The sequence below is a fragment of the Micromonospora sp. KC606 genome, from assembly GCF_004348675.1.
GTDB lineage: Bacteria > Actinomycetota > Actinomycetes > Mycobacteriales > Micromonosporaceae > Micromonospora.
The window spans coordinates 57,672-108,622 of the sequence record NZ_SMKN01000002.1; the positions used below are offsets into that span (position 1 = coordinate 57,672).

Here is a 50,951-nt window from a genome sequence, read left to right on the forward strand (position 1 = left end):
TCGCGACAACAGCGCGGACGTCGTGTTCGTCGGCGGTTTCGAGTCGCGGCGACTGGCGAACGGCACGACGGGCACCGTCGCAGCCCTCATCGCCGTCAGCGCAGACCCGACCACGCTCGGTGCGAACCACCTCGCGCCACTGAGCATGCAGCTGCACCGGGCGGGAGTTCTGCCGAGACCGTCGGCGGACGCGGGCTCATCCGAGGAATTCCTGCCAAGCGATCCTGGTGCGACAAGCGTTGTGGCGCTCGTCAGGTTCGCGAACGCGTTTGCTTCGAAGCCCGCCGGCGTGACCGAGCCGGGTGGAGTCGACGAGGCAGAGGCGGTAGTGCGGTGACGACACGGCCAGAGGACGACGCCCGCCCAACGACCCGGAGCCAAACGGCGCGGCCCGCAACGTTCCTCATAGGCGCCAGTGGCGATCTTGGCCGGGCGATGGCAGCCAGTTTCATCAACGCCGGCCACCGCGTCGCGCTCACATACAACGCGAACGAGGAGCCGATCCGGGACCTCCTGCGCCAAGCCGATCGGGCCGGGGTGGACAGCATCGCCAGCCAATGCGACACGCGGGATCCTGCGGCGATCCGCTCGACCTACCAGCGCTTCGTCGAGGCGCTGGGGCCGCCTGCCGCACTCGTCTACAGCGCCGGCATCCGACGCGATCGCCCCCTCCTGCACATGGCCGACGAGGACTGGACTGATGTTCTCGACACGAATCTCCGAGGAGCGATGCACTTCGTTCGGCTCGCCGGCGCGGATATGGTCCGTGCCGGATTCGGCCGGATCATCCTTATTTCCTCTGTTTCCGGGCAGGTCGGCGTTCCGGGTCAAGCGAACTACGGCGCGAGCAAAGGCGGCATGGAGGCAATGATCAGAGCCTTGACGCGAGAGTTTGGGCAGTTCGGCATCACGATCAACGGAGTCGCGCCGGGATTGGTGGAATCGGCGATGACCGCCGGTCTTCCGGCCGCCGTCAAGCGTGGCTATCTGAACCGAATCGCGCTCCGGCGTTTCGCAGAACCAGCGGATATCGCCCCACTCGTGAGCTTTCTCACCTCGGACGGCGCTCGATACATCACCGGTCAGACCTTCGTCGTCGACGGTGGGCTAACAGCATAGGGGGCGCTGATGACCAGGCAAGTGGTAATCACGGGGCTCGGCGTCGTCAGCGCCGCCGGCATCGGAATTGATAGCACGTGGCGGACGATCGAAAAGGCACCGCCTTGCGCTGAGGTCGTCGAGCTACCCTCCGCACGCGAAGAGGATCGTAAGTTCAAGGTTTTCGTCGCCCCGGACTATCGGATCGCCGACATCACCGAGACCTACGTCGACGGCGCTCAGCTCGAGCGCGAAGGCATAGACCAGCAACGCGACATCAAACATCTTGTCGCAGCCACCGGACTCGCGATCGACGACGCTGGTCTGCGATCGACCTCAGATCTCGACCTACGCGAGATCGGACTCGTGGTCGCCGACGAACACCCGGGCGTCGAGCGCCTGGCACGCACCTTGTACGGGTCAGTCGCCGACGTCACCACCACACCGCTGCATCCCGGCTACGGTGACCTGTCGGAACAGATCTTTGCGCTGAACACGTTCCTCGCCCCCTACCTCGTTGCTCGAGCGCTCCACATTGGCGGTGAGTGTGCTTTTGTCAACTCTGCGTGCGCGTCAGGTCTCACCGCGATCGACAACGCGGCCACACAGATACGGCTCGGCCGCAGCCCGCTTGCCATTGCGGCAGCCTCTGATGACCCACTCAGCTCAGGCAAGTTCCGATGGTTCGCCGACATGCACCTCTACGCGACCGATGGGGTTCCTCGGCCGTTCGACACGGCGACGTCGGGCACCGTCTTCGGCGACGGCGGCGCTGCGGTCGTCCTCGAAGACGAGGAGCACGCGCGACGCCGGGGCGCCCGGATCTACGGCCGCCTACTCGGCGCCGGGTTCACGCAGGACGGGTGGCGCATCAGCGCGCCCAACCCCGCGAGCGCCAACCAGGCGCGTTCCATCCGGCGAGCGCTCCACGAGGCAGAGATCGACGCGGAAAGCATCGACGCCATCGTTCCCCACGGCACCGGCATATCGATGATCGACAACTACGAGATCAGAACGATCCGCGAGCTGTGGCCGGACCGGCGCAAGCAACCGGTGTGCCTGCCGCTCAAGCCGTTCGTCGGTCACAATCTCGGTGGTTCGTCGTTGCTGGAGACGGCCCTGCTGCTCAAGGCGATGAAGGAACGGCGCGTTCCTGCGGTCCGCGCCACCGAGCCGGCTGTCGTGCCGGCTCACGGCCTCGACCTCCCGACCACATGGTCTTCGAAGGTCATTCGGCACGCCGTCAAGACCGCCGTCGGTTTCGGCGGGTTCTACGGGGCGATCGTCCTGGAGTCGATGTAGATGTGGAATGAAATGGCCGACCAGACGCATGTCAACGCGGGTTCCGTGGACGCCTTCGTCGACGAGCCCTACCTCGACACGTGCGTTCGCGCCTGGGAGGTCACGACCGAACTCGCACAGTCGATCCTCGAAGCGCTCGACCTCGGCGCCGTCGACCCTACCGATGAGCATCGGATGCACTGCGTCGACTGGCTTCGCCGGGCCGCCACCTACCGGATGCCTTCCCAGCCCTCGCGACTGGCTGACTCGTCGGCGGAAGCCCTCGCACCGACGGTCGACCTCCTGCGCCATGCCGCCAGCGCGTACCCCCGATTCCTTGACGGCACCGCCTCCGGTCAGTCGATTCTTCTGTCTGGCGAGGGCATGCGGCTGTGGAACGGCTACTTCCAGTCACGCAACTGTCTGTACGAACCTCTCAACGCCGCTGCGGCGGCCACGGTCAACCGCATCCTTCGTACGGGAAACGGCACACGGATTCTCGAAGTCGGCGCCGGAACCGGCGGCGCGACCGCCCACCTGCTCGCGGAGTGGCCCAACGACCTCTCCGGCGCTTTCGACTACACCGTCACTGACACGAGCGCCAGCCTCTTGGTGAGCACCCGGCGGGCGCACGGGGAGCGAGCCCCGTCCAACGTTCGCCTCAGGTTCCGACGATTCGACTTCGACCTCGTCGACGACCAGGGACTGGTCCCGAGGAGCTTCGACCTCGTGCTCGCTGTCAACGCGTTGCACAACGCCGTCGATCTCCCCTCGACCCTGCGCAACCTTCGATCGCTGCTGCGACCGGGCGGCACCCTGGTGCTCAGCGAATCGCTGTGCGCCGCCGGCGACCTCGTGCACCAGGAGTTCATCTTCAATCTCCTACCGATGCCGGCCGACGCCTATTCACGCGGAAGCCGTTTCTACGCTGAGGCAGGATGGCGGGCCCACTTCGACGCTGCCGGAATCGCCGCGGAAATCCAGGTCAACGCGGTGGGACCGGAGCTGGTGATGGTGGCCGTCGCCCCCGCGGAGGCTGAGCCGTGAGCCTCCAACAGAGCCGCCGGGTCCGCTGGCCCCAAGGTGGCGTACCTCGCGCCCTTGCCATGGGAGCAGTGCCGTCGAAGCGCCCTGTGCGTGTGTTGCTCACCGGAGCAACCGGCTACCTCGGCCGTTGGGTCGCCGAGGGGTTCGCCGCACTTGGCGACGATGTCACGACCTTCTCCGGGCGACAGCTCGCCGAACCGTCGGTGGAAACGGCCCGAGTTCTGCGGGAGGCGACGGCCAAGGCCGACGTCGTCTGCCATCTGGCCGCCGCGACGCCGCTCCAGCCCGGCCCGCCGAACGGCGCTGCCTACGCGCAGGGCATCGTCGACGCGACGCACCTGCTTCTCGACGCGGCCGCCGCAACGAGCCGGTGCCATGTCGTGTTCGCATCAACCGCAATGATCACCGGTCTGAACGGAGCGAGGACCAGGTCGGAGTCCGAAAGGGTGGCCTACGCTGAGTCGAAGCTGGTCGCCGAGCAACTCGTCGAGCGCTACAGCGCCCAGGCGAGCCCGGCCATCTCGTTGAGGTTGAACACACTCAGCGGACCGCGAATCCAGCCCGACCGTGGCGTCGTCGCCGCGGCGCTACGCGCCGCTCACGAAAGCCGGCCCTTTCCCGTGTACGGCAGAGGATCATCAGGCCGCGACTATCTGCATGTCCTCGATGCTGCGCGCGCGGTTATCTCCGCTGCACGCCGGCCGACCGCCCGCTACCAGGCCATCGAGATCGGCAGCGGCCAGCTGGCCACAATCGAAGCCATCGTCGCGGCCGTGGAACGCGTGACCCGGCGCCGCGTGCTGCGCCGGTACCTGCCCGACCGCGCCGATGTCGACGAGCGACCCGCGTGTGACCTGCGTCCGGCCCGAGAAGCGCTCGGCTGGACGCCGACCCGATCCCAGCTCGCGACGATCGTCAGCGACCAGTGGGCCGAGCAGCAGGCCCCGGGCACGTTCGCGGCGCGCCTCGTCTGGGACCTTGACGCGTCCGGTCGGCCGCTGACGATCATCCCGCCGCACGGGGACCAGGGGTCCGCATGACGCCGCGAGGCAGCGGGCTGCACGCCGCCGTTCCCGGCCCGTGCTCGTTGGCGCCGGCATCACGCCGCTTGGTGCCGCGCTGGATTTCGCCTACGAAGCGTGGTCGGTCGCCTACGAAACGGCGCTCGAGGTCATCGCGCCATCCAGGCATTCGTCAGGGCCGCCGCGGCCTGGTCACCTCCGTCGGCGTGTGCCTGCTTCGCCGCGGCCACGAGTCGCCCGACCAGCCCCGACATTCGCGAGCAGGAGACTGACAATGACGAACGCGCGCTCCGCCTCGCCAGCGCCGGACAACACCATGCAGGCATTTGACCTGATCGTCGTTGGCGGTGGCATCGCTGGGCTGTCGGCCGCCTACTACTGGATCACGGACGTCGACCGAGACGCACGAATTTTGATCATCGAGCAGAGTGCGCGGATCGGCGGCCCAGCAATCCAGCACGCCTTCGAGGTCGACGGTCGGAGGCTGATCTCGCCGGGCGGCGCTCAGGACCTCACCTTCCCCTCCGCCTTCGCCCCCGCGGTGAAATCCGCCTTGTCCAAGCTCGGCGTCGACACCGATCGTTTCTACTCCGACTCGGCACCAGCGCATTACATCGAGCGGGGCGCCGGTGGCCACGGATTCGCCTTCGCGGCGTCGGTTTGGGGGCGAAGCCACCTGGTCGCCGACGACCAGGCGGCCGCCGCTGACTTCGCCGCTGCACCCATCGCGCGTCGGGCGAGACCAGAGGTGGCTGCTCTGGTCAGCCAACCGACTGACTGGCTCAAGGGCAGGACCGATGACGAGAAGCTCGCCGAGCTACGAAGCCGGAGCTGTGACCAACTGCTTCGAGACTTCGCCTCGCTCGACGACGACACGCATCGATTCTTGCGATACAGCACGTCTGCGCAGTCGGGCATGACTTTCGACCAGCACCCTGCCCTCGACGCCGCGCTCGTCGGCTACATGGGCTTGAACGGGCTCGGTATCCGCGCGGCCGGCGACCCCTGGGAGGGGTTGACCCAAACCGGCGCAAGGTTCTTTCCGCACATGGACCCGCCAATATTCCGGTTCCCAGACGGCAACGCAACCATCGCTCGGGCGATCGCGCACCACCTCATCCCCGACCTGTTCGGCGCCACCACCGTCGACGACCGGCTCACGGCCGTCATGTCCATCGACGCGCTCGACCGGCCAGGTAGCCAGGTCCAGATCCGCCTCAACTCCAAGGCCACCAACCTTCGACATGACGGATCCGGCAACGTCGTTGTCGATGTCGAGCACCCTGGCGAAGGCACGAACACGTACCGGGGGCGAGCCGCGATCGTCGCCGCCCCCGCGTTCGCCGCGGCGCGGCTCGTCCCAGAGCTCGAGCGAGACCAGCAGGCGACTGCTGCCTCTCTCGGCCGGTACCCAATCGTGTCCGCCTCCATCGCCTTTCGGAACTGGCGCGCCTGGCAGTCGCTCGGTATCTCTCGCATCTCCTGGCCCGGCCACCCCACCTGGCAGATCGCTGGACTGGAGTTCCCAGTCACCATCGGAGCCTCCGCCCCGTCGCAGTCGCCCGACAACCCGACGACTGCGACCGCGCTCGGATCACTCACCGCGGCGGGCATGACGCCCGCCGCCGGCGCAGCCGCTGGCCGTCGCCGGCTTGCCGCGGCCGCAGCACGCCGCGAGATCGCCTCGGAACTGCGGAACCTCCTGACTGATGCCCTCGCTCCCGGTGGATTCGATGCCGAACGCGACATCGCCGAAGCCCGGATCGAGATCTGGCCGCACGGCTACGCCCGCTACAGCACCTCGCGCGATCGCCCAGGCGACGGCGACGCCGCGACCGAGGCACGACGTCAGCTCGCTGCCGGCGTAGGACGGATCGCCATCGCCGGCGTCGACGTCATCGACCATCCCTTCCTCGATGGCGCCATGGAGTCCGCCCATCTCGCAGTTTCACATCTCGCGGCCCGCTTCTCCCACCTCGTGGCCCCTTAGGCGGCCGACGAAGCGGCCAGTAGCTCACTACCGTCCACAACACAACTCATCACGGAGGTCCGACCCGCTATGAAGCTTCTCTTCTGCAGTCTGCCCGCACACGATCACCTGCTTGAGCTGATCCCCGTCGCCGAAGCCGCCAAGCGCTGCGGCCACGACGTCGCAATTGCCGTGTCGGAGCGCTTCGCCGCAACCGTCGAGGCGCTCGGCATCGAGCACATCACCGCCGGGCCGGACTGGGTCGGCGCCTTCATCGACGACCTCGACGGCGACGTCCTCCCCGAAGATATGGAGGACTTCACGCAGACCTTCCTGGCCGAGCTGTTCTGCGGCGACGCTGCGATCGCGATGGGCAACGACGTCGCCAAAGCGATCGAGGACTGGAATCCAGACATCGTGCTGCGCGACACGGGTGAACTGGGCGGATATCTCGCTGCCGAGCGAGCAGGCCTGCCCCACGTTACCGTCGGGGTCCTCGACTTCAACGGCATGATGCTCGGCAAAGGCGTCGTCGCCGCGCTCGACCTGCGCCGCCAGGAGTTCGGGCTGCCGTCGGACCCCGACGGTCGACGGCAGTACGCCTACGGCCACATCAACATGCTTGCACCGGACTTCGCACCGGAAGAGCTTGAGCTGCCCAACGTGTTCACTGTCCGAGTGGACGGAGTCCGCCGCGGCGACGTGCTCCCGGCGTGGGTCGGCGAACTCGTCGACGACGAACGCCCGCTCATCTACGCCAGTTTCGGCACCGCCGCGTCGACGATTCCCTCCTACGGGCCGCCACTGGCGAAGGTGATCGCCGGCATGGGCGGCGTCGACGCCAACGTCATCGTCTCAACCGGCAAGGGCCTCGACTGGCATGGGAAGGAGATCATGGGCGGGGTCCCGGTCCCCGAGAACGTGCGCGTCGTCGAGTGGGTGCCCCAGGCGTTGCTCATGCGCTCCATCGACATGTTGCTCACGCACGCGGGCCCGGCCACTGCGCGTCAGGCGATCGTCAACGGCGTTCCAGTCGTCGCGGTTCCGCTCCTCTTCGACGCGTTTGAGATTGCCAACCGCTTCGAGCAACACGGCATGGGCGTGCAGTTGGACTGGACGAGCTTCACCCCTGAAGATGTCGCGACCGCGGCGACCACCGTCCTCAACGACCCGAAGTACAAGCGGGCGGCGCGCCGGCTGCAAGCCCGGACGCTGACCGTGCCGCCGATCGACGACGCCGCGATCAAGTTCCTTGAGCGGATCCACGCCGCAAATCCGCGCCGATGATCACCGTCGTCGATCGCCTGCGGTCGCGCCTGGTGGCCCGCATGAGGCTCACCGACAGAAGGCTCGACCGCAGGATCTCACTGTTCGCCCCGGCAGATGACGCCGACCTGATCACAGCCATCGGCCGCGAGTTCGCTCACGGCTTCAACGACTCGCTGCGGACGTTCGACGCGGCAGCAGTCACCGCTGAGCTCGATTCACTGAATGATGCCTACCTCGCGCCCTTCTACGTCGAGGGAGCGGCTATGGCGTTCGCCGCGGGCCGAACTGTTTACCCGAGCAAAGCCCGCACGGCGCATCGGGTCCTCCTCACGGATCTGCCGGGCCACAAGTATTTGATCTTCGCTGGTTGGGGATGGTGGTACGCCGTTCGGCCCTTCGGCGCCCTCGCGATCAGACGAAGTCCCGTCTGGCGACAGGACAGCCTGTTTGCCGCACTCAGCATCGACGGGATGGCGTTCGCGACGTGCTTCCTCAAGGCCAGACCACCGCGCTTCGACGTTCCTTGCCCCTTCCCCAACCCGGAGTTCGAGGCGCTGTGGCTGCAGGGTTACGGCCGAGCGCTCTGGTTCGTCGCCAGCGGCCATCCCGAGGTCTTCCGCGACCAGCACGAACGCCTGGACCCCCAACGAAGACCGGAACTTAGCGCCGGACTCGGTCTGGCGACCGCGTTCGCGGGGATGCGTCGTCTGCGTACCCTGCCCGAAGCGCCATCGGGCAGCGAGATCGAGCGACGTGCCTTCCTTCAAGGCCTGGCGTTCGGCTTGACCGCGCGTCGAGAGGCATCACCAGACAGCTTCCGTCGGTGGATCGACCAACTCGATCGGCCCAGCGCCAGCTGGGTCGCCGCGGCCACCGACCGGTGTTTACAGCCGCCCGAGCGAGCCGCGTCAAGTCCCGACGGTGGCTACGTGGCCTGGCAGCGACAGATCCGGAGCGAACTCCCACTCCCCGAGCGACCAGCATGACCAAACCAAGACGCGTGTGCGCTATCCGAGACCCCATTCCGGCCTACCGACAAGGAATCGCGCGCGAACTTCACGCCGCCGGCTACGAAACTGCCGAGCCGGGCGACTGCTCTGCCTGGGTTCAGCGCTTTCGCCACGCAGCTCACCCTGCCGAGTGCCACCTCGCGGTGCTCCTCTCCATCCGGAGCGAAGCCGACGCCGAAGCCCTTGCGTCGCTCCGCGCATATGACGACCAGGTCGCGCTCCTCGCGCTGCTCGTAGACCCCACTGTTGACAACTATCGCCAGGCGCTCCAGGCCGGCGCCTGGGGGGTTGTTGACTACGCCGCATCCCCCGAGGAGATCGTGGCGGCGCTCGAAGCGACGTGGGCCGGCGTTGTCCGGCTTCCCAGAGCCATCGCCGTCGACCTTCTCAGCCGACCCGGAAGGACCAACGCGGCCCCTCCGGTGGGTGAGTCCGACGTCATGCGCCTCGCCGCCCTCGCCAACGGATGGAGCGTCGAACGCCTCGCCAGCCACGAAAACTTCTCGACACGGGCGATGTTCCGGCGCCTGCAGGAGCTGTACCGCACGCTGGGCGTGTCGAACCGGCATGAGGCCGTCGTCGTCGCCGCTCGATGGGGCCTCCTCGACGGGTCCCTGGACGCCCTGCGACAGCGCGCGGTTGTCAACGGACGTCGAAGGATGGTCCCCCCGCGACGGCACCCCCCCGAAGACGGTGCTGACCGCGCTCGGCCCGGTGCGGCGTGACAGCCTTCGGATCCGCAACGGCAGATGCGAGCCGCAGTTGATTCTCCAAAGCATGAACGCCGGCTCAAGGAAGGGACCTCGGCCGCGCAGATGCTGCGGCCGGCAGGTAACGCTGGCCTCGGCCGGCAACGCTGGCGGGGCCGCGCGCACGCCCCAAGCGGCCTCCCAGAACTGTCGTTGTGGCCGAAGGGCACCGCGTCTCGCCGGGTGTCACGGGCCGAGCGAATTTAGTCCGCGCATCGGACAGCAGTTCGTGCGCCCGCAGTAGTTACTTTGGCTTCGACAGCGGCTCGCCGACGACCGCGCCGAGCAGGCACACCAGGGCGCTGCGCGCCTGCATGTTGACCTGGTGACTGTGGACGAGCATTCCGACGACCTCGCTTACGGGGCACCAACGAAAGCCCTCCGGCGCGTCGCGGCCGTCGATCAGCGCGACAACATGCCGACAGCGGCTATGCAGGAACCGCCCGCCCTCGTCGGAGAGCACCGCGTCGAACAGGACCGCCTCCGCCGGGCTGTCGAGGAGGAGCGCCAGCAGCTCCGCCTCCGCGACGGATCGTGGTGGGTCGCCGCCCGCGATCTGGATGGTCGGGCCCAACTCGACGTCGTCGACGAGGCCCGGCTCGGGACAGGCTTGCATGAGCAGATTGAGCTGACCATCACGGTCTGAAACAGCAAGACCCACCACACCGAGATCAACCGGCCGGATCATCGGCTGACACCAACCGTCGACCTCGCGTCCCGCCGCTTCGACGCTGACGGCGACAACCTCGAAGCCGGTTCCGTCGTCGCGCTTGAGCGCATCGGTGGTCCGTCGCCAGCCGACCAGGCCTGGCAAGGCGACGCTGATGGAAACGGACGATCGCCTGGTGCGCTGTGCCGAGAGCCAGCGCGCCAGCGGCCGAAGGTCGCAGGTGGTGGACCCGGCCAACGTTCGGGCGAGCGACGGCAGCCGCGCCCCAGCGGTCACGAACTCGTCGGGCAGCGTCCATGGCGCACAAGCGAGAACGGCCCGGGTGTCGGCGTGCACAAGGTCATCGTCATGGAGCAACGCCATCAGATCGGCGAGTTCGATCCAGCGAAAGCCCTCGATCGGCTCGAATTGCGGCGTCCGTACGATCATCACGCGATTTCGCTTCTTCCAGAAGACACCGCCGTGCTCGGACTGTCGCGAATCGACGATGACGTCGGCTGTCGCGGCATCGAAGAGTTCGAGGTATGGGACAGCGCGACCTCCGTGCGCACGTTCTTGGTTGCTCCGAGTCGCCTGCACGGTCGGCGACAGCTGAACGCCGTTGATGTTGCCGGGCTCAGCCTTCGCCTGGGCAAGTGCCGCGTAGCCGCGGCTGGACGGTGTCACCGCAATTCCCAACAGGCCGATCTCCGGCTGGTCGACCATTGGCTGCATCCACGATCGTTGGCCGTCCACCGTACGTACGCCGTGGCCTCGAATGGCGAAGAACCTGCCGCTCCGATGCGTGAAGGCAGGTTCCCCGGCGCTGGTGTTCCAGCCCGGGACGGCGTCGAGTGGGAGCCTGGACGGATGCGCGTATCGAGTGCGGCCGAGCGCCTCGCGCCAGTGTCGAATTTCGTCGAGTAGCGTCGGGTCAGCATGCGACTCGATGAGGTGCGACGGGGCGCGCACGGTGCTAGCCAATCCGCACGTCCGGCACGTAACGGATCCATCGGCCGCCTCGGTCGACGAACTGCCGCTCCTTGGCGATGATTTCGTCGGCGTGATTCCAGGCGAAGAGCAGGAAAGTGTCCGGATAGTCGGCGAGATCGGTCGGGAACGGCTCGACCGGGATGTGTGAGCCGGGAGTTATGCGGCCCTGCTTCTCAGGCGTGGTGTCGTAGACGACAGGAAGAAGCTCCGGCCCTATGCCGCAGTAGTTCAGGATCGTCGCGCTCTTCGCGGTCGCGGCGTATCCGGCGACGCTTCGACCGGATCGGCACTCCTCGACGAGCACATCTCGCAGCCGGGCTCGGCGGTCAGCGACCTCTGCCGCGAACGCTTCGAGTCGAGCCGGACTGTGCGTTCCCTCCCGATCTTCTCTGGCGACCAGCGCAGCAACGTCAGGCGACGGAGGTCGGCCATCACGAGCGAGGGTGTACCGCAGCTCTCCGCCATGGACCTCAAGGTGCTCGACGTCCACCAGCGCGAAACCGTGCAGCTCCGCGATCCGCGCGACCGCGGTGGCCGAGAACAGGTAGAAATGCTCATCGTAGATCTGGTCATACGAGCCGAGGCGAAGGACGTCGCCGAGGTAGGGGTCTTCGAAAACGACGATGCCGTCGTCAGCCAACAGCGTCTCCAGCCCTTCGAAGACGCCATGGAGATCCGGGATATGGCACATGGTGTTGGCCGCGTAGACGATGTCGGCCGGGCCGAACTCGTCCCGGGTTTTGGCAGCTGTGGTTGCGTCGAACCACTCCGCCCGAGCGTTGACCTTTCGGGAGAGAGCTTCGCCGACCATGTTGGCTGCCGGATCGATGCCAAGGTGTCGAATGCCGCGATTGGCGATCGAGGCGAGCATGGTGCCGTCGTTGCTGCCGATCTCGACGACGAAGGGGTCTGGCGATTTCAGCCCGGCAACGAGGCGGTCGGCAGTCGCGGCGAAGTGTGACGACATCCGCACCGACGATGAAGTGCGGAACGGATACCCATCGTGGAACATCCGCTCGACCGGCCCCGGGTCGGCAAGCTGAACGACTTTGCAACCGCGGCAGACCACTGCCTTCAGATGAAGCCAGAACTCGTCTGAGGAATCGTCGGGGTTTCGGAATGCGTCTGACAGCGGTTGCGGGCCGAGGTCCAGGAACTGCGTCACCGCGTCGCCACAGGCTCTGCAAGACATGTAGCGGATGCTAGGCGCTCATGGCCGTCGCAGCCCGCCGTCTGGCGTGGATTTCACACACAGCGGCGTAGTCGTGTCGGTGGGCGTCGCAGCTGCGCCACGATTTGTGGCGTAGCCGTCTGATTGCCTGGCGTAACTTGCCGGTGTCCGGCTGCGCGCCGTGCTCTTAGTGTTGTGGGAGACGGGAGAGCCTCCGGCTGCTCGATCTTTCTGATCGGCAGGCGCCGTCGTCCTTAATTGGACTGATGTCACCAGATCTCCATGATGGTGACTCGCAGGAAAGGTCAGGAAACTCGCACGGTCAAGTCGACTCGCAGAAAGGTGAACCAAATGATCAAGATTGGTGACATGCTCCTGGAGGAGCTCGGGAGGGATCTCCCCGGCGAGATCGCCGACCCAGTCGCTGCCCTGCGTGGCCGCGCGGGCCAGGTGCTCGAGGTCATGACGCCGCGGCGAACCTTCACCGATGGCAGCCGCGGCTACCACGCGATCGCGCAGACGACGATCGAGGTCGTCGTCGGCAAGGACCCCTACGACGCAAGCGCGCCGCGAGAGCGGTTCGAGTTCCCGGAAGCACCCTGCCACATCCAGCTCCACGACCCGGTGCTCACGCTCAACGGCGCCCTTCGGCTCGACCTCGAGATCAAGCAGTACCGGACCGAGGCGACCAGCCGTGTGCTGTTCCCCGGGGAGAAGGTGGCCCTCGGCATCGGCCGGTCGTTCGACGTCAGCCTGCCGCCGTCGCTCGGCCGCCTGGAGATTCCGCTGGGGACCGACTTCGCCGCCGGCGACACGGTGCGTAGCCACCAGATGATTTACCTCGCCGTCGAGACGCCGATCGGCACGCTGCACAACCCGGACGCGGCGCACATGTTCGCGACCATCAACAAGGTCCCGCCGGTCGGCTTCAGCTACCTGCAGGAGGGCCTCGTGCCGATGGCGAACGCCAACAAGGAGGTCGTCGCGATCAAGGTGTTCACCGAGACCGCTCTGCACTCGGTGATCACGGCCGACTGACCCGACACCGGGCCGAGGTTCGCCCGGCGCTGCCGTCGCAGCTCGCTCCTTGAGCTGCGACGGCAGGTTCGTCGCCACTCGTCGGTTCGCTCAACATGTCGACCGTCGTCAAAGCAAGGCGAGAAGGACAGGAGAGCTGGTAGCTCGAATGCGTTACAAACTTACTAGTCGTCTCATGACTCTACCGTGCCTACTTGCTCTTCTTCCATTTTCCTCCCTCATGACGGCGTCTGAATCCGCCGCAGCCAGCGCACCGGCCCGTTTGACCGCCACGCCGAGCGCCGACAAGATCCGCCGAGCGGAAGCTAACGTGTCGAGCGGGCGACGCGCGCTGCAGTTGCGGTTCGCTGGGGTCGCCGGCCTCGCCCCGGCCACAGCGCCGACATCGAGCGCCATGTCGGAAGGCACGCCCAGGCCGCCTGTCACGCCGGGGCCGCCTGTCACGCCGGGGCCGCCGGGCACGCCAAGGCCGCCTGTCACACCTGGGCCGCCCGTCACGCCAGGGCCGCCCGGCAAGCCCAAGCCGTCTGTCACACCCAGCCCGTCCGGACCGTCCACCTTTGCGAGCGGCACCGTGCGGCCGGTTTACGTGGACTTCTACGAAGTCGCCAACACGCCAACCGGCCACTCGATCTGGCGGATGGCCTACGGCATCGAGTACTCGGGCGGGCTCGCCGGAAAGACTCAGGACACCGAGTTCCAGATCTTGGACCCCGGCGGCTACGGCAGCATCGACAGCGCCGGCGCCTTTGTCGGCCGCCTCGACGGATTCGAGGGCGGCTTCATGTTCGAGTCGGAAGGCGTGCAGAACGCCGACGGGTCGTTCGTGATGAACTTCGACATCGTGCCAGGTACAGGCCATGGTGGACTTACGGGTTTGGCCGGCCGCGGGCAAGTGGTCGCTACCCGTGAACACTGCCGGCCGGAAGACACGCCTGACACGTGTGAAACGCTGGTGTCGTATACCCTTGCGTACAGTCTTCCGAGGGCGTAAGAATTAGCACGCATCTACCTGAAAGGACAGACAGCGTGCCGAACCTCAAGAATGTTAACGCGGTTTTGCCGGTCTCGGACCATGCCGCTGCAGTTGCCTGGTACAAGCAGTGGATTGGGCGCGACCCCGACGTCGAGCCGGCGGAGGGCGTCGCGGAGTGGCAGATCGCCGACAACGCATGGATTCAGGTCGCCCACGACCCGGAGACTGCGGGCAAGACCAGCATCGTCATCGGGGTCGAGGACATCGATTCCCACGTCGCCAGTCTCGAAAGAGGGGGCGTGACCTGCGGCGAAATCCAGGACTACGACTTCATCAAGCTGTCGGAGGTCTTGGACCCAGGTGGCAACAAGATTAACTTTGTGTGGGAAAACCCGAAGTACGAGCCTCCGATGGAGTAGATCGACAGCCTAGGGCCGAGAGGTTCTATGCTGCGGATAGGCCGTCGGTTCGCCGAGTTCGGCCGGGTCCGGAACCGGCCGGCTGGGCGGGCCGGGGTGCCCGGACCTGGTCGAGCGTCTGGATCACAACGGCGGGGGAATCTGCGGCCTGACCGGTGGTGGTGACCGTGGCAGGGGATCGGCCGCGGCTGGCGGCCAGGGTGTGGACCTCGGGTGGCCAGCCCGCTGCTGGCCCGGCCGTTGCCCTCGAGACCCGCGCTTCGGCAATCGCAGTCCCTTCTGGCCGCATCGGTGCCGTACTGACGCCGACGCGCGATGGTGACGTAAAGCCCCGGATGCTCCAGCCGTCGGCGAGTTTCGCCAGCGCGATGTCCTTGCCGCCACCCTAGCTTGCCCACGTGCCACCGGCCGCCCATCGGATGAACCCTGCTAGACGGTCAGCGCGGCCTGAGCGTCCCGGCAGGTCTCTCCACGGCGAGTCGGTGCCCACTCAGCAGGAGTCGGTGCCCACTCAGCAGATCGCGTATAACCTGCCGATCACCACGTCACTGGCAATTCCGAACGGGCTGGATCGGTAGCAACGGCGCCAGCACAGCTCATTCCTTGCTGCTCAGGTCACCATGTGCCCTCCCGGTTCAGCGACCGTCACGCATGATCGCCACACAATGATCCGCGGGAAGACCTCGCGCCGTCGCCCAAGGGTCCCCTACGCGAGCAGCCGAGCGGAAGAACTGAGCCTCGGCTGCTCGCGCGTCGCCTACGAGGGGAACGGCAGGCGATCGCTCCCGGCGGGTCTTTGAACTCACCCCCAATGGAAGGAACCGACATGGCAGCAGCCACCTATGGAGACGGCTACGCCGAACTCTTTGACACTGTCTACGGCGCGTTCGCGCCCGACTCAACGGTAACCACCCTTGCTGAACTGGCTGGGGACGGGCCGGTGCTTGAGCTGGGCGTCGGTACCGGCCGCGCCGCGATTCCACTTGCTGCCCGCGGTCTCAAGGTGACTGGTATCGACAGCTCGGCGGACATGCTCAGCGCGCTGGCCGCCAAGCCCGGCGGCGATGCTGTGCAAACCACAGTCAGCGATTTACCGAAGATTGCGGTGGATGGCCAGTACAAGCTCGTCGCGTGCGTCGACAACACTTTCCTGCTCTTGACGACACAGGACGAGCAGGCACAGTGCATGCTGAACGCAGGCCAACTCCTGGCCGACGACGGTGTGCTAGTTCTTGAGACCTCCGTCGGTGCACCTGGCGATTTCGGGGTGATGCCCGCGCACTTCGGTGAGAACGCCACTGTGCTGTGGGCCTACCAGGTGGACCCCCTGTCGCAGCAGTTCCATATCCGCGAGATCATCTTCGGCGAGAACCTGGTGCGTGTTATTCCTTTCGATGGCCGCGGGGTAACGGCTGCTGAACTCGACCTCATGGCACGGCTTGCCGGGCTGCGACTGCGCGAGCGGTGGTGCGACTGGGAACGCACGCCCGCCGAGCCCGACAGCAGGCTCGTCATTTCGGTCTACGAACGGTCGGCAGCCGACGCGAACGCGGCATAGCCGGCTCATCTCACAGGCGGGCCAGGATCCTCAGCAGCTCGTCGATCACCCGAGCCTGGTCCGGCTCCGACAAGGTCGGGTACATCGGCAACGAGAAGATCTCGTCCGCCAGGCGCTCGGTGACCGGGAGCGACCCGACGCCCTGCCCCAGGTGCGCGAAGCCACTCATCGTGTGCACCGGCCACGGATAGCTGATGTTCAGCGTTATTCCTGCGCCCTTCATCTGCCGCATGATCTCCTCGCGAGCCGGGTGCCGCACGACATACAGGTAGTAGACGTGATCGTTGCCGGCCGCGACGGTCGGCAGACCGAGGTCTGATCCGGCGAACGCCGCGTCATAGGTTGCCGCGATCGCCCGCCGGGCCGAGATGTACTGCTCCAGACGTGAGAGCTTCCGGAGCAGGATCTCGGCCTGGACCTCGTCGAGGCGGCTGTTGAATCCAGGCGTCTCAACGACGTAGTAGCGGTCATCCATGCCGTAGTACCGCAATCGTCGCAGCGTGGCAGCGACCTGCTCGTCGTCGACGATCACCGCGCCGCCGTCGCCGTAGGCGCCGAGCACCTTCGTGGGATAGAACGAGAACGCGGCCGCGTCACCGAACGACCCGACGATCTGACCCGACTGGCGAGCCCCATGCGCCTGGGCGCAGTCCTCGAGGACCGCGAGCCCAAAGTCCTGAGCGACCTGGTTTACCGCACGCATGTCGACCGCCTGCCCGTACAGGTGTACCGGAAGGAGACAGCGGGTCCGCTCGGTCACGGCGCTCGCCAGTTTGCTGACGTCCATCAGTTGCGTCTCCGGCCGAACATCGACGAAGACGGGGGTTGCACCGACAGCGTCGATCGCGACGACCGTGGGTGCGGCAGTGTTCGAAACCGTGATCACCTCGTCGCCTGGCCCGACGTCGAGTGCGCGCAGCGCCAACGCGAGTGCGTTCGTGCCGTTGTCGACACCAACGCAATGGCCTACGTCGTGCATGGCGGCGAACGCTGCCTCAAACGACCGCACGCTCGTTCCGAGCACCAGTTGCCCCGACCTGAACACCTTGTCGACAGCCTCAAGCAGGTCTTCCCGTTCCGCCTCGTACTCGGCGAGGTAGCTCCAAACGTTGATGCCCATAACTGGTAAGGCTAGTGCCGCGACCGTCTACATTGGTAGGTCTGCCCCCGCGTTGGCAGCCACCGGTGGCCGCGGGCGGGCGTGTCGATCGACGAGCCGAACCTGTTTCGGCGGCCGGGCTGGTGCCGGTGTTTCGGCTGGGTCAGACGTCCGGGATTCCGGGCCACCGCCGGTGCGGTGACCGGCTCCGGGGACGCAGCGCCGGCCGGCCCGATCGGTCCGGTTACCGCATGACCTGGAGCTTCGCCTTCAGCCCGATGCGCGGGCACTCGCCCAAGCCGGGCGCGACCCGGCTCAACAGCTCGCGCAGCGTCGCCCGTTCCGCTTCGGAGAGGTCGCCGAACAGTTCGTCCTCCACCTCGGCGAACGTGGTTTCCACGGTCTTGAGCGCACGGCGGCCGTGGGGGGTGATCTCGACGATGTGCCGGCGCCGGTCGGAGGGGTCACGCCGGCGGTAGGTCAACTCGGCGCGTTCCAGTTCGTTGAGGATCGCCACCAGCACACTCGGGTCGCACTCCAGGAGATCGACCAGCATCTGCTGGCACGCCGGCTCGGATTCCAGGTAGCTCAGCACCATCGCATGCCGGGGGGTGAGCCCGTTCGCGCTCAGTGCGATGCGCAGCCGGGCGTCGGTGAGCGAGCCCCGCTTGGCCAGCAGCAGGCTCAGGCGGTTCATCGGGTCGCCTCGGCCAGATCGTTCCATGTCAAGCACGGTAACAGGACGCGTATTGCGCGCCCAAGGAAGTTATTGATATGGTTCAACGATCGAGGTCGCCAGATAGTGGAGAAAGCATGAATATTGCGTACATCATCGCCGCGGTCTTGCTGTCCGCCCTGCTCGTGTTCACCGCACGCAACAAGCTCGTCCGGCAGAAGGACGTCGTTGACGTCCTGGTCAGGGTCGGGGTTCCGGAGCGGATGTTCCCGGTGCTGGCGGCCCTGCAGCTGCTCGGTGTCGCCGGGCTGCTGATCGGAATCTTCTTCCGCCCGCTCGGCGTCGCCGCGGCCGCGGGCGTGGTGCTGTTCTTCCTCGGTGCGGTGATCTCTCACCTGCGCGCGAACGACGCCAAGGGCGCGCCCATGCCCGCCGTGTTCACGGTGTTCTCGATCGTCGTGCTGGTCCTGGGTTTCGCCACTCTCTGACCTTGGGTGATGCCCGCCGGACGGTGAGTGAACTCCGGCGGGCGCCCCGGCGTGTGCAGCCCGGATCGCGGCGGGCACGATCCGGGCTGGCGGTCAGCAGCACACGCAACCATGGAGGTGGTCAGCTGACGAGCGACCGTGATTCTGTGATCACCCGTGGCCGAGCCGGAAACCGACACCTCGTACCGTGATGATCCAACTGCTGGCTCCCAGCTTGTTCCTCAACGTCCCGACGTGCGTATCGACGGTCCGCCGGGACCAGGAGTCGCCCCAGATCTCCAGCATCAGGCGCCTCCGGGAGATGACCGTGCCCGGGTTGGATGCCAGCAGGTACAGCAGGTCGAACTCCTTGCGCGTCAAATCGATCGGCCGGCCGGCGAGGCGGACCTGCCGGGCGTTCAGATCGATTTCCAGCGGCCCCTGGCAGATGGTCCGGGCGACTTGGGCGCGCGGGCGGATTCGGCGCCACACGGCGTCCATGCGGGCCAGCAACTCCCGGAACCCGTACGGTTTCACCAGATAGTCGTCGGCTCCGGCCTGGAGTCCCAGTACACGGTCAAGTTCCGCCCCCCGGGCTGTGACTGCGATGATCGGGGTGTCGCAGGCCGACCGGATTCCCCGGCACACCTCCAGGCCGTCCAGGTCGGGCAGTTCCAGGTCGAGCAGCACGATGTCGGCCTCCTCGTGCACCTGCAACGCCGCCACGCCCGTCTCGACGCTGACGACCTCGTGCCCGTGCCGGCGCAACCCGCGCGTAAGCGTCTCTGCCTCGGCCCGGTTGCTCTCCACCACCAGTACTTTCCGGTTGATGAGCTGGCCGGCTAGGCCCCGGAGGAATTGGGGCTGGTCCCCCTCCGCTGGAACCAGCGTCTCTCTGCCGCAGGTACATTGCTTGTCGAGTTCGAGAAGATCAGACGAATACGCCATTTCTCCCTCAACCAGTCATTTCAACCTTGTGGAAGTTGCTCCGACCGTACCGATCAATGCAGGAGTGTGTCAATCAAGTCCACCAATGAGCATCCTGCGCCCAGCGCAGTGATTCGGGTGGAGTTCTAAACTCAAGCGATGCCCTGAACTGGTGTTCTATTGGCGCCCGGCAGGCTGGCATTGTGTCGGGATCAGGCATGCGTCCGAGAAGTGAAGGGGATTCGCATGTAATGTATCGGACAGGGCGGCTGGGCGCTTGCGATCGCGCGCAGACGTCAACCCGAGTGTTCCGGACAACAGGACGCGGTCAAGCGCCCAGGAACCGCTTCCCGGCGTCGGCGGTGGCGGCAGGCCGTATTGGTGAGGGACGCGCGGCCACGGCCGTACCCCTCGATCGGCGTGGGGCGGCGGGTGGCCGGGGGAGACGGTGAAAAACTCAGTTGGCAACGTACGCTGGCCGTCGTCTCAGGTCGTCGCGGTTCACGGCGTCGAGCAGGGCTGTGGCCAGGTCGGCGTATGTCAGCGTGCGGCCCTTCGGCAGCGGCCGCGAGACGTCGAGCCGATAGTTGCCGGTCGCCGGCTTCTCCAACAGCCGCGGCGGTCGCAACGAGGTCCAGTCCGTGTCGCTGGCCGCCAGTAGCGCCTCCATCCGCCGCATGTCCTGGTACGTCGCCCCGAAGAAGCGCTCAAGGACGGGGACGACCACGTGGCGGTCGAAGAACGACTGGTCCTGCCGTGGGCCCACCGGGGAGGCGGAGATCACCACTATCCGCCTGATCGCCTGCCTGCCCATCGCGTACAGCAGGTTGGCCGTCCCTTCCGAATAGGTGACCGTGGGTTCTCGCGATGTGCCGATGCCGAGCGCGGAGATGACGGCGTCCACCCCGTAAAGACCCTCGACCACCCGCTCGCGGTCAAGAGCATCCACACTGACACTGCTGAGTTTCCGGTCCGGCGGTGTGGACTGCCGCGGCCGTCGCGCGAGTGCGATGACGTCGTACCCACGCGCCAGCGCCTGTTCGACCACCAACCGGCCGGTGCGGCCGTTTGCTCCCACTACGGCGATTCTCATGGCACTCCGATCTGGCACTGAAGCAAATCAATGGTCACCACGCCTGGGCAAGCACTGCAGGGAAGCGGCGGGGCTCCGCCCGATGCAGGGGTGTCAGAAGCCGGGAAACGTCGTGCGCAGGTCGTCGAGGGTCGGTCCATCGCCGTCGAGCGAGACCCCCGGTGGCGTGTGCTCCGGTGCGAGACGTCCGGCGGTCAGGCGGAGGAATGCCTCTGCCGGGATTGCGAGGGTGGGCGCCGGGTCCGCCGGTGGTGGCACGATCTGCACGGTCTCGCCGAGGTCGAGACCGATGCGACGCTCCGGGTCGGTGGTCCGGACGTCGAGCACCGGCGGGACGCCGCCGATCCTGCCGGGCTGGCCGATCCAGCCGATGAGCATCCGCAGCGGCTCGAAGAGGAACTCCACCGCCTCCGGCGCGAGGGTCGCCGACGGGTCCGACGCCACCGCGATGTCCCAGCTGTGCAGGGTGAACTCGTTGAGCCGCAGGGACGCTGTGGTCAGCACATCGATCGGTGCCGGCAGGAAGCCCAGGTCGACCCGGAGGTGTTCCCGCTGGGAAGGGTCGAGCCCTTCGAAGCGGCTGACCAGGGCCTCGTTGGACCCGACGAACGCGCCCGCCTGCTCCTGTGGAGCCAGCGCGTTCCAGCGGTCCCAGACCGACTCCCGGAAGCCGGGGCCGGGCACGGCGGCGGCGCCCAGCGCCCCGTCGAGGGTGGCCAGCATGATCTCGGCGCCGCTGCCGAGATGGCTCAGCACGTCCGCGATCGTCCACTCACTCGCTGCCGACCTGCTGGTCAGGTCCTGCGGCGTCATCACCGTCACACGACGTGCGAGGTCCTGGTGTCCCGTACGCAGAGCGGCGATCGCTCGATCGGCCGGACCGGCGGTCACGGCTGGTACGGGTTGTTGGCCCGCGCGTCCAGCAGCGCCTCTGCCCACCAGCCGAGCTGGTTGAGGAGATCCTTCGCCGCCTCCTGCGCCGGCTCCGGGTTGCCCAGCGTGCCGTCCTCCTGGAACTGCTCCCAGTAGTTGGCGAAGCTGACGCAGTCACGCACAGTGACGGCGTGCATCTCGGCGAACACCAGGCGCAACTGCTCGACCGCCCGCAGGCCGCCGGACATCGACCCGTACGACACGAACCCGATCGGCTTGGCCCGCCACTGCGTGTAGTGCCAGTCGATCAGGGACTTGATCGATGCGGGGAAGCTGCGGTTGTACTCCGGCGTCACGAGGATGAACGCGTCGGCCTCGTCGAGCGCGGCGGTGAGTTGCGCCATCTCGGCCGGCCGGGCGTCCGTCGTCGCGATCGCGGGTGGCTCGGGCCCGAGCACCAGCGGCAGGTCGACCTCGGCCAGGTCGACCAGGTTCACCTTGAACCGTCCGTGCTGCCGCGCCTGCTCGACGGTCCAGTTCGCGACAACGGGGCCGAAGCGGCCCTCGCGCACGCTGCCGAGGATCACGGCTAGCTTCACCACCTTGCCTGACATGGACGTCCCCTCTGTGGATGTTGCCGGCGCTGTGCCTTCCCCGCGCATTCTGTGGATCCGCCCGACCCGCAACCAGGCCCGGCTGAGACTGGCACTGGCGGGGCGACCCTCGGCGTCACGAGAGCCGAGCCGGGCAGACCAGGGCGGCTGACCGGTGGCGATGCCCGCTGCCGAATCAAGGCTGGCACGGAGTTGACATCGACCCGACGAAAGTTCGCCAAGACTTGGAGATCGCGGCCTTGACCCTTCGAGGGCTCCCCGAAAAACTGAACACCACATTCTATCGGCGCTTGTGCGTACGTCAGCCGTTCCCGCAACGATTCCCAGAAGCTCGCAATGTGCGTCCCGTCACCGTGTCCGATAACCCGGAAGGCTGCTCGATGTGACCGTAACGACCGTAACCCCCACATCTGACGTCGACCTTTACTCCGACGAATCAGTTCTGGCACCGTACGACAATTACCGAATGCTGCGGGATATCGGCTCGGCGGTCTGGCTGAGCAGGTACCAGGTGTGGGCGATGGCCCGGTACGCCGAGGTCTACGCCGCCCTGCACGACTACGAGACCTTCTCGTCGGGCTCAGGGGTCGGGCTGAGCGAGGAACTCAACCAGGTGATGGCCGGCGGCACGATCGGGAGCGACCCGCCGGACCACGACCGGCTCCGCCGGGTCATCGGTCGGCAGCTCACCCCCAAGGCGCTGCGCCAGCACCAGGACCACGTGCAGCAACGGGCCGCGGCGCTGGTCGAGGAACTGGTCGAGCGTGGCTCCTTCGACGCGGTGCCGGAGTTCGCGCAGAGGTTCCCGGTGTCGATGATCCCGGATCTGCTCGGCTGGCCCGAGAACGAGACCGGCAACCTGCTTGCCTGGGCTTCAGCCGGGTTCAACGCCCTGGGCCCGATGAACGAGCGCACCATGGCCGGCTTCCCGGTCCTGAAGAACCTCTGGGAGTTCCTCGACGAGCTCGCCACGTCCCGGAACCTGCGTCCGGACAGCTGGGGCGCGAATCTGGTCGCGGCGGTGGACTCCGGCGAGGTCGAGGCGGGGAAGCTGTCCGTGCTGCTCGGCGACTTTCTGGTGCCGTCGCTGGACACCACGGTCAGCGCCCTGGCCAGCGCGCTGTGGCTCTTCGGGAACAACCCGGAGCAGTGGCGCAAGGTCCGCGCCGACCCGTCCCTGATCCCTGCCGCGTTCAACGAGGTGGTGCGGCTCGAAACCCCGGCCCGTGGTTTCTGCCGGCTGGTCGCCCGGGACCACGAACTGTCCGACGGGGTGACGATGACGGCCGGGTCCCGCCTGTTCCTGCTGTACGCCTCGGCGAACCGGGACGAGCGGGTCTTCACCGACCCGGACGCCTTCGACGTCACCCGGCCGAACGTGGCCAGCCACCTCGGCTTCGGGCATGGCATCCACGGGTGCGTCGGTCAGGGGCTGGCGCGGATGGAGGCACACGCGCTCATCCGTGAGCTCGTCGCCCGGGTCGAGCACATCGAGGTCGGGGAACCGACGTGGCGACGGCACAACACCATCCGAGGCCTGGCCGCGCTGCCCACGACGCTGCACACCTGACAGATCCCGAACTTCCACTTGGCGAGGGTGGTCCTGATGCGAATCATTGTTGACCGCGACCGGTGCGAGGGGCACGGCGTCTGCGAAACCGCCGCCCCGGACCTGTTCCAGATCGACGACGAGGGCGACCTGGTCTTCCACCTCGACGGTCACGACATTCCCGAGGCACAGTGGGACGCGGCCACGAACTCCGTCCTCACCTGCCCGGTCGCCGCGCTGAAGCTGGAGAACTGACGCCATGCCGCGAAGCGCAGGGCAATCGGTGTTCCGTTCCGCGTCCGCGCGTACCCTCGAGCTGATCACCCAGCTCAACCGGGAGGAACGCTGCAACTTCCTGATGGCGAGCAACTACGTCAACCCGTCCGCGGCGAAGCTCGGCTACCTGCTGGACGACCTGGTGCGGGTCGAGTCACGCGGGCCTCGGGTGACCTACCTGCTCAGCTCCGGCCTGGAGGCCCTGTCCGCGGCGATCAAGCTGGCCCGGCACACCGCGGTTAGGGACGGGCGGGACTCCGGCGGCTGGATTCTGCTGATCGACCCGCGGGGTCGGTACCAGGAATTCATGGACCCGCTCGGGGCGGGCGTGGACGATGCGCTGATCCCGCACGTGGTCAGCGCGTCGTCCGCCGAGGAGGCAGGCAGCCGGTACGCGGGCACGCCGTGGGCGGGCGTGATCGTGGTCCGTGAGGCGGACACCGACCTCGACGACGCCCGGCTGCGCGACCTGCTGCGCGACTGCCGGCAGGGCGGCGGACTGGTGATCCTGTCGTGTACCGACCTGGAGCTGACCGGGGCGGACATGTTCGCCAACCCGGTCGCCGCGGACGCGGTCGTGTTCGGCGAGACCCTGGCCGACCGGCAGGTGCCGTTCGGCGCGCTCACGATGGCGGACGAGGCGCAGAAGATCTGGCGCAACCACGTGGACTGCTTCGCGCACACGTCCACGTACGGCGGCAACGTCATCTGTGCCGAGCTGGTTCTGGACGTGCTGGACCGGGCCGGCGTGATCACCGACCGGCACCGGACGGTGATGACCGAGATCGAGGCCGACCCGGCGACCACGCTCGAGTACTGGGGCCGGCACATCAACCCGACCATCGCCGAGATGGCGAAGACGTTCAACCTCAACCTGGACGTCCGCCGCGCGGTGGGCGGGCGGCTCACCGTCGGCGAGGGCCGGGATGTCATCGACTGCGCCGGCGGGTTCGGCAGTAACCTGCGCGGCCACAATCCGCCGGACCTCGTGCCGGAGGTCTTCCAGCGGCACGATCCGGAGCATGACTACTTCGTCGACCTGGAGCGGGAACTCGCTGGGCTGACCGGGCTGGCGCACGGCTTCCCCTCGGTGAGCGGGGCCATCGGCAACCACATGGCGGTGACGCTGGCGGCCCTGGCGCATCCACAGCGCCGGACCGTGGTGACGTTCAAGGGCAACTACGGCGGCAAGACGCTGTTCTCGTTGAACCTGAGCAAGTACGGGCCGCAGAAGACCGAGTCAGTCGAGGACGCGTTCCGGCCGTACTACGCCAAGCTGATCTACCTGGACCCGTTCGCGACGGACGCGGTCGAGCAGTTCCAGCGGGTGGTCCGCGACGACTCGGTCGCCCTGGTGTGGTTCGAGCTGATTCAGGGCGCGTCGTGTCGGCAACTGCCGGCCGAACTGCTCGCGACCATCGACCGGCTCCGGGATGAGCGTGGCTACCTGGTCGGCGTGGACGAGGTGCTCACCGGCGGCTGGCGCAGCGGCACCCACTACCTCTGCCACCAGGACGTGATGCGGCCGGCCGACATCGTCACCCTGGGCAAGACCATCAGCGACATGACCATGCCGGCTGCGGCGGTGATGGTGTCCGAGGATGTGTACCGGCGGGCCAACGAGACCGACCCGGAGCACGTCGCCCGGCTGCGGAACAGGTTCCACCACAACCTCGGCGCGCACATCTCGGTGCACGCCCTGCGGGCGATGGATCTGGATACCGTGGCCGGGCACCAGAAAGCGTACGCCGAGCTGCGTGCCTCGCTCGATGCCATCTGCCGCGACTCCAAGGTGCTGGGGCCGGTCGCCGGCCGGGCCGCGCACCTGCGGCTGACCATGGCCGGTCGGGGACTGTCGTTCGCCCAGGGGTCCGTCCCGCACACTCTGCTCACCCTGGCGCTGGCGGACTTGATCTTCCAGCGCAGCAACGTCTACGTGCCGCTGCTGGCCATCCGGCACCGCGTCGCGGCCGACCCGCTGGACCTGAGGGAGTTGGCCGCGCGTATCGAGACCGGCACCCGGGGCATCACCCCGTTGATGATCTACCGGCACGCGCTGGGCTGTCTGCTCGGCCAGAAGTCGGCGCTGCTCGGCCGTCTGCTCAAGGGCCGGGCGGCGACCCCGCAGGTGCGAACCGGGACCAACCCGAGCGCCTCGCTCAGCCGGTCCTGACCGTCGGCGTCCCCGGAGACAGACCTGACCGTCGGTGTTCCGCCTGAGAGCACCCACGCAACCCGAAGCGCGACACAAGGAGGGCGTACCTGTCATGCAGGTCGAGAACATGGACATTCCACCGGCCATGCAGGTGCTCAAGCTGGCCACCGCGAGCTGGATGGCGTCGGCGGTGAGCGCCGCCGCCGAGCTCGGGGTCGCCGACCACCTCGGCGCCGGGGCCCGAACGGTGAAGGAACTCGCCGGCGCGGTCGGCGCGCACGAGCAGACGCTGTACCGGTTGATGCGCGCGTGCGCGGACATCGGGCTGTTCCAGGAGCTACCCGGACGGGTCTTCGCCCTCACCGAGGTCGGCCACGCCCTGCGCAGCGACTCGCCGAACTCGCTGCGCAACTTCGCCCGCTGGGTAGCCCTGCCCGCCGACCGGCACACCTGGGATGGCCTGGCCAGGACCGTCCGGACGGGGAAGCCCGCGTTCGTGGATGTGCACGGCGCCGAGGTGTGGGAGCACTTCCGGGACAACCCGGAGGTGGCCGAGATCTTCGACAACGCGATGACCGAGCTTTCCCGGCAGGTGATCGCGCCGACCGTGGCCGCGTACGACTTCAGCGGCTTCCGCCGGATCGTCGACGTCGGTGGCGGTCACGGCACCCTGCTGGCGCAGGTCCTCAGCGCCGTACCGGAGGCCCGTGGGGTGCTGTTCGACCAGCCGGAGGTGATCGCCGGCGCGGGCGCGCCGCTGGACGCCGCCGGGGTCCGGGACCGCAGCGAACTCGTTGCCGGCGACTTCTTCAAGGCGGTACCCGCCGACGGTGACGCGTACGTCCTGTCGAACATCATCCATGACTGGGACGACGAGCCGTCCCGGCAGATCCTGGCGAACTGCCGCGACGCGATGACCGCGGACGGCCGGGTGCTGCTGATCGAGGCGGTGCTGCCGGACGACACCAGCCCGTCGCTGACGGTGAAGCTGATGGACCTGGACATGCTCGTGATCAGCGGCGGCCACCAGCGCAGCGGCGCCCAGTTCGACGCGCTGTTCCAGCAGGTCGGGCTGAAGCTGTCGCGGATCGTCGCGGGCGGGCTGTGCAGTGTCGTCGAAGCCACCCGGGTCTGAGCACCGAGAGAGGGGAGCCGACATGCCGTTCATCAAGGCAGGGGACGGGTACCTGGCCGTCTTCAACATGTTCACCTGCAACACCGCCGAGGAGCAGGCGCGGATCGTCGACGAGATGAAGGCGATCGTCGACAACGCGGCCTACCCCGGGTGGATCTCCTCCACCGTGCACGCCGCGGTGGACTCGCCCGGTACCGCGAACTACGTGCAGTGGCGCAGCCTGGCGGATCTGGAGGCGCGGTACGCCACCGCGAAGTACCAGCAGGGGGTCGTTCCGCTGTTCCAGCAGATCGCCACGTCGGTCGCGCTGCTCAAGACCGAGGCGGTCTTCGTCCAGCACCACCAGAACCTGGACCACATCGAGATCGGGCCGCACCGGAACGACCACACCGTGATCATCGTCATGGACTGCGAGCCGGAGAACCAGCAGGCCCTGGTCGACGCCCTCGGGCAGCGCGACGAGTGGCTGATGACCGTGCCCGGGTACCGCTCACACGCGATCTGCCGAGGCATCGAGGGAACGTTCATCATCCTGTACGCCCAGTGGGAGAGCAAGGAACACTACGACGCCTTCCACCACCTGCCGGAGTCCGACCGCCCCGACGAGGTGCGGAAGATCCGCGCCTTCACCGACACCATCGTCACCCGACGCCGGGCGAACACGTACCGGCCGGTGCACAGCCGGTCCGCGGCCCCGGTCGCCCAGGTCCGATAAGGAGAGCCGATGTCACGCGAAACCAACGAGACGACCCTGAGCAGGGCGATCGCGGCGATCAACGCCGGTGACGTCGAGACCGGGGTGAACGCGTTGTTCGCCGAGGGGGCTGTGGACCACGACCCGGCCCCGGGCCAGGGCCCGGGGCGCGCCGGCTTCCTGGCCTTCTTCCGTGGCCTCACCACCGCATTCCCCGACCTGCGCCTGGAACAGCGGCACGTGACCGCGGACGAAGATCACGTGTCGATGGCCTTCACCGTGTCGGGTACCCACCTCGGCGACTTCAACGGTGTGCCACCGTCCGGCCGGGCCTTCAAGGTGAGTGGCGTGGAGATCTTCCGGTTCGTGAACGGCCAGGTCGTCGAACGGTGGGGCCTCACCGACGACATGGGCATCCTGGGCCAGCTCGGTCTCGTCTCCCTGCCGCACTAGTGGGCGCCGCGGGTCTCGTCGTCGTCGGGGCGTCCCTCGCCGGCCTGCGCGCGGTGGAGGCGGCCCGACTGACCGGCTACACGGGCGCCGTGACGCTGATCGGCGCGGAAACGCACCTGCCGTACGACCGGCCACCGCTGTCCAAGGAGTTCCTCGACGGGCCCGGCGAACCCGAGCCACCGTACTTCCGCACCGCGGACTCGCTCCGCACCGACCTCGGGGTGGATCTGCGGCTCGGCGCCCCGGCCACAGAATTGGACCTGGACGACCGCACGGTCACGGTGGACGGCTCACCCATCCGGTACGGCGCCCTGGTGCTGGCCACCGGCGCCGGAGCCCGCCCCCTGCCCGGTACTGCCGGCATGGCCGGGGTGCACACCCTGCGCGGGCTCGACGACGTCCGGGAGATCCGGGCCGCGCTCGTGCCCGGCGCCCGGGTGGTGATCGTCGGCGCCGGGTTCATCGGGGCGGAGATCGCCTGTGCGGCCCGGCGCCGGGGGATCGAGGCCACGGTCGTGGAGGCCGGGCCGGCGCCGCTGCTGCGGGCTGTCGGCGCGGAGTTCGGTCCGGTGCTCGGCCGGGTGCTCCGGCGTTGCGGTGTGGACCTGCGGTGCGGGAGCGGCGTCGTGGGGATCGAGGGCCCGGGCCGGGTCCGGGCGGTGCGGCTGTCCGACGGCACCGAACTGCCCGCCGACCTGGTGGTGGTCGGTATCGGCGCGACGCCGGCGACCGACTGGCTCACCAGCTCCGGCCTGAAACTGGACGACGGCGTGGTCTGCGACGAGACGCTGTCGGCCGGCGTCGCCGGGGTGTACGCGGCCGGGGATGTGGCGCGCTGGTTCAACCCGGTGTTCGGGCAGGTCATGCGGCTGGAAAACTGGACCACCGCGGCGGAGCAGGCCGCGGTGGCGGCCCGCAACGCGGTCGACCCGGACCGCACCCGGCCGTGCGCCACCGTGCCGTACTTCTGGTCTGACTGGAACCGGGACCGGGTGCAGTTCGTCGGGTTGCCGGAGGCGGAGGAAACCATGATCGTCGCCGGCGACGTCGACGCCGACAGCTTCCTCGCCCTGTACCGCCGCGGCGACCGGGTCATCGGTGCCCTGGGGCTGAACCAGCGGCGCACGGTGATCCAGCTGCGGGCGGCCATCGCCCGGGGCGCGGGCTGGCGGGAGACCGTCGTGGCGTTGCGCGGGCGGACGAGCTGAGCGACCCGGGCGGATCGGCCCCGGCGGCGGATCCGCTGATGAAACCGGCTAGGACCGACGGTCGGTCTGGAGTTTGTCCAGGCCGACCCGGGTTTCGCCGTCGCTCGGCAGAAGGATCACCAGACGCAGCTCCGGATCGGACAGTTGCAGCGTCTCGAAGGTGAGCCGCAGGGTGCCGACCTCGGGATGGGACAATTCCCGCACCCCGGCGCGGCGGCCGCCGAGCGGGCGCCGCTGCCACCGCTCGGCGAACGGTGGCCCGGCCGTCCGCGCCAACTCCTGGGCGAACGCGTCCACCGCCGGATCGCCCCAGCGCAGCTCGTACAGGTCAGCGACGTGCTCGTCCGCGACCGTGTCCCAGTCCGGGTACGCCGCGCGGGCCCGGTCGTCGACGAAGGTGAACCACAACACGTTCGGCGGATCACGGTCGAGCATGCCGAGGGAACGGACCAGGTGCTCGTACGCCTCGGTCCACGCCAGCAGGTCACCGAGGTGGTTGACCACGAAACTCGGCGCCGGCTCCAGTTGACGCAGCACGGCCAGCACCGCCGGACGGACCGTCCGCACGGCCTGCCGGGTACGGGGACCGAGCTCGATGCCGGAGGTGACCGCGGCGAGGAGATGCAGGTGTTCCGCGTCCTCGTCGCTGAGCCGTAACGCCCTCGCCAGCGCGCTCAGCACCTTGGCCGACGGGCGGGTATCCCGACCCTGCTCCAGTCGTGCCAGATATTCGACGCTGACCCCGGCGAGGGTGGCCAGTTCGGCGCGCCTCAGACCGGGAGTACGCCGGCCGGAGTTGACCGGGAGCCCGACCTGGGCTGGCGTTACGGATTCCCTTCGGCTGCGCAGGAAGGCTCCCAGTTCTCCTGTCAGCACGCCGCCAAGTATGCCAGCGGAGGGTGGCACCACGGGGAATACGCTCACCCCGGCCTCCCACTGGGCGTCGCGCGGCCGGACGATGAGGGTTCTTCCCTGCCCTCACGCGCGAAGGAAACCATGAGCACGACCGATATGATCACGCCGGAGCGGGCCGGGCGCCGGGAATGGCTCGGCCTGGGGATCCTCGCACTGCCTGCCCTGCTGGTTTCGATGGACCTCACCGTACTGCATCTGGCCGCCCCGGCGATCAGCGCGGACCTGCGGCCCAGCGCCGCGCAACTGTTGTGGATCGTCGACATCTACGGCTTCCTCATCGCCGGCTTCCTCATCACCATGGGCACCCTCGGTGACCGGATCGGCCGCCGGCTGCTCCTGCTGATCGGCGCGGGCGCCTTCGGGGTGGCATCGGTGGTCGCGGCCTTCTCGGTCAACGCCGAGATGCTGATCGCCGCCCGAGCGCTGCTCGGGATCGCGGGCGCGACCCTGGCGCCGTCCACGGTCGCGCTGATCCGCAACATGTTCCACGATCCGGCGCAGCGCACCACCGCCATCTCCATCTGGTTCATGAGCTTCATGGCTGGCTCCGCCGTCGGGCCGCTGATCGGCGGCGCCCTGCTGGAGGTGGCCTGGTGGGGGTCGACCTTCCTGATCGGCGTACCGGTGATGGCGCTGCTGCTCGTGCTCGGTCCGGTCCTGTTGCCGGAGTACCGCGCCCCGCAGCCGGGTCGGATGGACCTGTCCGGCGCGCTGACCGCCCTGGTCGCGATCCTGAGCGTGATGTACGGGCTCAAGCGGGTGGCCGAGCACGGGTTGACGGTCACGCCGCTGGTGATGGTCGTGGTCGGGCTCGTCCTCGGAGTGGTGTTCCTACGGCGGCAGCGGACCGTCGCGGCCCCGCTGCTCGACCTCAGCCTGTTCCGGCTGCGCACCGCGAGCGTGTCCGTCCTCGCCCTGACCATCGGCGCGGTCGCTGTGGGCGGCGTGGGCTACCTCAGCGCGCAGTACCTCCAACTGGTCGCGGACAAGTCGCCCATCATGGCCGGGCTGTGGATGGTGCCGCCGCTGCTGACCGGCATCGTGACCACGATCGTCACCCCGGTGGTCGGCCGCCGGATCGGGCCGGGCAGCAAGACCGCGCTGGGTCTGGCGGTGGCGACGATCGGGCTGCTCGTGGTGAGCCGGGCGAACGACGACTCCGGGGTGGGGTACGTGGTGGCGGGGTTGGTGCTGCTGTTCGGCGGGATCATGCCGGTGCTGGCGCTGGGTGTGGACATCGTGGTCGCCGCGGCGCCGCCGGAGCGTACCGGCGCCGCGTCCGCGATCACCGAGACCGCCCAGGAGCTCGGCATCGCACTGGGAATCGCGGTTCTGGGCAGCATCACCACCGCCATCTACCGGCAGCAGATGCGGGAGGCGGTGCTGCCGGAGGGGATGCCCGCGGAGGCTGCGGAGGCGGCGCGGTCCACCCTCGGCGCCGCCAACGGCCTGGCCGACCAGCTCGGCCCAGGGCTGCTGGACAGCGCCGGGCGGGCGTTCACCGACGGGCTGCAGGTGGCTGCGGTGGCCAGCGCCGTGATGCTGGCGGTCACCGCGATCGTCGCCGCGGTCGCGCTGCGCCGGGTCCGGGTGGCGAGCGGAGCGTCGCACTAGGCGGAAGCCCGCCGGTCCGAACACCAGGGCGGCGCGCCGGTTCGAAGCCGGCGTGCCGCCCTCGCCAGTTACTGGGTGTGGGCTCGGCCCGGGCGGCTGGCCTGGTCCAACCGGGTCAGCTCCTCGGCGTCGAGGGTGAGTTCGGCGGCGGCGACGTTCTCCTCCAGGTGGACGACCCGGGTCGTGCCCGGGATCGGCGCCACCGACACCCCCCACACCTCGGCCTGCTGGTGGACCCACGCGAGCGCGACCTGCCCGGGCCGGACGCCGTGCCGCCCGGCGATGTCGCGTACGACCCCGCCGAGGGTGGGGGAGACCCCGGCGATGTGCGGCGGGCGCGGGACCGGCTCCAGGCTGAGCCCGCCGGCACCCTGCGGGCAGTACGGCACCACGCCGACACCGAGTTCGCGGCAGACCGGTACCGCCGCCTCGATCGCCCGGCCGACCAGCGACCACTCCGACTGCAGCGCGGCGATCGGGTGGACCGCGTGCGCGGCACGCAGGTCTTCACCGGTGACGTTGGACAGGCCGAGATGCCGGACCTTGCCAGCCTTGACCAGCTCCGCCATCGCGCCGACGGTCTCCTCGATCGGCACGGTGGGGTCCCGGTCGTGCAGGTAGTACAGGTCGATGACGTCGGTGCCGAGCCGGGTGAGACTGGCCTCGCACGCCGATCGCACGTATGCGGCGTCGCCGCGCGTACCCAACTCGCCGTGTGGGGTCGGGACCACGCCGAACTTGGTGCACAGGATCGCCTCGTCGCGGCGCTGCCGCAGGGCCCGCCCGACCAGCACCTCGTTGCGTCCGCCGCCGTACAGGTCGGCGGTGTCGAGCAGGGTCGCACCCAGGTCCAGCGCCCGGTGGACGACCGCCGTGGCGGCCCGATCGCCGTCCGGGGCGCGGGATCCGCCGAGGCGCATGCAGCCCAGGCCCTGGACCGGAACGGTCAGACCGGTGGATCCCAGCGGGGTGGTACGCATCCCGTCCCTCAAGGTCGGCGGCGACAGACGGACCGTATCGTACCGGAGCCACCACGGACTGTGCCCGGTTCGTGGGCGGTCTGGCCGGCCACGCCCCGGGTGGGTCACCGCGTGGCCTGGTCGGTCCTGGGTGCGCCGCCGGTCCTCGGTGGTTCGCCGGTCTTCCAGATCAGCCGGAACGACAGCGCTCGCAGCCGCCACCCCCGCATGGTCAGCGCCGCCTCGCCGTGGGCGAGCGTGCCGGTGACGAACAGCGCCTGGGACGGCAGCACCTGGGTGGAGGTCAGGTTCGCGCGTAGGACGGCCCGATCGCCGTCCAGGTCGACCACTGCCGGGGAGTTCAGGTGCTGGGTGCGGTCGAACTTCGCCAGCGCGGTGCGGTGGAACGCGGCGAGCCGGTCGATGCCCTCGTGCCGTCCGACGGGGAACTCGACCACGGCGTCGGCGGTGAACAGCGACTCCGCCCAGGCGTCGTCGAGCTGCCCGGTGTCGAGCGTGATCAGGTAGCGGTCGAGCAGGGCGGCCACCTCGATCCGGTGGACCGTCGCCGTGAGCTGCTCGCGGGTCAGGGATGTGGCGTCGACTGTGGACATGCGAGGGCTCCCTGGTGTTCGGTGGTCGATTCCACCCCGGAGGTTCGCCGACGCGGCCCGGCCGTTCAAGCCTCCGCCAGTACATATGTATCTTCCGGCGACACTCTTGACGCTCGTCTGACATTCACGCGGAGAATCTGGACGTTCGTGCGGCAGAAATGACACTCGCGTGGGGGAGCGCTAACGCGGCTGCAAGAAGCTGACCCAATCCTGCCCTGCCGTGTATTGAACGGTGTGATCGGGTCGAGAAGCATGGGCCGCGGCCGCAGCAGACAGTTTCCTCTGTCCGACGCCGCTGGAGCCGGGTGGAGAACCAGGAGGCTGAATCGTGCGCAAGGTACTCATCGCCAACCGTGGCGAAATCGCCGTCCGCATCGCCCGGGCCTGCTCCGACTCGGGCCTGGCCAGCGTCGCGGTGTACGCCGAGCCGGACCGCGACGCGCCGCACGTTCGCGCTGCCGACGAGGCGTACGCGCTCGGCGGGGACACCCCTGCCACCAGTTACCTGGCCATCGCCAAACTGCTCGACGCGGCGGCCCGGTCGGGCGCGGACGCGGTGCACCCGGGGTACGGCTTCCTGTCCGAGAACGCGGACTTCGCCCAGGCCGTGCTGGACGCCGGTCTGGTCTGGGTCGGGCCGCCGCCGCACGCCATCCGCGCGCTCGGGGACAAGGTGACCGCCCGGCAGATCGCCCAACGGGTCGGCGCGCCGCTGGTCGCGGGTACCACGAATCCGATCTCCGGGCCGGACGAGGCGGTCGCGTTCGCCCGCGAGCACGGCCTGCCGATCGCGATCAAGGCCGCCTTCGGCGGTGGCGGTCGAGGGTTGAAGGTGGCCCACTCCCTTGAGGAGATCCCGGAGCTGTTCGCCTCCGCGGTACGCGAGGCAGTCGCCGCGTTCGGGCGCGGGGAGTGCTTCGTCGAGCGGTACCTGGACCGGCCCCGACACGTGGAGACCCAGTGCCTCGCCGACCGGTACGGCCACCTGGTCGTGGTGTCCACCCGGGACTGCTCGCTGCAACGCCGGCACCAGAAGCTGGTCGAGGAGGCCCCGGCGCCGTTCCTGACCCCGCAGCAGAACGAGCGGTTGTACGCCGCCTCCAAGGCGATTCTCGCCGAGGCGGGTTACGTCGGCGCCGGTACCTGCGAGTTCCTGGTGGCGACCGACGGCACGATCTCGTTCCTGGAGGTCAACACCCGGTTGCAGGTGGAGCACCCGGTCTCCGAGGAGGTGACCGGCATCGACCTGGTCCGGGAGCAGTTCCGGATCGCGGCCGGCGAGGCGCTGGGGTACGACGACCCGCCGGTGCGCGGCCACTCGTTCGAGTTCCGGATCAACGCCGAGGACCCTGGCCGCAACTTCCTGCCCGCTCCCGGCACGGTCGGCGACATCACCACGCCGTCGCGTCCGGGCGTGCGCCTGGACTCCGGGGTGGAGCGCGGCTCGGTGATCGGCCCGGCCTGGGACTCGATGCTGGCCAAGTTGATCGTCACCGGGGTGGACCGGGAGCACGCGCTGCGCCGGGCCGGGCGGGCGTTGGCCGAGCTGACCGTCGGCGGCCTCGCGACCACGCTGCCGTTCCACCGGGCGGTGGTCACCGACCCCGCCTTCGTGGCCGAGCCGTTCGCGGTGCACACCCGCTGGATCGAGTCCGAGTTCGCCCACAAGATCCCCCCGTTCGACGGCGATCCGGACTGTCCGCGTGACGGCCGGCCCCGGGAGACCGTGGTGGTCGAGGTGGGCGGCAAGCGGATCGAGGTGTCACTGCCCCCGGATCTGGGGGTCCTGTCCGGCCGTCCGGCGGTGAGCGCGACCCGGACGCCGCGCCCCACGAACCGCAGGGCCGCGGTGGCGGTGTCCGGCGACGCGGTGACCGCACCGATGCAGGGCACCATCGTCAAGATCGCCGTCCAGGACGGTCAGACCGTGGCCGAGGGCGACCTGCTGGTCGTCCTGGAGGCAATGAAGATGGAACAAACGATCAACGCGCACAAGGCCGGCGCGATCGTCGGGCTGACCGCCGAAATTGGTCACGTGGTGACCAGCGGAACCGCTATCTGCGAGATCAAAGCCCTGTCGTAACTCCGACCGGAGAAGGGACAAGCAATGCACAGCACGTTGATCGTGGCCCGGATGGAACCCGGTTCCAGAAGCGACGTCGCCGAACTCTTCGCCAGATTCGACGAGACTGAGATGCCCCATCTCATGGGCACCCGGCGGCGCCAGTTGTTTGCGTACCGGGGGCTGTACTTCCACCTCCAGGACTTCGATTCGGACAACGGTGGGGAGCTGATCGAGAGGGCGAAGACCGACCCGCGGTTCGTCGCCATCAGCGAGGACCTGAAGCCGTACATCGAGGCGTACGACCCGAAGACCTGGCGGTCCCCGGCGGACGCGATGGCGTCCAGGTTCTACAACTGGGAAGCGTCGGAATGACCGGGCGCAGGGTTGTCATCACCGGGGTCGAGGTGCTCGCCCCGGGCGGCACCGGAACCAAGGCCTTCTGCCAGCTGCTCACCGACGGGCGCACCGCCACCCGCGGAATCACGTTCTTCGACCCCACCCCGTTCCGGTCCCGAGTGGCGGCGGAAATCGACTTCGTGCCCGAGGAACACGGGTTGAGCCCGCAGGAGACCCGGCGGATGGACCGGGCGGCGCAGTTCGCCGTGGTGGCCGCACGGGGCGCGGTCGCGGACAGCGGAATTGATCTCGACGAGTTCGATCCGTACCGGGTCGGGGTGAGCATCGGCAGCGCGGTGGGCGCCACCATGGGCCTGGACGAGGAGTACCGGGTGGTCAGCGACGGCGGCCGGCTGCACCTGGTCGACCACGAGTACGCCGTACCGCATCTCTACAACTACCTGGTGCCGAGCTCGTTCGCGGCTGAGGTGGCGTGGACGGTCGGCGCCCAGGGGCCGACCGGCGTGATCTCGACCGGCTGCACCTCGGGCATCGATTCGGTCGGCTACGCGGCCGAGCTGATCCGGGAGGGCTCGGTCGACGTCATGGTCGCCGGCTCCTCGGACGCGCCGATCTCCCCGATCACCATGGCGTGCTTCGACGCGATCAAGGCGACCACGCCCCGGCACGACGACCCCCCGTCAGCGTCCCGGCCGTTCGACGGCACCCGTAACGGGTTCGTGCTCGGTGAGGGGGCGGCGGTGTTCGTCCTCGAGGAACTGGACCGGGCGGTACGCCGCGACGCGCACATCTACGCGGAGATCGCCGGTTACGCCACCCGCAGCAACGCGTACCACATGACCGGGCTGCGGCCGGACGGCGTGGAGATGGCCGAGGCGATCCGGGTGGCGCTGGACGAGGCCCGGATGAACGTCGACGAGATCGACTACATCAACGCGCACGGCTCCGGGACCAAGCAGAACGACCGGCACGAGACCGCCGCCTTCAAGCGCAGCCTCGGCGACCACGCCTACCGGACCCCGGTCAGTTCGATCAAGTCGATGGTCGGCCACTCGCTCGGCGCGATCGGATCGATCGAGATCGCCGCGTCGATCCTGGCGATGAAACACAACGTCGTCCCGCCCACCGCCAACCTGCACACGCCGGACCCGGAATGCGATCTCGACTATGTGCCACTGCATGCCCGCGACCACGTCACCGACGCGGTGCTGACCGTCGGCAGCGGATTCGGGGGCTTCCAAAGCGCCATGGTGCTCGCCCGTCCGGACAGGAGAATGGCATGACCGCCCCCGTCGTGGTGACCGGGCTGGGCATCGCCGCCCCCAACGGCCTCGGCACCCGCGCCTACTGGGCCGCGACACGCGCCGGCAAGAGCGGGATCGGCCGGGTCACCCGGTTCACCCCGGACCGTTACCCGGCCCGGCTCGCCGGAGAGATCCCCGGATTCGTGCCCGAGGAGCACCTACCCAGCCGTCTGCTGCCACAGACCGACCGGATGACCCAGCTCGCACTCGTCGCTGCTGACTGGGCGCTGGGCGACGCGGGCATCCGGCCACAGGACATCCCGGCGTTCGACATGGGCGTGATCACAGCCAGCTTCTCCGGCGGCTTCGAGTTCGGCCAGGGCGAACTGGCGAACCTGTGGAGCAAGGGCAGCCAGTACGTCAGCGCGTACCAGTCCTTCGCCTGGTTCTACGCCGTCAACAGTGGCCAGATCTCCATCCGTAACGGGATGAAGGGCCCGAGCGGGGTGGTGGTCGCGGACCAGGCCGGCGGGCTGGACGCGGTGGCCCAGGCCCGGCGGCAGATCCGCAAGGGGACAGCCCTCGTCGTCTCCGGGGCGATCGACGCCACGATCTGCCCGTGGGGCTGGGTGGCCCTGCAGACCAGCAACCGGCTGAGCGACAGCGGGGAACCGTCGCTCGCGTACCGGCCCTTCGACGAGGGCGCCCGGGGACACGTACCCGGCGAGGGTGGCGCGATCCTGGTCCTGGAGTCGGTTGAGGCGGCGAGGGCCCGGCGCGCCCGGGTGTACGGCGAGATCGCCGGCTACGGCGCCACGTTCGATCCGCGTCCCGGCTCGGGGCGGGAACCCGCGCTGCGGGCCGCGATCGAAGTCGCGCTGGCCGACGCGGGGGTGGCTCCGGCCGAGGTGGACGTGGTCTTCGCGGACGCCGCAGCCGAGCCGCACCTGGACCGGGTGGAGGCGGAGGCGCTCACCGCGGTCTTCGGCCCGCGCGGGGTCCCGGTCACCGCGCCGAAGACGATGACCGGCCGGCTGTACTCCGGCGCCGCCCCGCTGGACCTGGCGGCGGCGTTCCTCGCCATGGAGGAGGGGCTGATTCCGCCGACGGTCAACGTCGACCTGGCCGCGGAGTACGAACTCGACCTGGTCGTGGCCGCGCCCCGGCCGGCCGAGCTGCGCACGGCGCTGGTCGTGGCCCGCGGCCACGGCGGGTTCAACTCCGCGATGCTGGTGCGTTCCGACCAGGGCGCCGGCGCCCGGCCCGACCACGAGTGACCGATCAGAGGGAAGGAGACACGCAGATGGCCGAACAGTTCACCCTCACCGACCTCATGCAGATCCTGCGGGAGGCCGCTGGCGCGGACGAGGGGGTCGACCTGGAAGCCGACATCCTCGACACCAGCTTCGAGGACCTCGGCTACGACTCGCTCGCGCTGCTGGAGGCGGGCAGCCGGATCGAACGCGAGTACGCCGTGACCCTGGGCGACTCGACCATGACCGACGTCCCCACGCCACGTGCCCTGCTCGACGTGGTCAACGCCAACCTAACCCCGGCCTGACGGAAGGAACGGATGATGACGGCACAGGAGCAGCGGGTCGCCCTGGTCACCGGCGCGACCAGCGGGATCGGGCTCGCGGTCGCCCGCCTGCTGGCCAGCCAGAACCACCAGGTGTTCATCGGTGCGCGTACCCCGGAGTCGGTGACCTCGACGGTCAAGCAGCTCCGCGAGGAAGGTCTGGACGTCGACGGCGCCCCGGTGGACGTACGGTCGACCGACGACGTCCGGGCGTTCGTCGCCGCCGCCGTCGCGCGGTTCGGCCCGATCGACGTCCTGGTCAACAATGCCGGCCGCAGCGGCGGCGGCGTGACCGCCGACATCGACGACGAGCTGTGGTCCGACGTGATCGAGACGAACCTCAACAGCGTCTTCCGGGTCACCCGCGAGGTACTCAACGCCGGCGGGATGCGGAACAAGAACCGGGGCCGCATCATCAACATCGCCTCCACGGCGGGCAAGCAGGGCGTGGTCCTCGGTGCCCCGTACTCCGCCTCCAAGCACGGCGTGGTCGGCTTCACGAAGGCCCTCGGCAACGAACTCGCCCCGACCGGCATCACGGTCAACGCGGTCTGCCCCGGGTATGTGGAGACGCCGATGGCGCAGCGGGTCCGCCAGGGGTACGCGGCCGCGTACGGCACCACCGAGGAAGCCATCCTCACCAAGTTCCAGGCGAAGATCCCGCTCGGCCGGTACTCCACCCCGCAGGAGGTCGCCGGCCTGGTCGGCTACCTGACCTCCGACACGGCCGCGTCCATCACCTCGCAGGCGCTGAACGTCTGCGGCGGTCTCGGCAACTTCTGATCCGGTACGAGTGTGAGGAGCCTGACATGTCGCAGTCGGCCCAGCGCGAGGTCGAGCACGACATCACCATCTGCGCGCCCGCGATGGAGGTGTACCGGCTGATCGCCGAGGTGGAGAACTGGCCCCAGGTGTTTCCGCCGACCATCTTCGTCGACCACGCCGAGCGTGGGGACCGCAGCGAGCGGATCCGGATCTGGGCCACCGCCAAGGGCGAGGCCAAGAACTGGACCTCCCGCCGCGAACTGGACCCGGACGCCCTGCGGATCACGTTCCGCCAGGAGGTCTCCACCCACCCGGTCGCGGCCATGGGCGGCGCCTGGTGGTTCGAGCCGGTGTCCGACACCGAGACCAAGGTGCGACTGTTCCACGACTACCGGGCGGTCGACGACGACCCGGAGCACCTGGCCTGGATCGACGAGGCGGTCGACCGCAACTCTCGGTCCGAACTGGAGTCGCTCAAGCGGATCGTCGAAACCGCCGCCACGACCGCGGAGCTGACCTTTTCCTTCACCGACACGGTGCAGATCAACGGCTCCGCGAAGGACGTGTACGACTTCATCAACGAGGCGCACCTGTGGGCCGAGCGACTGCCGCACGTCGCGGCGGTGACGCTCGCCGAGGACGCTCCGGGCCTGCAGACCCTGGAGATGGACACCCGGAGCAGCGACGGTTCGACCCACCGCACCAAGTCGTACCGGGTGACGTTCCCGCACCAGCGGATCGTCTACAAGCAGGTGACCCTGCCGGCGCTGATGACCGTGCACACCGGCATCTGGACCTTCACCGAGAACGAGCAGGGGGTGGCCGCGTCCTCGCAGCACACCGTGGTGCTGAACCCGGACAACATCACCCGCATCCTCGGGCCGGACGCCGGGGTGCCCGAGGCCCGCGAGTACGTGCGCAACGCGCTCAGCACCAACAGCCGGGCCACCCTGGGGTACGCCCGGGCCTACGCCGAGCGGAACCGCTGAGGCCGACGGTGGACACCCAGATCGTCGTCGTCGGGGCCGGTCCCGTCGGGCTGATGCTCGCCGGTGAGCTGCGCCTCGGCGGCGCCGAGGTGATCGTGCTGGAACGCCGGGACCGGCCGGCCACCGAGTCGCGGGCCTCCACCCTGCATGCCCGCACCATGGAGATCCTGGCCAGCCGGGGTCTGCGCTCGGCGTTCGGCACGCTGCCGCACGAGCCGCGCGGGCACTTCGGCGGTATCCCGATGGACCTCACCCTGCCCAGCCGGTTCCCGGGCCAGTGGAAGGTGCCGCAGACCCGGACCGAGGAACTGCTGGGGCAGTGGGCCGCCGGCCTGGGTGCGGAGGTGCGCCGGGGTTGGGAGGTACGGTCGGTCACGGACGACGGCGGGCAGGTCACGGTCGAGGCGGAGACCCCGGCCGGGGTACGCACGCTGCGGGCCGCGTACCTGGTCGCCTGCGACGGCCAGGACAGCACGGTACGGCGGCTGATCGGCGCCGAGTTCCCGGGCCGGTCCGCGACCCGGGAGATGCTGCGCGCGGACGTACGCCGCGTGGACATCCCGAACCGCCGGTTCGAACGGCTGGACCGGGGCATGGTCGTGGCCGCGCGTAATCCCGAGGGCATCACCCGGGTGATGGTCCACGAGTACGGCCGGGACGTCCCCGTCCGGTCGGCGGCGCCGGAATTCTCCGAGATCACGGACGTGTGGAAGCGGGTCACCGGGGAGGACATCAGCACCGGCGAGCCGGTATGGGTCAACGCCTTCGACGACACGAACCGGCAGCTCTCCAGGTACCGCCACGGCCGGGTGCTGTTCGCGGGCGACGCCGCCCACGTGCAGCTGCCGATCGGCGGGCAGGCCCTGAACCTTGGTCTGCAGGACGCGGTGAACCTCGGGTGGAAGCTCGCCGCCCAGGTACGGCAGACCGCGCCGGAGGGCCTGCTGGACACGTACCACGACGAGCGGCACGAGGTCGGCCGGCGGGTCCTGGCCAACATCCGCGCTCAGGCGAAACTGCTGCTGGACGACGCCTCGGTCGAGCCGCTCCGGAGCCTGCTCGCCGAGCTGGTGGCGGCCGAGCACAACCGTGCCCTGCTGGCCGGGATGATCAGCGGCCTGGACGTGCGCTACCCGGCCGGGCCGGACGACCACCCCGCGGTGGGTACCCGGGTGACCGACCTGGACCAGCGTGACGGCCGTGGCCTGCTGCTGGCCGTACCCGGTAGCCCTTTCGTCCGGCTCGCCCAACCGTGGGCGGACCGGGTCGGCACGGTGCCGCTGCCGCCGCTGTTCGCAGACGCCGCCGCCGTGCTGGTGCGTCCGGACGGCCACATCGCCTGGGCCGGCTACGCCGCGGGGGCCGCCCGTACCGCGCTGTCTCGTTGGTTCGGCCCGCCCGCGACGCGGGCGGGCGACGTCACATCTGAAGGAGGGAATTCCAGTGAACACTGACGTCATCGTCGTCGGCGCCGGACCCACCGGCCTGATGCTCGCCGGTGAGCTGCGCCTCGGCGGCGTCCAGGTCATCGTGGTGGACAAGCTGGCAGCGCCGACCGGGCAGTCCCGTGGCCTGGGCTTCACCGCCCGCACGATGGAGACCTTCGACCAGCGGGGCATCCTGCCCCTGTTCGGTCCGCTGGAGACGAGCCCACTGGGCCACTTCGGCGGCGTGCAGTTCGACTACAGCGTGCTGGAGGACGGCCACTTCGGTGCCCGGGGCATCCCGCAGTCGCAGACCGAGGCGGTGCTGGAGCAGTGGGCGACCGGCAAGGGCGTGGACATCCGCCGGAGCTGGGAACTGGTGAACCTGGTCGACGACGGGGACGGCGTACGAGCCATCCTGCGTACCCCGGACGGGGAGCAGGAGCTGCGGGCGGCGTACCTGGTCGGCTGTGACGGCGGGCAGAGCGTGGTACGAAAGCTGGCCGGGTTCGAGTTCCCGGGCACCTCGGCGACCCGGGGCATGTTCCTGGCCGACGTGGTCGGCTGCGGGCTCAAGCCCCGGTTTCTCGGCGAGAAGTTGCCGAACGGCATGGTCATGGCGGCGCCGCTGGGCCCGGGGGTGGACCGGATCATCGTGTGCGAGCACGGCACCCCGGCCGCGGATCGGACCGAGGAGACGACGTTCGCCGAGGTCGCGGACGCGTGGCAGCGGATCACGGGGGAGTCGATCCACCATGGTTCGGCCGACTGGGTGAGCTCGTTCACGGACGCCACGCGGCAGGCGAGCGAGTACCGGCGTGGCCGGGTCCTGCTCGCCGGGGACGCGGCGCATGTCCACCTGCCCGCCGGTGGGCAGGGGCTCAGCACCGGCGTGCTGGACGCGGTCAACCTGGGCTGGAAGCTGGCCGCGACGGTGCGGGGCTGGGCGCCGGAGGGTCTGCTGGACACGTACCACGGTGAACGGCACCCGGCCGGCGCCCGGCTGCTGATGAACACCCGCGCCCAGGGCATGATCTTCCTCGGTGGTGAGGAGGCGGACCCGCTGCGCGAGCTGTTCACGGAGCTGATCGCGAACGACGACAACAAGCGCCACCTCGCCGGCATCGTCAGCGGCCTGGACATCCGGTACGACGTGGGCGAGGGCGACCACCCGCTGCTCGGCTGTCGGATCCCACCCCGCCGGCTGGCCACCTCGGGCGGCGGGACCAGCACCCCGGAGCTCCTGCACGACGGCGGGGGCGTGCTGCTCGACCTGACCGACGACCCGGGCATCCGGGCGGTCGCGGCAGGCTGGTCGGACCGGGTGACGACCACGACCGCCCAGGAGACCGGGACGTCCTCGCTCGGCGGCAGCGTGCTGCTGGTCCGCCCGGACGGGTACGTCGCCTGGGCCGGGGACGACTCGAAGGAACTCGACATGGCGCTGCGCCGTTGGTTCGGCAATCCCACGGACATCGAGTCGTGAGGCCGCGATGACCACGGCCGTCGCCACCGCGGCCCAGGTCCGGCCGATCACCCTCGACGCCGCCGGGATCACCCTGTCCGCCCTGCTCGGCACACCGGTCGGGCCGCCGCGCGGGACGATCCTGGCGCTGCACGGCGCGGGGATGAGTGCCGGCTACTTCCACGGGCCGGCCGATCCGAGCATGTCCCTGCTCCGCCTCGGGGTGGCGCTGGGGATGACGGTGCTCGCGCTCGACCGGCCCGGGTACCGGCTGTCCGCAGGGCAGTTGCCGGACGGGCAGTACCTGGCCGATCAGGCCGCGACGGTGGCGGCGGCGGTGCGCGACTTCGCGCGCCGATACCCGGTCGGGCCGGGCGTGGTTGTGCTGGCGCACTCGTTCGGCGGCAAGCTGGCCCTGACGATGGCCGCCGACGGGTCGCTGCCGGACCTGCTCGGCCTGGACATCTCCGGGTGCGGGCACCGGTACGCGGTGCCGGAGGGCGATCTCCCGCGGTCGGGCACAGGCCGGACCCGGGTGGCCACCTGGGGACCGCTGCGGTTGTACCCGCCGACCACGTTCCGGTCCAGCCGGGGCGCGGTCGCGCCCATACCTCCCCGGGAGGTGCACGAGGCGGGGCGCTGGCCGGAGACGTTCGACGAGATCGCGCCAGCGGTCCGGTTACCGGTCCGCTTCACGTTCGCGGAGTACGAGCCGTGGTGGCGGCACGACCTGGAAACCCTGACCGACCTGCGGTCCCGGTTGTCGGCCGCGCCCCGAGTGAGTACCGAGCGGCAGCTACACGCGGGCCACAACATCAGCCTCGGCTGGACGGCCCGCTCCTACCACCTGCGGGTCATCGGATTCGCCGAGGAACTGATCGCTGCGAAGGGGGTATGAGGTGGACCGTCTCGCCGAACTACGGGAATTGAAGCAGCTCGTCCACGCCGGACCGGACCCGGAGGCGACGCGACGGCAGCACGCCAAGGGCAAGCTGACCGCCCGGGAACGGATCGAGCTGCTGTTGGACAAGGACTCGTTCGCGGAGGTGGAGCCGCTGCGCCGACACCGGGCCAGCGGGTTCGGCCTGGAGGCGCGGCGGCCGTACACCGACGGTGTGGTCACCGGCTGGGGCACGGTGTACGGCCGGACCGTGTTCGTCTACGCGCACGACTTCCGGATCTTCGGCGGGGCGTTGGGCGAGTCGCACGCGCAGAAGATCCACAAGATCATGGACATGGCCATCACGGCCGGCGCCCCGTTGGTGTCGCTCAACGACGGCGCGGGCGCCCGCATCCAGGAGGGGGTCGTCGCCCTCGCCGGGTACGGCGGGATCTTTCAGCGCAACACCCGGGCCTCGGGCGTGATCCCGCAGATCAGCGTCATGCTTGGCCCGTGCGCGGGGGGCGCGGCGTACTCGCCGGCCCTGACCGACTTCGTGTTCATGGTCCGGGAGACCGCCCAGATGTTCATCACCGGCCCGGACGTGGTGGCCGCGGTGACCGGCGAGCGGGTCAGCCAGAACGCGCTCGGCGGGGCGGACGTGCACGGCGAGGTCTCCGGCGTGGCCCACTTCGTGCACGACGACGAACAGGCATGCCTGGAGGATGTGCGTTTCCTGTTGTCCATGCTGCCGCTGAACAACCGGGAGACACCGCCGGCCGAGTCGACTGACGATCCGTTCGACCGGCGCTGCGAGCGGCTGGTGGACCTGGTTCCCGCGGACGGTGCCCGGCCGTACGACATGCGCGCGGTGATCGAGGAGATCAGCGACCACGGGCACTACCTGGAGGTGCACGAGAGTTGGGCGAGCAACGTGGTGGTGGCGCTGGCTCGACTGGACGGGCAGGTGGTCGGGTTCGTGGCGAACCAGCCGCAGGCCCTGGCCGGGGTGCTGGACATCCGGGCCAGCGAGAAGGCGGCCCGGTTCGTGCAGTTCTGCGACGCGTTCAACATTCCTCTGATCACGCTCCTCGATGTGCCGGGCTTCCTGCCGGGGGTGGACCAGGAGCACGGGGGCATCATCCGGCACGGCGCGAAACTGCTGTACGCGTACTGCAACGCGACCGTGCCACGGATCTCCCTGGTGTTGCGTAAGGCGTACGGCGGCGCCTACATCGTCATGGACTCGCGCAGTGTCGGCGCCGACCTGTCGTACGCCTGGCCGTCCAACGAGATCGCGGTGATGGGTGCGGAGGGCGCCGCGAACGTGATCTTCCGTCGGCAGATCGCGGCCGCCGAGGACCCGGACGCGACCTACGCCGAGCTGGTCCAGCGGTACAAGGAAGAGCTGATGCACCCGTACTACGCCGCGGAGCGGGGCCTGATCGACGACGTCATCGACCCCGCCGAGACCCGGACCGTGCTGATCCGGGCGCTGCGCATGTTGCAGACGAAGCACGCCGAGCTGCCCGCCCGAAAGCACGGCAACCCGCCCCAGTAGGCGTTCTGATCGGATCCAGGAGGCTGGATGGACACCCTGTTCCGGATCGTCGACGGCGAGCTCGCGCCGGACGAGCTCGCGGCCCTGACCCTGGTCCTGGTGGCTCGTGCGGCGAACACCAGGGCCGGTGCCGACGAACACCCGCACCGCCGGGAGCGGCAAACCCGGACCCGGTGGCGGCGCCTCGGTCCGGCTGGCGACTACCGCAGCCCGGTGAGCTGGCGCTAGGCAGGCTCGGGCGGAGGAAGGCGACATGTCGTGGCGCTCATGCCACGACCGCAGCCTCCAGCATGCCGCGGCCGAATTCCCACCCGATGGATCGATGAGGGCGCAACTCTTGACGGCCTCGGCTGTGAGCGTTAACACTCTCGTCACGCGATGGTAGTCGTATGGGGGGCCTGCGCTGTGCCCCTCGCGCGCCGGGCGATGGGAGCGGTCCTGCCGCGTTCGAACGACTGCCAGCAGTGGCAGCTGCAACCGGTATGGCGGCGAAAGCCGCCGAGCGGACAAGGAGAGCCGAGATGCGCAGACGTACCCTCATCGCGCTGCCCGTCCTCAGTGGAGCGGCAGGGCTGCTGGTCCCGGGCCGGGCGGAGGCCGCGCCCGCGGTGACGTACACCAACCCGCTGGCCGCGCAGCGCGCCGACCCCTGGGTCTACAAGCACACCGACGGCTACTACTACTTCACCGCCACGGCGCCCGAGTACGACCGGATCGTGCTGCGGCGCGCGACCACCCTGCAGGGGTTGGCCAGCGCCGCCGAGACGGTCATCTGGCGCAAGCACAGCAGCGGTGAGATGGGCGCCCACATCTGGGCGCCGGAACTGCACTTCATCGACGGCAAGTGGTACATCCACTTCGCCGCCGGCCGCACCAACGACATCTGGCGAATCCGCCCGTACGTGCTGGAGAACAGCAGCGCCAACCCGCTCACCGGCACCTGGGTCGAGAGGGGGCGGATCGCGCTGCCGCTGGACACCTTCTCGCTGGACGCCACCACGTTCGTCCACAACGGCACCCGCTACCTCTCCTGGGCGCAGAACGACCCGGCGGTGGGAAGCGGCACGAACCTCTACCTCGCGCCGATGAGCAACCCGTGGACGATCTCGGGTACGCCCGCCCGGATCGCCGTGCCGACCCACTCCTGGGAGACCATCGGTCACCGGGTCAACGAGGGGCCTGCGGTGATCATCCGCAACGGCCGGGTGTTCATGACCTTCTCGGCCAGCGCGACGGACGCCAACTACTGCCTGGGGCTGTTGACCGCCTCCACGTCGAGCAACCTGATGAACCCGGCGTCGTGGACGAAGAGCCCCCAGCCGGTGTTCCGGAGCAACGACGCCACCAGCCAGTACGGCCCCGGGCACAACTCGTTCACCGTCTCCGAGGACGGCCAGAGCGACATCCTCGTATACCACGACCGCAGCTACAAGCAGATCAACGGTGATCCGCTGAACGACCCGAACCGGCGGACCCGGATCCAGAAGTTCTACTGGAACGCCGACGGCACGCCGAACTTCGGCATCCCGGTCGCCGACGGGGTGACGCCGTACCGGTTCAGGTCGCACGACCTCCCGGACCGGTTCATCCGGCACTGGGAGTCTCGTGGACGCATCGACCAGAACGTGACCGCCCTCGCCGACTCGCAGTTCCGGATCGTGACCGGGCTCGCGGGCAGTGGCACCGTTTCGCTGGAGTCGACCAACCGCCCCGGCTACTACGTGCGGCACAGGAACTTCGAGATCTGGGTCGAGAGAAACGACGGCAGCACACTGTTCAGGAACGACGCGAGCTTCTTCCGCCGCGCCGGCCTGGCCGACTCCGCCGGTGTGAGCTTCGAGTCGCTCAACTTCGCCGGTCGGTACATCCGGCACTACGAACAGTTGCTGTACGTGCAGGCACCGAGCACCGCCACCGACCGCGCCGACGCCACCTTCCACCTCGAGTAGCCGGTCGCCGTACACCGGGCGGGCACACCGCGCCGGTGGCCGGACGGAACGAGGGCATGGCGCCCTTCCCGCATCCACGCGGAAGGGGCGCCATCGGTCCGGTGCTTTACGGCCACCTGATCGGCGCCGGCGGCGACCCGTCCCGGCTGTTCGTCGGCTACCTCATCGGCGGCGCCGTCATGGTCGTCGGCGGCATCGTCGAGATCATCTTCGGGGTTCGCGCCGAACGCCGACCGCTGGAGTCCGTGGCGCTGCCCCTGTCCGCCGTCCCCGGTGCGGCCGTGCGCCGGGCGGGGAACATCGCCACCTCGTTCTCGTCGTGACCTCACCGGGGCACGTGCGCCCGCTTATGGCTAGCCGGTACCGAGGGATGCCGGTTGGCGGCGATGGCAGGGGCCGTCCCCGGTGACACGCTCGCGGCATGAGCATCGATCACGCCGCCCGGCACGACGCGGCGGCGCGGAGGGAGGACGAGATGACGATGGTGTCGCCGCCGGCGATCGGGCCGACCATCAACCCCGGCAGCGACGCCGGCCCCGGACCGCGACTCCGGCGCCGGCTGCCGAGTTGGGCGCGCGTCTTTCTGACCGGTCTGGTGTTGTGGGTGGTGGCGGTGCCGGTCACCTTCGCCACCGGCAACATCAATCTCATTCCGACGATCATCCTGTTGGGCAGTTTCCTCGTTCCGGTCACGTTCGTGGTGTACGCCTTCGGGCGGGCCGACGGCGTGGTGACGGCGCAGCGCGTCTTCGTCGCCTTTCTCTGCGGCGGCGTGCTCGGCGTGCTGGGCGCCTCGATCCTGGAGGCGGCGCTGCTGCGGCAGCCGTCCGGGTGGGGCTACGTCGGCGTCGGTCTGATCGAGGAGGCGGTCAAGCTCGCGGCACTGTGGCTGCTGGCCCGGCGTCTGCCCAGGTACACGGCGCGGGACGGGATGGTGCTCGGCGCCTCGGTGGGCCTGGGATTCGCCGCGCTGGAGAGTGCCGGCTACGCCTTCACCGCCCTGTTCACCGACCAGGGCAGCCTGTCACTGCTCAACGTGGTGGAGACCGAAGCCCTGCGGGCGGTCCTGGCGCCGTTCGGGCACGGGCTGTGGACGGCGATCCTGGGCGGTGCCCTGTTCGCGACCGCGGCGCGGTCGCGCCACGGCCGGCCGAGGCTGCGCGGCTCGCTGCTCGGCTGGTATCTGCTGATGGCCCTGCTGCACATGTTCTGGGACGCGTCCAGCGGAATCGCCGTGCTCCTGACCCTGCTGCTCACCGGTACGCCGACGCAGTGGACGCTGGTCTCACTCGGCGCGGCGCCCGGGGTGACCGCCGCCCAGGTGCACACATACACCGCGATCAGTTGGGCGTTGCTCGCGCTGGACGCGGGGGTCGGAGTCCTGATCCTGCTGGCACGCTGGCGCAGGACGTCGTCGCCGGCCCCGCGACCGGTCACCCTGGCCAGGAACGCGGCGCGGTGGTGACCTCCCCGCCGGTGACAGGGAGGTCGACGACCAGCGTGGTGCCCGCCCCGACGGGGCTGGTGACCGACAGGGTGCCGTCCAGCGCGTGCACCCGGTCGGCCAGCCCGAGCAGGCCCGAACCCCGGCCGGGGTCGGCGCCACCGGTGCCGTCGTCGCGCACCGACAGGCGCAACCGACCGTCGGCGTGCCGTGCCTCGACCTCGACGACGCTGGCGTGGGCGTGCTTGGCGGCGTTGGCGAGCGCCTCGGACACGACGAAGTACGCCGCGACCTCGACCTGCTCGGGCAGCCGTGTCGGTACGTCGACAGTCAGCTCGACCGGGATCGCCGACCGCCGGGCGAGCGCCTTCAGCGCCGGCCGCAGGCCGCCCTCCGACAGGATCGCCGGATGGATGCCACGGGACAGTTCCCGCAGCTCGTCCAGGGCGTCGGACAGCCCGTCGACCGCCCGGGACAACTGCTCCCGCAATTCCGTCGAGCCCGGCGGGACGGCGGCCTCGGCGGCACGTAGTGCCAGGATCAGCGACACCAGCCGCTGCTGGGTGCCGTCGTGCAGATCACGCTCGATGCGGCGTCGCGCCTGGTCGCCCGCGGCCACTACCCGCGCCCGGGACGCGGCGAGCGCGTCGCGGCCCTGTTCCAGCGAGCCCGCCATCGCGTTGAAGGAGCGCTGTAACACGCCGACCTCGCCGGCCCCCCGCTCGGGCAGGCGGCTGCCCAGGTCGCCGGCGGCCAGCCGGCCCGCCGCGGCGGCCACCTGACGGACCGGCGCGACGATGACCCGGTGCAGGTAGCTCGCGAACACGACGACGAACAGCACCGAGCAGGCCAGGCCGCCGGACGCGGCGAACACGGCCCGGTTGGCCGCCGCCTCGGAGCCCTGCTGCCGCGCCTCGGCGAGGCGGCGTTCGGTGGCCAGGAACTGGTCGAACTCTGCTCGCATGGCGTCGACGCGCCGCCTACCCTCCTCGACCTCCGGCAGGGTCCGCACCGCCGCCGGGTCCCGCCGCGCCTGCGCGATCAGGGGCACCGAGTAGTCGCGCAGGTACGAACCACCCTCCGCCGCGATCCGCTGGGCTCTGGCCTGCTGCTCCGGGTTGTCCGTGACGAGCTGTTCGAGGGTACGGGCCTCGTCGCCGAACGAGGACCGGGCCGCCTTCCACGGCTGTAGGAACTCCTCCCGGCCGGTGAGCAGGTAGCCGCGCTGGCCCGTCTCCATGTCGACGACGAGCCGCTCCAGGTGATTGGCCGCCACCAGGACCTCCTGCGAACGCAGGGCGCGGCGGTCGTCGGCCCGTAGCTGCATGACCGAGGTCAGAAGAACGGCGGACGCGCTGCCGACCACCAGCGCCAGCAGACCGCTGGCCACCACCGTGCGCCCCGTCAACCCGCCCCACACGTCAGGCCCCGGTGCGCGGGCCCGCCGCCGGTCCGGCGCTGGTGGTCGGCACGGTGCCGCCGCCGGCCCGGCGCTGGCGGTCGGCCCAGGTCAGGGTTCTCACAGGCCGTACGCTAGCCGGATAATCCGGTCATGACGAGTGTGCGGGTGTTGCTGGCCGACGATGATGTCCTGCTGCGGGAAGGGCTGGCCAGCCTGTTGCAGCGGGCCGGTCACGAGGTGGTGGGGCAGGCGGGGGA

49 protein-coding genes (1 of these 49 only partly in view) are annotated in these 50,951 nt (G+C 69.2%); 37 read left to right on the forward strand and 12 right to left on the reverse strand.

The window, feature by feature from the left end:
• The 9 genes from E1193_RS01225 to E1193_RS01265 form a co-directional block, all read left to right on the forward strand.
• Nucleotides 1-337 carry the 3' end of a beta-ketoacyl synthase chain length factor gene (locus tag E1193_RS01225; protein WP_165945571.1) on the forward strand. The gene continues 440 nt to the left of window position 1, outside the view, so only the last 337 of its 777 coding nucleotides appear in the window; its start codon lies beyond the left edge, outside the window; the stop codon is at nucleotides 335-337.
• The gene (locus E1193_RS01230) at nucleotides 334-1,119 is read left to right on the forward strand and encodes an SDR family oxidoreductase (RefSeq protein WP_279433281.1); all 786 of its coding nucleotides are present in this window, start codon (nucleotides 334-336) and stop codon (nucleotides 1,117-1,119) included. The genes E1193_RS01225 and E1193_RS01230 overlap by 4 nt, the downstream gene beginning before the upstream one ends.
• A gap of 9 nt (nucleotides 1,120-1,128) precedes the next feature.
• Nucleotides 1,129-2,400, forward strand: coding sequence for a beta-ketoacyl synthase N-terminal-like domain-containing protein (locus E1193_RS01235; RefSeq protein WP_132179341.1), 1,272 nt, complete (start codon nucleotides 1,129-1,131; stop codon nucleotides 2,398-2,400).
• A gap of 12 nt (nucleotides 2,401-2,412) precedes the next feature.
• Nucleotides 2,413-3,426: a class I SAM-dependent methyltransferase gene (locus E1193_RS01240; RefSeq protein ID WP_165945572.1), complete on the forward strand. Its 1,014-nt coding sequence runs from the start codon at nucleotides 2,413-2,415 to the stop codon at nucleotides 3,424-3,426.
• Between the two features lie 92 nt (nucleotides 3,427-3,518).
• Nucleotides 3,519-4,466: an NAD(P)-dependent oxidoreductase gene (locus E1193_RS01245; protein ID WP_165945573.1), complete on the forward strand. Its 948-nt coding sequence runs from the start codon at nucleotides 3,519-3,521 to the stop codon at nucleotides 4,464-4,466.
• A 256-nt stretch (nucleotides 4,467-4,722) separates the two neighbouring features.
• Nucleotides 4,723-6,438 carry an FAD/NAD(P)-binding protein gene (locus E1193_RS01250; protein ID WP_132179347.1) on the forward strand — a complete coding sequence of 572 codons (1,716 nt, stop codon included), beginning with the start codon at nucleotides 4,723-4,725 and terminating at the stop codon, nucleotides 6,436-6,438.
• A 69-nt stretch (nucleotides 6,439-6,507) separates the two neighbouring features.
• The gene (locus E1193_RS01255) at nucleotides 6,508-7,704 is read left to right on the forward strand and encodes a glycosyltransferase (protein ID WP_132179349.1); all 1,197 of its coding nucleotides are present in this window, start codon (nucleotides 6,508-6,510) and stop codon (nucleotides 7,702-7,704) included.
• Complete coding sequence (locus E1193_RS01260; protein WP_132179351.1) at nucleotides 7,701-8,672, forward strand: DUF1702 family protein; 972 nt, start codon at nucleotides 7,701-7,703, stop codon at nucleotides 8,670-8,672. The genes E1193_RS01255 and E1193_RS01260 overlap by 4 nt, the downstream gene beginning before the upstream one ends.
• 167 nt (nucleotides 8,673-8,839) lie before the next feature.
• Nucleotides 8,840-9,421: a response regulator transcription factor gene (locus tag E1193_RS01265; RefSeq protein ID WP_132179353.1), complete on the forward strand. Its 582-nt coding sequence runs from the start codon at nucleotides 8,840-8,842 to the stop codon at nucleotides 9,419-9,421.
• A 268-nt stretch (nucleotides 9,422-9,689) separates the two neighbouring features.
• On the opposite strand, the gene E1193_RS01270 is transcribed toward E1193_RS01265, so the two are convergent.
• Nucleotides 9,690-11,066, reverse strand: a complete 1,377-nt coding sequence (locus tag E1193_RS01270) for an NDP-hexose 2,3-dehydratase family protein (protein WP_165945574.1) — start codon at nucleotides 11,064-11,066, stop codon at nucleotides 9,690-9,692.
• Nucleotides 11,067-11,070: 4 nt separating this feature from the next.
• Entirely contained in the window at nucleotides 11,071-12,279 is a 1,209-nt protein-coding gene (locus E1193_RS01275) for a class I SAM-dependent methyltransferase (protein WP_132179357.1), read from the reverse strand.
• A gap of 330 nt (nucleotides 12,280-12,609) precedes the next feature.
• Here E1193_RS01275 and E1193_RS01280 point away from each other — a divergent pair, with 330 nt between their 5' ends.
• The 4 genes from E1193_RS01280 to E1193_RS01300 all read left to right on the forward strand — a co-directional run bounded on the left by E1193_RS01280 (nucleotide 12,610) and on the right by E1193_RS01300 (nucleotide 16,249).
• Nucleotides 12,610-13,296: a hypothetical protein gene (locus tag E1193_RS01280; protein ID WP_132179359.1), complete on the forward strand. Its 687-nt coding sequence runs from the start codon at nucleotides 12,610-12,612 to the stop codon at nucleotides 13,294-13,296.
• A gap of 589 nt (nucleotides 13,297-13,885) precedes the next feature.
• Entirely contained in the window at nucleotides 13,886-14,290 is a 405-nt protein-coding gene (locus tag E1193_RS01290) for a DUF3224 domain-containing protein (protein WP_132179361.1), read from the forward strand.
• 35 nt (nucleotides 14,291-14,325) lie between these two features.
• Nucleotides 14,326-14,691, forward strand: coding sequence for a VOC family protein (locus E1193_RS01295; RefSeq protein ID WP_132179363.1), 366 nt, complete (start codon nucleotides 14,326-14,328; stop codon nucleotides 14,689-14,691).
• Between the two features lie 826 nt (nucleotides 14,692-15,517).
• Nucleotides 15,518-16,249 (forward strand): methyltransferase domain-containing protein, encoded by a 732-nt coding sequence (locus E1193_RS01300; protein ID WP_165945575.1) that lies wholly within the window; start codon nucleotides 15,518-15,520, stop codon nucleotides 16,247-16,249.
• A 10-nt stretch (nucleotides 16,250-16,259) separates the two neighbouring features.
• On the opposite strand, the gene E1193_RS01305 is transcribed toward E1193_RS01300, so the two are convergent.
• A complete protein-coding gene (locus E1193_RS01305; RefSeq protein ID WP_132179367.1) occupies nucleotides 16,260-17,369 on the reverse strand; it encodes a DegT/DnrJ/EryC1/StrS family aminotransferase in 1,110 nt (369 codons plus the stop codon).
• A 223-nt stretch (nucleotides 17,370-17,592) separates the two neighbouring features.
• Entirely contained in the window at nucleotides 17,593-18,072 is a 480-nt protein-coding gene (locus E1193_RS01310; RefSeq protein ID WP_132179369.1) for a MarR family winged helix-turn-helix transcriptional regulator, read from the reverse strand.
• 89 nt (nucleotides 18,073-18,161) lie between these two features.
• Between E1193_RS01310 and E1193_RS01315 the strand changes: the two genes are divergently transcribed.
• Complete coding sequence (locus E1193_RS01315; protein ID WP_165945576.1) at nucleotides 18,162-18,512, forward strand: DoxX family protein; 351 nt, start codon at nucleotides 18,162-18,164, stop codon at nucleotides 18,510-18,512.
• Between the two features lie 150 nt (nucleotides 18,513-18,662).
• Here E1193_RS01315 and E1193_RS01320 read toward each other — a convergent pair whose 3' ends face one another.
• From E1193_RS01320 to E1193_RS01335, 4 genes are all read right to left on the reverse strand, one after another.
• Nucleotides 18,663-19,301, reverse strand: coding sequence for a response regulator transcription factor (locus E1193_RS01320; RefSeq protein WP_243707205.1), 639 nt, complete (start codon nucleotides 19,299-19,301; stop codon nucleotides 18,663-18,665).
• Nucleotides 19,302-19,875: 574 nt separating this feature from the next.
• Nucleotides 19,876-20,511, reverse strand: a complete 636-nt coding sequence (locus E1193_RS01325; RefSeq protein WP_132179375.1) for an NAD(P)H-binding protein — start codon at nucleotides 20,509-20,511, stop codon at nucleotides 19,876-19,878.
• Nucleotides 20,512-20,604: 93 nt separating this feature from the next.
• The gene (locus E1193_RS01330) at nucleotides 20,605-21,450 is read right to left on the reverse strand and encodes a maleylpyruvate isomerase family mycothiol-dependent enzyme (RefSeq protein WP_347877002.1); all 846 of its coding nucleotides are present in this window, start codon (nucleotides 21,448-21,450) and stop codon (nucleotides 20,605-20,607) included.
• A complete protein-coding gene (locus tag E1193_RS01335) occupies nucleotides 21,399-21,998 on the reverse strand; it encodes an NAD(P)H-dependent oxidoreductase (RefSeq protein ID WP_132179379.1) in 600 nt (199 codons plus the stop codon). The genes E1193_RS01330 and E1193_RS01335 overlap by 52 nt, the downstream gene beginning before the upstream one ends.
• Before the next feature lie 466 nt (nucleotides 21,999-22,464).
• Between E1193_RS01335 and E1193_RS01340 the strand changes: the two genes are divergently transcribed.
• The 7 genes from E1193_RS01340 to E1193_RS01370 all read left to right on the forward strand — a co-directional run bounded on the left by E1193_RS01340 (nucleotide 22,465) and on the right by E1193_RS01370 (nucleotide 29,468).
• A complete protein-coding gene (locus E1193_RS01340) occupies nucleotides 22,465-23,568 on the forward strand; it encodes a cytochrome P450 (RefSeq protein WP_132179381.1) in 1,104 nt (367 codons plus the stop codon).
• Nucleotides 23,569-23,604: 36 nt separating this feature from the next.
• On the forward strand, nucleotides 23,605-23,802 hold the full coding sequence (locus E1193_RS01345; protein ID WP_132179383.1) for a ferredoxin: 198 nt from the start codon (nucleotides 23,605-23,607) through the stop codon (nucleotides 23,800-23,802).
• A 28-nt stretch (nucleotides 23,803-23,830) separates the two neighbouring features.
• Nucleotides 23,831-25,996 (forward strand): aminotransferase class III-fold pyridoxal phosphate-dependent enzyme, encoded by a 2,166-nt coding sequence (locus E1193_RS01350; RefSeq protein WP_165945577.1) that lies wholly within the window; start codon nucleotides 23,831-23,833, stop codon nucleotides 25,994-25,996.
• 94 nt (nucleotides 25,997-26,090) lie between these two features.
• Nucleotides 26,091-27,113 carry a methyltransferase gene (locus E1193_RS01355; RefSeq protein ID WP_132179387.1) on the forward strand — a complete coding sequence of 341 codons (1,023 nt, stop codon included), beginning with the start codon at nucleotides 26,091-26,093 and terminating at the stop codon, nucleotides 27,111-27,113.
• Between the two features lie 22 nt (nucleotides 27,114-27,135).
• On the forward strand, nucleotides 27,136-27,828 hold the full coding sequence (locus E1193_RS01360) for an antibiotic biosynthesis monooxygenase family protein (protein WP_132179389.1): 693 nt from the start codon (nucleotides 27,136-27,138) through the stop codon (nucleotides 27,826-27,828).
• Nucleotides 27,829-27,837: 9 nt separating this feature from the next.
• Nucleotides 27,838-28,260, forward strand: a complete 423-nt coding sequence (locus E1193_RS01365; protein ID WP_132179391.1) for an ester cyclase — start codon at nucleotides 27,838-27,840, stop codon at nucleotides 28,258-28,260.
• Nucleotides 28,260-29,468, forward strand: a complete 1,209-nt coding sequence (locus E1193_RS01370; protein WP_132179393.1) for an FAD-dependent oxidoreductase — start codon at nucleotides 28,260-28,262, stop codon at nucleotides 29,466-29,468. Before E1193_RS01365 ends, E1193_RS01370 begins: the two co-directional genes overlap by 1 nt.
• 48 nt (nucleotides 29,469-29,516) lie before the next feature.
• Here the strand turns inward: E1193_RS01370 and E1193_RS01375 are convergent, their stop codons facing one another.
• A complete protein-coding gene (locus E1193_RS01375) occupies nucleotides 29,517-30,344 on the reverse strand; it encodes a helix-turn-helix transcriptional regulator (protein ID WP_132179395.1) in 828 nt (275 codons plus the stop codon).
• 120 nt (nucleotides 30,345-30,464) lie between these two features.
• Between E1193_RS01375 and E1193_RS01380 the strand changes: the two genes are divergently transcribed.
• On the forward strand, nucleotides 30,465-31,997 hold the full coding sequence (locus tag E1193_RS01380; protein WP_132179397.1) for an MFS transporter: 1,533 nt from the start codon (nucleotides 30,465-30,467) through the stop codon (nucleotides 31,995-31,997).
• Between the two features lie 68 nt (nucleotides 31,998-32,065).
• On the opposite strand, the gene E1193_RS01385 is transcribed toward E1193_RS01380, so the two are convergent.
• Both E1193_RS01385 and E1193_RS01390 read right to left on the reverse strand, forming a co-directional pair.
• Nucleotides 32,066-32,977, reverse strand: a complete 912-nt coding sequence (locus E1193_RS01385) for an aldo/keto reductase (protein ID WP_132179399.1) — start codon at nucleotides 32,975-32,977, stop codon at nucleotides 32,066-32,068.
• Between the two features lie 104 nt (nucleotides 32,978-33,081).
• Entirely contained in the window at nucleotides 33,082-33,570 is a 489-nt protein-coding gene (locus E1193_RS01390) for a nuclear transport factor 2 family protein (protein ID WP_132179401.1), read from the reverse strand.
• 328 nt (nucleotides 33,571-33,898) lie between these two features.
• On the opposite strand from E1193_RS01390, the gene E1193_RS01395 reads away from it, so the two are divergent.
• The 15 genes from E1193_RS01395 (at nucleotide 33,899) to E1193_RS01465 (ending at nucleotide 49,313) form a co-directional block, all read left to right on the forward strand.
• A complete protein-coding gene (locus E1193_RS01395; protein WP_132179403.1) occupies nucleotides 33,899-35,653 on the forward strand; it encodes a biotin carboxylase N-terminal domain-containing protein in 1,755 nt (584 codons plus the stop codon).
• 24 nt (nucleotides 35,654-35,677) lie between these two features.
• Entirely contained in the window at nucleotides 35,678-36,007 is a 330-nt protein-coding gene (locus tag E1193_RS01400) for a TcmI family type II polyketide cyclase (protein ID WP_132179405.1), read from the forward strand.
• Nucleotides 36,004-37,275: a beta-ketoacyl-[acyl-carrier-protein] synthase family protein gene (locus E1193_RS01405; RefSeq protein WP_132179407.1), complete on the forward strand. Its 1,272-nt coding sequence runs from the start codon at nucleotides 36,004-36,006 to the stop codon at nucleotides 37,273-37,275. The genes E1193_RS01400 and E1193_RS01405 overlap by 4 nt, the downstream gene beginning before the upstream one ends.
• Entirely contained in the window at nucleotides 37,272-38,513 is a 1,242-nt protein-coding gene (locus tag E1193_RS01410; protein WP_132179409.1) for a ketosynthase chain-length factor, read from the forward strand. The genes E1193_RS01405 and E1193_RS01410 overlap by 4 nt, the downstream gene beginning before the upstream one ends.
• Nucleotides 38,514-38,539: 26 nt before the next feature.
• Nucleotides 38,540-38,797, forward strand: a complete 258-nt coding sequence (locus tag E1193_RS01415; protein ID WP_132179411.1) for an acyl carrier protein — start codon at nucleotides 38,540-38,542, stop codon at nucleotides 38,795-38,797.
• 15 nt (nucleotides 38,798-38,812) lie between these two features.
• Nucleotides 38,813-39,598: a 3-oxoacyl-ACP reductase FabG gene (fabG, locus tag E1193_RS01420; RefSeq protein WP_132179413.1), complete on the forward strand. Its 786-nt coding sequence runs from the start codon at nucleotides 38,813-38,815 to the stop codon at nucleotides 39,596-39,598.
• Nucleotides 39,599-39,624: 26 nt separating this feature from the next.
• Nucleotides 39,625-40,569, forward strand: coding sequence for an aromatase/cyclase (locus E1193_RS01425; RefSeq protein ID WP_132179415.1), 945 nt, complete (start codon nucleotides 39,625-39,627; stop codon nucleotides 40,567-40,569).
• A gap of 8 nt (nucleotides 40,570-40,577) precedes the next feature.
• Nucleotides 40,578-42,023, forward strand: a complete 1,446-nt coding sequence (locus E1193_RS01430; protein WP_165945563.1) for an FAD-dependent monooxygenase — start codon at nucleotides 40,578-40,580, stop codon at nucleotides 42,021-42,023.
• Nucleotides 42,013-43,479 carry an FAD-dependent monooxygenase gene (locus tag E1193_RS01435; protein WP_132179417.1) on the forward strand — a complete coding sequence of 489 codons (1,467 nt, stop codon included), beginning with the start codon at nucleotides 42,013-42,015 and terminating at the stop codon, nucleotides 43,477-43,479. Before E1193_RS01430 ends, E1193_RS01435 begins: the two co-directional genes overlap by 11 nt.
• A 7-nt stretch (nucleotides 43,480-43,486) precedes the next feature.
• Nucleotides 43,487-44,356 carry an alpha/beta fold hydrolase gene (locus tag E1193_RS01440; RefSeq protein ID WP_132179419.1) on the forward strand — a complete coding sequence of 290 codons (870 nt, stop codon included), beginning with the start codon at nucleotides 43,487-43,489 and terminating at the stop codon, nucleotides 44,354-44,356.
• Nucleotide 44,357: 1 nt separating this feature from the next.
• Nucleotides 44,358-45,899 (forward strand): acyl-CoA carboxylase subunit beta, encoded by a 1,542-nt coding sequence (locus tag E1193_RS01445; RefSeq protein ID WP_243707206.1) that lies wholly within the window; start codon nucleotides 44,358-44,360, stop codon nucleotides 45,897-45,899.
• A gap of 27 nt (nucleotides 45,900-45,926) precedes the next feature.
• Nucleotides 45,927-46,127: an acyl-CoA carboxylase subunit epsilon gene (locus tag E1193_RS01450; protein WP_132179423.1), complete on the forward strand. Its 201-nt coding sequence runs from the start codon at nucleotides 45,927-45,929 to the stop codon at nucleotides 46,125-46,127.
• 293 nt (nucleotides 46,128-46,420) lie between these two features.
• The gene (locus tag E1193_RS01455; protein WP_132179425.1) at nucleotides 46,421-47,848 is read left to right on the forward strand and encodes a family 43 glycosylhydrolase; all 1,428 of its coding nucleotides are present in this window, start codon (nucleotides 46,421-46,423) and stop codon (nucleotides 47,846-47,848) included.
• 35 nt (nucleotides 47,849-47,883) lie between these two features.
• The gene (locus E1193_RS01460) at nucleotides 47,884-48,171 is read left to right on the forward strand and encodes a hypothetical protein (protein ID WP_132179427.1); all 288 of its coding nucleotides are present in this window, start codon (nucleotides 47,884-47,886) and stop codon (nucleotides 48,169-48,171) included.
• 98 nt (nucleotides 48,172-48,269) lie between these two features.
• Nucleotides 48,270-49,313, forward strand: a complete 1,044-nt coding sequence (locus E1193_RS01465; RefSeq protein WP_243707207.1) for a PrsW family glutamic-type intramembrane protease — start codon at nucleotides 48,270-48,272, stop codon at nucleotides 49,311-49,313.
• On the opposite strand, the gene E1193_RS01470 is transcribed toward E1193_RS01465, so the two are convergent.
• Nucleotides 49,282-50,700: a CHASE3 domain-containing protein gene (locus E1193_RS01470; protein WP_132179429.1), complete on the reverse strand. Its 1,419-nt coding sequence runs from the start codon at nucleotides 50,698-50,700 to the stop codon at nucleotides 49,282-49,284. The two genes, E1193_RS01465 and E1193_RS01470, sit on opposite strands and share 32 nt — an antisense overlap.
• Nucleotides 50,701-50,951: the final 251 nt, after the last annotated feature.

What these genes read in the sequence shown, in the direction of transcription:
- E1193_RS01450 (WP_132179423.1), top strand. Translation starts at nt 45,927, where the DNA reads ATGGACACCCTGTTCCGGATCGTCGACGGCGAGCTCGCGCCGGACGAG.
- E1193_RS01315 (WP_165945576.1), top strand. Translation starts at nt 18,162, where the DNA reads ATGAATATTGCGTACATCATCGCCGCGGTCTTGCTGTCCGCCCTGCTC.
- E1193_RS01440 (WP_132179419.1), top strand. Translation starts at nt 43,487, where the DNA reads ATGACCACGGCCGTCGCCACCGCGGCCCAGGTCCGGCCGATCACCCTC.
- E1193_RS01335 (WP_132179379.1), bottom strand. Translation starts at nt 21,998, where the DNA reads ATGTCAGGCAAGGTGGTGAAGCTAGCCGTGATCCTCGGCAGCGTGCGC.
- E1193_RS01455 (WP_132179425.1), top strand. Translation starts at nt 46,421, where the DNA reads ATGCGCAGACGTACCCTCATCGCGCTGCCCGTCCTCAGTGGAGCGGCA.
- E1193_RS01280 (WP_132179359.1), top strand. Translation starts at nt 12,610, where the DNA reads ATGATCAAGATTGGTGACATGCTCCTGGAGGAGCTCGGGAGGGATCTC.
- E1193_RS01385 (WP_132179399.1), bottom strand. Translation starts at nt 32,977, where the DNA reads ATGCGTACCACCCCGCTGGGATCCACCGGTCTGACCGTTCCGGTCCAG.
- E1193_RS01390 (WP_132179401.1), bottom strand. Translation starts at nt 33,570, where the DNA reads ATGTCCACAGTCGACGCCACATCCCTGACCCGCGAGCAGCTCACGGCG.
- E1193_RS01345 (WP_132179383.1), top strand. Translation starts at nt 23,605, where the DNA reads ATGCGAATCATTGTTGACCGCGACCGGTGCGAGGGGCACGGCGTCTGC.
- E1193_RS01235 (WP_132179341.1), top strand. Translation starts at nt 1,129, where the DNA reads ATGACCAGGCAAGTGGTAATCACGGGGCTCGGCGTCGTCAGCGCCGCC.
- E1193_RS01400 (WP_132179405.1), top strand. Translation starts at nt 35,678, where the DNA reads ATGCACAGCACGTTGATCGTGGCCCGGATGGAACCCGGTTCCAGAAGC.
- E1193_RS01310 (WP_132179369.1), bottom strand. Translation starts at nt 18,072, where the DNA reads ATGGAACGATCTGGCCGAGGCGACCCGATGAACCGCCTGAGCCTGCTG.
- E1193_RS01465 (WP_243707207.1), top strand. Translation starts at nt 48,270, where the DNA reads ATGAGCATCGATCACGCCGCCCGGCACGACGCGGCGGCGCGGAGGGAG.
- E1193_RS01405 (WP_132179407.1), top strand. Translation starts at nt 36,004, where the DNA reads ATGACCGGGCGCAGGGTTGTCATCACCGGGGTCGAGGTGCTCGCCCCG.
- E1193_RS01380 (WP_132179397.1), top strand. Translation starts at nt 30,465, where the DNA reads ATGAGCACGACCGATATGATCACGCCGGAGCGGGCCGGGCGCCGGGAA.
- E1193_RS01425 (WP_132179415.1), top strand. Translation starts at nt 39,625, where the DNA reads ATGTCGCAGTCGGCCCAGCGCGAGGTCGAGCACGACATCACCATCTGC.
- E1193_RS01250 (WP_132179347.1), top strand. Translation starts at nt 4,723, where the DNA reads ATGACGAACGCGCGCTCCGCCTCGCCAGCGCCGGACAACACCATGCAG.
- E1193_RS01360 (WP_132179389.1), top strand. Translation starts at nt 27,136, where the DNA reads ATGCCGTTCATCAAGGCAGGGGACGGGTACCTGGCCGTCTTCAACATG.
- E1193_RS01415 (WP_132179411.1), top strand. Translation starts at nt 38,540, where the DNA reads ATGGCCGAACAGTTCACCCTCACCGACCTCATGCAGATCCTGCGGGAG.
- E1193_RS01305 (WP_132179367.1), bottom strand. Translation starts at nt 17,369, where the DNA reads ATGGGCATCAACGTTTGGAGCTACCTCGCCGAGTACGAGGCGGAACGG.
- E1193_RS01340 (WP_132179381.1), top strand. Translation starts at nt 22,465, where the DNA reads ATGCTGCGGGATATCGGCTCGGCGGTCTGGCTGAGCAGGTACCAGGTG.
- E1193_RS01325 (WP_132179375.1), bottom strand. Translation starts at nt 20,511, where the DNA reads ATGAGAATCGCCGTAGTGGGAGCAAACGGCCGCACCGGCCGGTTGGTG.
- E1193_RS01410 (WP_132179409.1), top strand. Translation starts at nt 37,272, where the DNA reads ATGACCGCCCCCGTCGTGGTGACCGGGCTGGGCATCGCCGCCCCCAAC.
- E1193_RS01300 (WP_165945575.1), top strand. Translation starts at nt 15,518, where the DNA reads ATGGCAGCAGCCACCTATGGAGACGGCTACGCCGAACTCTTTGACACT.
- E1193_RS01355 (WP_132179387.1), top strand. Translation starts at nt 26,091, where the DNA reads ATGCAGGTCGAGAACATGGACATTCCACCGGCCATGCAGGTGCTCAAG.
- E1193_RS01275 (WP_132179357.1), bottom strand. Translation starts at nt 12,279, where the DNA reads ATGTCTTGCAGAGCCTGTGGCGACGCGGTGACGCAGTTCCTGGACCTC.
- E1193_RS01365 (WP_132179391.1), top strand. Translation starts at nt 27,838, where the DNA reads ATGTCACGCGAAACCAACGAGACGACCCTGAGCAGGGCGATCGCGGCG.
- E1193_RS01260 (WP_132179351.1), top strand. Translation starts at nt 7,701, where the DNA reads ATGATCACCGTCGTCGATCGCCTGCGGTCGCGCCTGGTGGCCCGCATG.
- fabG (WP_132179413.1), top strand. Translation starts at nt 38,813, where the DNA reads ATGACGGCACAGGAGCAGCGGGTCGCCCTGGTCACCGGCGCGACCAGC.
- E1193_RS01240 (WP_165945572.1), top strand. Translation starts at nt 2,413, where the DNA reads ATGGCCGACCAGACGCATGTCAACGCGGGTTCCGTGGACGCCTTCGTC.
- E1193_RS01255 (WP_132179349.1), top strand. Translation starts at nt 6,508, where the DNA reads ATGAAGCTTCTCTTCTGCAGTCTGCCCGCACACGATCACCTGCTTGAG.